Source organism: Algibacillus agarilyticus (assembly GCF_003286125.1).
Lineage (GTDB): Bacteria > Pseudomonadota > Gammaproteobacteria > Enterobacterales > Alteromonadaceae > Algibacillus > Algibacillus agarilyticus.
Genome location: NZ_QMED01000008.1, coordinates 1 through 57671, shown reverse-complemented (window position 1 = coordinate 57671; position 57671 = coordinate 1). Strand labels below are relative to the sequence as shown.

46 protein-coding genes and 2 tRNA genes (1 of these 48 running past the window's edge) are annotated in these 57671 nt (G+C 38.0%); 37 read left to right on the top strand and 11 right to left on the bottom strand.

The window, feature by feature from the left end:
• From DPX34_RS08385 to DPX34_RS08370, 4 genes are all read left to right on the top strand, one after another.
• On the top strand, window positions 1–443 hold the 3' end of the coding sequence (locus DPX34_RS08385; protein WP_111977964.1) for an alpha-amylase family glycosyl hydrolase. Its footprint begins 1270 nt before the window's first position; the window shows 443 of its 1713 coding nt (coding positions 1271–1713); the start codon falls outside the window, past its left edge; it ends in the stop codon at window positions 441–443.
• 310 nt (window positions 444–753) lie between these two features.
• A complete protein-coding gene (locus tag DPX34_RS08380) occupies window positions 754–1893 on the top strand; it encodes a methyl-accepting chemotaxis protein (protein WP_111977963.1) in 1140 nt (379 codons plus the stop codon).
• A gap of 37 nt (window positions 1894–1930) precedes the next feature.
• Window positions 1931–2767, top strand: a complete 837-nt coding sequence (locus tag DPX34_RS08375) for a nitrate- and nitrite sensing domain-containing protein (protein ID WP_111977962.1) — start codon at window positions 1931–1933, stop codon at window positions 2765–2767.
• Between the two features lie 35 nt (window positions 2768–2802).
• Window positions 2803–4068 (top strand): EAL domain-containing protein, encoded by a 1266-nt coding sequence (locus tag DPX34_RS08370; protein WP_157964664.1) that lies wholly within the window; start codon window positions 2803–2805, stop codon window positions 4066–4068.
• A gap of 128 nt (window positions 4069–4196) precedes the next feature.
• On the opposite strand, the gene DPX34_RS08365 is transcribed toward DPX34_RS08370, so the two are convergent.
• Window positions 4197–4802, bottom strand: coding sequence for an ANTAR domain-containing response regulator (locus DPX34_RS08365; RefSeq protein ID WP_111977960.1), 606 nt, complete (start codon window positions 4800–4802; stop codon window positions 4197–4199).
• Between the two features lie 414 nt (window positions 4803–5216).
• Here DPX34_RS08365 and DPX34_RS08360 point away from each other — a divergent pair, with 414 nt between their 5' ends.
• A complete protein-coding gene (locus tag DPX34_RS08360) occupies window positions 5217–6203 on the top strand; it encodes a glycosyl transferase family protein (RefSeq protein WP_111977959.1) in 987 nt (328 codons plus the stop codon).
• A 71-nt stretch (window positions 6204–6274) separates the two neighbouring features.
• Here the strand turns inward: DPX34_RS08360 and DPX34_RS08355 are convergent, their stop codons facing one another.
• A complete protein-coding gene (locus DPX34_RS08355; protein ID WP_111977958.1) occupies window positions 6275–7312 on the bottom strand; it encodes a substrate-binding domain-containing protein in 1038 nt (345 codons plus the stop codon).
• Between the two features lie 267 nt (window positions 7313–7579).
• Window positions 7580–8458, bottom strand: a complete 879-nt coding sequence (gene prmA, locus DPX34_RS08350) for a 50S ribosomal protein L11 methyltransferase (RefSeq protein WP_111977957.1) — start codon at window positions 8456–8458, stop codon at window positions 7580–7582.
• Between the two features lie 337 nt (window positions 8459–8795).
• On the opposite strand from prmA, the gene DPX34_RS08345 reads away from it, so the two are divergent.
• The 12 genes from DPX34_RS08345 to DPX34_RS08290 all read left to right on the top strand — a co-directional run bounded on the left by DPX34_RS08345 (window position 8796) and on the right by DPX34_RS08290 (window position 21897).
• Window positions 8796–8872 (top strand) — tRNA-Met (locus tag DPX34_RS08345).
• Between the two features lie 83 nt (window positions 8873–8955).
• Window positions 8956–9411 carry a ribosome maturation factor RimP gene (rimP, locus tag DPX34_RS08340; protein WP_111977956.1) on the top strand — a complete coding sequence of 152 codons (456 nt, stop codon included), beginning with the start codon at window positions 8956–8958 and terminating at the stop codon, window positions 9409–9411.
• A 24-nt stretch (window positions 9412–9435) separates the two neighbouring features.
• Entirely contained in the window at window positions 9436–10941 is a 1506-nt protein-coding gene (nusA, locus tag DPX34_RS08335) for a transcription termination factor NusA (RefSeq protein ID WP_111977955.1), read from the top strand.
• 29 nt (window positions 10942–10970) lie between these two features.
• Window positions 10971–13643, top strand: coding sequence for a translation initiation factor IF-2 (infB, locus tag DPX34_RS08330; RefSeq protein ID WP_111977954.1), 2673 nt, complete (start codon window positions 10971–10973; stop codon window positions 13641–13643).
• Between the two features lie 128 nt (window positions 13644–13771).
• A complete protein-coding gene (gene rbfA, locus DPX34_RS08325) occupies window positions 13772–14188 on the top strand; it encodes a 30S ribosome-binding factor RbfA (RefSeq protein ID WP_111977953.1) in 417 nt (138 codons plus the stop codon).
• A 1-nt stretch (window position 14189) separates the two neighbouring features.
• Window positions 14190–15086, top strand: coding sequence for a tRNA pseudouridine(55) synthase TruB (gene truB, locus DPX34_RS08320; RefSeq protein ID WP_111977952.1), 897 nt, complete (start codon window positions 14190–14192; stop codon window positions 15084–15086).
• Window positions 15087–15234: 148 nt separating this feature from the next.
• A complete protein-coding gene (gene rpsO / locus DPX34_RS08315) occupies window positions 15235–15504 on the top strand; it encodes a 30S ribosomal protein S15 (RefSeq protein ID WP_111977951.1) in 270 nt (89 codons plus the stop codon).
• A gap of 168 nt (window positions 15505–15672) precedes the next feature.
• On the top strand, window positions 15673–16575 hold the full coding sequence (gene nlpI / locus DPX34_RS08310; RefSeq protein ID WP_111977950.1) for a lipoprotein NlpI: 903 nt from the start codon (window positions 15673–15675) through the stop codon (window positions 16573–16575).
• Window positions 16576–18009 (top strand): SEL1-like repeat protein, encoded by a 1434-nt coding sequence (locus tag DPX34_RS08305; protein ID WP_111977949.1) that lies wholly within the window; start codon window positions 16576–16578, stop codon window positions 18007–18009.
• Between the two features lie 140 nt (window positions 18010–18149).
• Window positions 18150–18389, top strand: a complete 240-nt coding sequence (locus tag DPX34_RS08300) for a ComEA family DNA-binding protein (RefSeq protein ID WP_232824693.1) — start codon at window positions 18150–18152, stop codon at window positions 18387–18389.
• Window positions 18390–18538: 149 nt separating this feature from the next.
• Window positions 18539–19642 (top strand): hypothetical protein, encoded by a 1104-nt coding sequence (locus DPX34_RS08295; protein WP_111977947.1) that lies wholly within the window; start codon window positions 18539–18541, stop codon window positions 19640–19642.
• A 122-nt stretch (window positions 19643–19764) separates the two neighbouring features.
• A complete protein-coding gene (locus DPX34_RS08290) occupies window positions 19765–21897 on the top strand; it encodes a YjbH domain-containing protein (RefSeq protein WP_111977946.1) in 2133 nt (710 codons plus the stop codon).
• 81 nt (window positions 21898–21978) lie between these two features.
• On the opposite strand, the gene yhbY is transcribed toward DPX34_RS08290, so the two are convergent.
• Window positions 21979–22275, bottom strand: a complete 297-nt coding sequence (gene yhbY / locus DPX34_RS08285; RefSeq protein WP_111977945.1) for a ribosome assembly RNA-binding protein YhbY — start codon at window positions 22273–22275, stop codon at window positions 21979–21981.
• A gap of 146 nt (window positions 22276–22421) precedes the next feature.
• Between yhbY and rlmE the strand changes: the two genes are divergently transcribed.
• From rlmE to DPX34_RS08250, 7 genes are all read left to right on the top strand, one after another.
• Window positions 22422–23051, top strand: coding sequence for a 23S rRNA (uridine(2552)-2'-O)-methyltransferase RlmE (rlmE, locus tag DPX34_RS08280; RefSeq protein ID WP_111977944.1), 630 nt, complete (start codon window positions 22422–22424; stop codon window positions 23049–23051).
• Window positions 23052–23215: 164 nt separating this feature from the next.
• Window positions 23216–25126: an ATP-dependent zinc metalloprotease FtsH gene (ftsH, locus tag DPX34_RS08275; RefSeq protein WP_111977943.1), complete on the top strand. Its 1911-nt coding sequence runs from the start codon at window positions 23216–23218 to the stop codon at window positions 25124–25126.
• Window positions 25127–25177: 51 nt separating this feature from the next.
• Entirely contained in the window at window positions 25178–26017 is an 840-nt protein-coding gene (folP, locus tag DPX34_RS08270; protein ID WP_111977942.1) for a dihydropteroate synthase, read from the top strand.
• The gene (glmM, locus tag DPX34_RS08265; protein ID WP_198673656.1) at window positions 26017–27360 is read left to right on the top strand and encodes a phosphoglucosamine mutase; all 1344 of its coding nucleotides are present in this window, start codon (window positions 26017–26019) and stop codon (window positions 27358–27360) included. Before folP ends, glmM begins: the two co-directional genes overlap by 1 nt.
• 68 nt (window positions 27361–27428) lie before the next feature.
• Window positions 27429–28190, top strand: coding sequence for a triose-phosphate isomerase (tpiA, locus tag DPX34_RS08260; RefSeq protein ID WP_111977941.1), 762 nt, complete (start codon window positions 27429–27431; stop codon window positions 28188–28190).
• Window positions 28191–28217: 27 nt separating this feature from the next.
• Window positions 28218–28559: a preprotein translocase subunit SecG gene (secG, locus tag DPX34_RS08255; RefSeq protein ID WP_111977940.1), complete on the top strand. Its 342-nt coding sequence runs from the start codon at window positions 28218–28220 to the stop codon at window positions 28557–28559.
• Between the two features lie 23 nt (window positions 28560–28582).
• Window positions 28583–28668, top strand: a tRNA-Leu gene (locus DPX34_RS08250).
• A gap of 359 nt (window positions 28669–29027) precedes the next feature.
• Here the strand turns inward: DPX34_RS08250 and DPX34_RS08245 are convergent.
• The 5 genes from DPX34_RS08245 to DPX34_RS08225 all read right to left on the bottom strand — a co-directional run bounded on the left by DPX34_RS08245 (window position 29028) and on the right by DPX34_RS08225 (window position 35414).
• Window positions 29028–31427 (bottom strand): PilZ domain-containing protein, encoded by a 2400-nt coding sequence (locus DPX34_RS08245; RefSeq protein ID WP_111977939.1) that lies wholly within the window; start codon window positions 31425–31427, stop codon window positions 29028–29030.
• Between the two features lie 131 nt (window positions 31428–31558).
• Window positions 31559–32785: a phosphoglycerate dehydrogenase gene (gene serA / locus DPX34_RS08240; RefSeq protein WP_111977938.1), complete on the bottom strand. Its 1227-nt coding sequence runs from the start codon at window positions 32783–32785 to the stop codon at window positions 31559–31561.
• Between the two features lie 60 nt (window positions 32786–32845).
• Complete coding sequence (gene rpiA / locus DPX34_RS08235) at window positions 32846–33499, bottom strand: ribose-5-phosphate isomerase RpiA (RefSeq protein ID WP_111977937.1); 654 nt, start codon at window positions 33497–33499, stop codon at window positions 32846–32848.
• 224 nt (window positions 33500–33723) lie between these two features.
• Window positions 33724–34314: a 5-formyltetrahydrofolate cyclo-ligase gene (locus tag DPX34_RS08230; RefSeq protein WP_111977936.1), complete on the bottom strand. Its 591-nt coding sequence runs from the start codon at window positions 34312–34314 to the stop codon at window positions 33724–33726.
• Window positions 34315–34616: 302 nt separating this feature from the next.
• On the bottom strand, window positions 34617–35414 hold the full coding sequence (locus DPX34_RS08225; protein ID WP_111977935.1) for a thioesterase family protein: 798 nt from the start codon (window positions 35412–35414) through the stop codon (window positions 34617–34619).
• Between the two features lie 340 nt (window positions 35415–35754).
• Between DPX34_RS08225 and DPX34_RS08220 the strand changes: the two genes are divergently transcribed.
• The 9 genes from DPX34_RS08220 to DPX34_RS08180 all read left to right on the top strand — a co-directional run bounded on the left by DPX34_RS08220 (window position 35755) and on the right by DPX34_RS08180 (window position 46528).
• On the top strand, window positions 35755–37380 hold the full coding sequence (locus DPX34_RS08220; RefSeq protein ID WP_111977934.1) for a beta-helix domain-containing protein: 1626 nt from the start codon (window positions 35755–35757) through the stop codon (window positions 37378–37380).
• Between the two features lie 66 nt (window positions 37381–37446).
• Window positions 37447–40128 carry a TonB-dependent receptor plug domain-containing protein gene (locus DPX34_RS08215; protein WP_111977933.1) on the top strand — a complete coding sequence of 894 codons (2682 nt, stop codon included), beginning with the start codon at window positions 37447–37449 and terminating at the stop codon, window positions 40126–40128.
• A 396-nt stretch (window positions 40129–40524) separates the two neighbouring features.
• A complete protein-coding gene (locus tag DPX34_RS08210) occupies window positions 40525–41289 on the top strand; it encodes a DUF3450 domain-containing protein (protein ID WP_111977932.1) in 765 nt (254 codons plus the stop codon).
• 14 nt (window positions 41290–41303) lie between these two features.
• Complete coding sequence (locus DPX34_RS08205; RefSeq protein WP_111977931.1) at window positions 41304–42674, top strand: MotA/TolQ/ExbB proton channel family protein; 1371 nt, start codon at window positions 41304–41306, stop codon at window positions 42672–42674.
• 1 nt (window position 42675) lies between these two features.
• Window positions 42676–43203 carry a MotA/TolQ/ExbB proton channel family protein gene (locus DPX34_RS08200; RefSeq protein WP_111977930.1) on the top strand — a complete coding sequence of 176 codons (528 nt, stop codon included), beginning with the start codon at window positions 42676–42678 and terminating at the stop codon, window positions 43201–43203.
• 52 nt (window positions 43204–43255) lie between these two features.
• A complete protein-coding gene (locus DPX34_RS08195) occupies window positions 43256–43663 on the top strand; it encodes an ExbD/TolR family protein (RefSeq protein ID WP_111977929.1) in 408 nt (135 codons plus the stop codon).
• 13 nt (window positions 43664–43676) lie between these two features.
• The gene (locus DPX34_RS08190; protein ID WP_111978054.1) at window positions 43677–44285 is read left to right on the top strand and encodes an energy transducer TonB; all 609 of its coding nucleotides are present in this window, start codon (window positions 43677–43679) and stop codon (window positions 44283–44285) included.
• Window positions 44286–44546: 261 nt separating this feature from the next.
• The gene (locus tag DPX34_RS08185) at window positions 44547–45833 is read left to right on the top strand and encodes a tetratricopeptide repeat protein (protein WP_111977928.1); all 1287 of its coding nucleotides are present in this window, start codon (window positions 44547–44549) and stop codon (window positions 45831–45833) included.
• 290 nt (window positions 45834–46123) lie between these two features.
• Window positions 46124–46528 carry a DUF2721 domain-containing protein gene (locus DPX34_RS08180; RefSeq protein ID WP_111977927.1) on the top strand — a complete coding sequence of 135 codons (405 nt, stop codon included), beginning with the start codon at window positions 46124–46126 and terminating at the stop codon, window positions 46526–46528.
• A 543-nt stretch (window positions 46529–47071) separates the two neighbouring features.
• On the opposite strand, the gene DPX34_RS08175 is transcribed toward DPX34_RS08180, so the two are convergent.
• Both DPX34_RS08175 and DPX34_RS08170 read right to left on the bottom strand, forming a co-directional pair.
• Complete coding sequence (locus DPX34_RS08175) at window positions 47072–47419, bottom strand: hypothetical protein (protein WP_111977926.1); 348 nt, start codon at window positions 47417–47419, stop codon at window positions 47072–47074.
• Window positions 47420–47757: 338 nt separating this feature from the next.
• On the bottom strand, window positions 47758–50799 hold the full coding sequence (locus DPX34_RS08170; protein ID WP_111977925.1) for a phosphorylase b kinase regulatory subunit alpha/beta: 3042 nt from the start codon (window positions 50797–50799) through the stop codon (window positions 47758–47760).
• 423 nt (window positions 50800–51222) lie between these two features.
• Here DPX34_RS08170 and DPX34_RS08165 point away from each other — a divergent pair, with 423 nt between their 5' ends.
• The 4 genes from DPX34_RS08165 to DPX34_RS08150 all read left to right on the top strand — a co-directional run bounded on the left by DPX34_RS08165 (window position 51223) and on the right by DPX34_RS08150 (window position 57140).
• Window positions 51223–51957: a tRNA-uridine aminocarboxypropyltransferase gene (locus DPX34_RS08165; RefSeq protein ID WP_111977924.1), complete on the top strand. Its 735-nt coding sequence runs from the start codon at window positions 51223–51225 to the stop codon at window positions 51955–51957.
• A gap of 96 nt (window positions 51958–52053) precedes the next feature.
• Window positions 52054–54456, top strand: coding sequence for a PilZ domain-containing protein (locus DPX34_RS08160; protein ID WP_111977923.1), 2403 nt, complete (start codon window positions 52054–52056; stop codon window positions 54454–54456).
• A gap of 152 nt (window positions 54457–54608) precedes the next feature.
• The gene (locus tag DPX34_RS08155) at window positions 54609–56348 is read left to right on the top strand and encodes a substrate-binding domain-containing protein (protein ID WP_111977922.1); all 1740 of its coding nucleotides are present in this window, start codon (window positions 54609–54611) and stop codon (window positions 56346–56348) included.
• Window positions 56349–56438: 90 nt separating this feature from the next.
• Window positions 56439–57140 carry a hypothetical protein gene (locus DPX34_RS08150; RefSeq protein WP_111977921.1) on the top strand — a complete coding sequence of 234 codons (702 nt, stop codon included), beginning with the start codon at window positions 56439–56441 and terminating at the stop codon, window positions 57138–57140.
• The last annotated feature ends 531 nt before the right edge of the window (window positions 57141–57671 follow it).

The window sequence follows — 57671 nt, the reverse complement described above, 5'->3', positions numbered from 1 at the left end:
AAGGTATCCCTGCAATTTATATTCATAGTTTATTAGCTACGCCAAATGATTTAGATGGGGTGGAAAGTACAGGGCGGTTGCGTTCCATTAATCGTAAAAAATGGCAAATAGAGGATTTAAATGAGCATTTAAATGGTCATCATGGTTTAGTTTTTAAAGAAATTAAACGTCGTCTACAGTTGCGCAAAATGCAAAAAGCGTTTTCTCCCGTTGCCGAGCAAAAGGTATTTGACTTATCGAGTCAATTATTTGTGATCAGACGCGTTAATGCGCGTCAAACCATACATGCCATTTTTAATATTACCGGTCGAAAAGTTGAATTTGATTTACAAAAAATATTTCATGGCCGCACATTAACGTTAATTGATGTGTTAAGTGGTAAACAAATTGAAGCCGACAGTCAATTAATTATTCAACCTTATCAGTCACTATGGCTTGAATAATTTATTTGGTTTTGAAAACCATGACTTCAATTTATGACTTTATTGATAAAAACAGCTTTCGGGCTGTTTTTTGTTGTATGCGTTGGATTATATCTATTTGCACTGTTTTGGATTTTTATTGGTCATTTTTTAATTTTTTTTACAGTGTGCATCAATGTGGTGCGTTTAGGTTCTAGTGCAAAAATAAATCTATTTATCATTTAAGTTATTGTTTTTTCAGTTTTAAAATAATATTTTTTGTTTTTTGTTATATTGGTTTAATTATTGCTTTGTATATTGAACCACTTTAATAGGATGTGAGGGTTTGTCCATGTTAATGTTTATGTTACCAGCCACTTTTATGATAAAGGGCTTTGGTTTAATTAAATATGTATTGCTTTTGTTATTGTTATTTATAGCCGGAGCTGGCTGTAGTTATTATCAAAAGTTAGAATGGGCTTTAATTATTCATTGTATTTTTTTATACGGTTTTATTTCAGCGTTCATTTTTATATTAGCAGAGGTACGTGAATTTAAATTATTGGTTCGCAATGTCGATGTTAGTGATTTTGATTATCGTGACTTAAAGATGAATGCGATTTTATACAGTGCTTCTTTTTCTGAGTTATTAAAAACCTACCGCGAGCTTTCGCGCATTAATGCCTCATATTCACAACGCATGAGTGAAGTCGAATATTCTGCTGCGCAGGTGATAGAAACCGCCAATCAGGTTTCTTTTAATGTACGCCGACAATCTGATTCTACCCATTCTACGGCGGCGGCTATTGTTGAAATGACCCAATCATTAGCTGAAGTAAACAGTAAGATTGTGGATGTGCATGATACCGCTGAACAAGCCAGTAATGTGGCTAAAACGGGGCATGAACATTTATCTGCTTTGCATTCCGAAATTGAACAGGTTGAACGTGAAGCTGAAAGTACGCAGAAAGAAATGGCGGTGCTAGATCAATCAACTGAAACCGTATTACGTATGTCTGAAGCGATAAGAGAAATATCTGAACAAACCAATTTACTCGCGTTAAATGCATCGATTGAAGCGGCTAGAGCGGGCGATTTTGGTCGTGGTTTTGCGGTTGTAGCAGAAGAGGTTAGAGCATTGGCTCAACGGAGTAACGAAACGGCGAGTAATATAATTGGTAGTATTGTTTCGGTTAAAGAACAAAGTAAGCATATTGTTTTAAGCATGGACAATGTGGTGGAACGTGCACAACGATGTTTAAATCAGGCCGCGACGGTGGATGATGTATTAAAACAAATCGAATTTGAAACGTGTAACGTTCAAGAACAAATTGCGATTGTTTCTGCTAACGCAGAACAGCAGAGAATGGCAACTCATGAGATATCTGAGCATGTTGAATTGGTTGTAGAAGGCGCACTCGCGAATGCAGATATTGCAGAACAAGCAGAGCGAGTTGCGAGTCATTTAAAAAACTTAACCCAAGTTTCCTAATGCCATTTATTAGTTATTTACAAAGGAGTAATTTAGTATGAGTTGGCTTGTTTTTATTATTGTAGCGGTGTTGATATTCGCTGCTTTTGCGGGTGAAAAACGTAAAAAAAAGAACGTTATTTCTTCACAGCAAACGGGGTTAACTTACATTAAACAAGTTAAAAGATTGGTCGGTTTATTGCAGCGTCATCGTGGTTTAAGTGCGGCTTTATGCCAAGGTGATACGGCCGTGTTGCCTGATTTAAATGCATTGAAAAATGAAATTAAACAAATTACGCGCCAGTTAAATTTAACCCCCGATGTCATGAATGCGGATCGATGGAATGGCTTTAAAGATCATTGGTCACGATTAGCTAACCATAAAGAAAACATCACGACCGAAAATAGCTTTAAGCAACACACTCATATGCTTGCTAATGTGTTGTATCTATTAGAAGACATCGCCGAACGTCATCATTTAACCCAAGAGCTTTTACCTGACTTTAAGCATGTTGGTTTTATTTGGCGTGAATTACTTTCAGTAACAGAAAGTGTGGGTCAGTCTCGAGCTATTGGCACCAGTGCTGTTACGGCTAAAATTTGTTCGAGTGTTGAACGTATTCGATTAAAGTTTTTGCGTCAACATATTACTCATGTGTCTGAGAAAGTATTAAAGAGTATGAATAACTCGTCTGATGCGACTTTAAATACATTGATTGATAAAGCGCTGAACAAAACACGGTATTTAACCTCGGCTATTGTTAATGAAATATTAGATATTGATGAAATAGTGATTCAACGTGATGATTATTTTACTTTAGCAAGTGAAACAATGGATGCATTAAGTGCTATTTTTGAGCATCAAATCATTGAAATTGAAAAATCACTTAGTTAATTATTTATATTGAATTAAGCAGGGAGAGCAAGGTCTTGGCTCAGTATGCGGTGTCTGATAACACGATAAAACGAGTTAAAAGTAATTATGTTGGTGCTTTTAAAAACTTGACTATTCAAAGTCATTTTCAACCCATATATTCTTTTTCATTAGAGCGTATTGTTGGTTATGAAGGCTTATTACGGGCAAATTCGCATGCTGGAAATGTCCCCCCGTTAACTGCATTTTCTCAATGTTTAAACAAGGCCGAAACAATACAACTCGATCGATTGAGCCGTGCTTTACATTTGCTTAATTTTAAGTGTATTCAGCAGCGTAATCATTGGATATTTATTAACTTGCGCGGCGAAGAAATAATAGACGCGAATATGGACCCGACCATGCTAATTGCGGTTTTAAAAAAGCATGGTTATCGGCCTGAACAAATTGTGTTGGAAATTTTAGAAGATGTTGCTATTGAATCGGCCTTACTGACCAAATTTGTGACTAATTATCAACGAAAAGGCTTTATGATTGCGATTGACGATTTTGGCGCTGGCTATTCAAACTTTGATCGTATATGGAAATTACACCCTAATATTGTCAAGTTAGATCGCAGTATGATCTCAAATGCGGTTAAGCAATCCAAAGCGCGTCGTATTTTTACTCGCTTGGTTAGTTTACTGCGTGAAACCGAAAGTTTAGTGTTAATTGAAGGTGTTGAAACGCAAGATGAAGCATTACTGGCTTTGGATAGTGGTGCTGATATGGTGCAAGGTTTTTATTTTTCTAAACCACATGTGCTTGATGAGAATAAGTTAGATGCAGGTGCTTTACTATTCGCTCCACTTGAACAGCAATTATTGCAACAAAAAAATGTAGAGAAACAAATAAAAGCGTGTTCGGTTCAACAATTTGATCTGCTCTTAGGTCAATGTGCTAATCAGTTGCAATTAGGTCAATCATTTCAATCGGCTTGCCGGCAGTTAACCTATGATGAGCGTTGTGGTTGTGTATTTTTATTAAACGAAGAGGGTTATCAGGTTGATGTTATGCTGCCACCGAGTTTGACGGCGGGGCGCCATCGTTTTTTGCCTTTTACCCAAAGCCATGGTGCGAATTGGAAACGGCGAGCGTATTTCTCGCATGCGATTTCAGCGTTGGGTAAGGTTTTTATATCAGAGCCTTATTTGGCTTTACCCGATGTGAAAATGAAGGTGACCTGTTCTTTGGCCTTCTATGCCAAAGGACAAACGTATGTACTTTGTTGTGATATTGATGATAACGAATTTGAAGTTAATAAAATGAAGTTAGCGGTCTAAACATAAACGGCTGGCTTTAGTGTGTTGGGGGGGGAAGAAATCCCGTTAAAATACTTAAATTAAATGACACACCTAAGTTATTTAAGCATGCCAACTTATATTATATGGCTTGTCATTCTGGCTGTATTTTAGCTAAATGCCTCCATGTACGAGACAAGATCTTTTGCAATTACATCCATTTTTTGCCCTTTGTCCATGGCCATCTTGCGTAACATTTTATGGGCATCATTTTCAGATAGCCCTTTTTGTTGCATGATTAAGCCTTTGGCGCGATCTAGCCATTTCCTGTTTTCAAGTTTGTCTTTAACTTGATTTAGCTCACTTCGAAGCGCCTGAAATTCATTAAAACGTGCGATGCTGATTTGCAATGCTGCTTCTACATGATAAGGCAGGCGATCAGATGCGATGTAGGCATTAATTTTTGCATTAATAACTGCTTGTATCATGTCATTGGTTGGGTATTCAACAAATAGTAATAATGGTTTTGGGGCGATTTGTTGAATTATATTAAGTGTTGCAATATGACTTGGTTTAATTCGATCAACATCTAAAACGATAACCGATGGGTTTATATTTTCTAGGTGTTGTAAAACAAATGAGTCAATAACCATTGGCTCAACATGATATGAAGCGGTATTTAGCGCGTTTTGAATGCTACGCTCAAAATGAGTTTCTTCAACAAATAATAATGCTGTTTGTGTTGCGGTTACATTGCTTGGTTTTATTGGGTTCATAGTTTACAAGTTTCTATAATTAACTAACGTATTAAAACGACATTGTTTAAATACTGATATTAGATAAAGCAAGTTTTGTACCGAAACTTAAAATTAATTTAAGGTCTTATTAATAAAGGTATTTTCATGTGCTAGGGCACATAAGATAGAAGGTTGTTAAGTGTTTTTTGCACCATTATGGATAGGGTGCACAAGCGTAGCGCTGGTCTGTATTCGATCGCCATATTAGGCTGCAATATTTTACTCATTTAGTTGAACAATATAAGCCGCTGTTTAATAAATAATGAGTCCTTGAAGCAATTTGGATGAATTAACGGTTTTACGTAGTTTATAGGTTACCAATTTAAACAGGGATGATATTCTACGCTTTATTAGATATTTAAAAAATGACCTTGATATTTAGGGAGTTAACGAATGGCAGAGCTGTTTAAAAATTATATTAAAGCGGTGGGAAAAGGGCATAAATCAGGCCGGTATTTAACTCAATCTGAAGCGCAAGATGCAATGTTACAAATGTTGCAACAAAAAGCAACGCCAGAACAGGTCGGTGCGTTATTAATGTTATTACGTGTTCGTGAAGAGTCAGTAGAAGAATTAGCCGGCTTTTTAACCGCAGCACGACAGTGTGTTGATTCTGATATTGCTGCCCTTGATTGTATTGATTTAGATATTGGTTGCTATGCGGGTAAACGTCGTCATTTACCTTGGTTTATTTTGGCTGTTAAGGCTTTATCGCAGCAGGGATATCGCGTTTTATTGCATGGTACCGCAGAGCCTGAATCGCAGCGTTTGTATTTAAAAACCGTATTTGAAGCATTAAATTGGCCGATAGCACAAAACGCGCAAGATATTGAGCAGCACATAAAAGCCACAGGCTTTGCTTATGTTGATTTAAAAACGATCCATCCTTCGCTTGATGCTTTAATTCAAATGCGTTCTTTATTTGGTTTAAGATCATGCGCTAATACCCTTGCCCGAATGCTTAACCCGACTCAAGCGCCGTTTAGTTATCATGGTGTTTATCATCGCGATTTTGATCAACGTCACGCTGAAGTTGCCGCTTTGTTAGTTGATAAAAATGTGTCTTGTATACGCGGTGAGGGTGGCGAAGTTGAGATCAACCCTGAACGTAGTGTTAATGTGCATATTGCACGTGATGGTGAGCAAACAGTTGCAGAAATACCGACTCAGTTGTCACAATGGCAAATAAAACCACGTGAACTCTCGCCTGAGGATTTACTGGTTTTTTGGCAAAAAACAGATCAAGACTCGACGGATTGTTATGCCTATGCGGCTGTAACGGCGACAATGGCGTCGATGTTAATCTTAATTGAAGGGCTTAATGTTGAAGACGCTTTAGTGAAAGCTAAAGCGATATGGCATAACAGAACCATTAATTAGCACGTTGTTTTTGCGCTTTAATATGACGTTTTGGCAAGCAAAGGCCTAACGGCTTTTGCTTGTTATGCTTGTTACATACCTAAGTCACCTGGAGATATATTAGTATTGAGGCAGGTGTTTACGTTTTGTTGTGTACAAACGGTTAGTTCTGTATAAATAATTTTTTCATATGCTTGTTTATTGATTATTTTATACAGGGTATTGATAGCTTGCTTGCCCATTTCATGTGGTTTTTGGCCGATATTTATTTTAGATAACCCTTCTTGGAGTAACGCTAATTGACCTGGCGTTGTGTCCGCCACAATAAAGGTTAAGTTAGGGTATTTATTTAACAGTTCTTTCATTACACGACGGTAATTTTTGTCGTATTGGGCCCAGCCGCCAACAGCTACCATCGCGATGTCATCATCTGAATCGAGCATTTCTGATAGTTGTTTTAATGCGCGTTCAGTATCAGACCAGCTATATATAGGGCACTTATTATGCTCGGACCATCCATTTATATCTTTTAACTTGGTATATTTTCTATGGTTATGTTTGTCTTTTCGGTTGGTGAGTGAAGATCGTATGCCATGAATTCGACGATCTAAATTAACTGCATTTTTACGGCCAGTTTGGATACAAAGTAAACCACCTTTGGGCTTGGCTTGTTTCAAAATATCGCCCATTTTTAAGCCTAATTCAAAATTATTCGTGCCGATATATGCCTTGCGCACACCATCAAAATCGCGACTGGTTTCTTTATCAATATCAGAATCAAAAGTAATAAAAGGTATATTGTTTTTTATTAATAATGGCAGTGTCCGTCGGGCAACATAACTGTCTAAAATTACTGAAAAAGCAACCCCATCAATACCCTGTGTGATTAAATTCTCTAAAATTAAATGTTGAGATATCGCATTTGCGGTTGCCGGACCTTTAAATAAACATTCTACATTTGGTAAGGCGTTAGCCGCCTTTTGGCAGCCTTTTTCAACTTCAAGAAAAAAAGGGTTGTTGACATCTTTTGGAATTACGGCAAAACGTAACGTTTGGCTGGTTGCTTGGCAGGTAATAATGAAATTCAATGGAATAAATAGGTAAATGAACCAATGTGAAATTTTGGTCATGTAGTAGAGCCTTACGGTGCGTTAATGAGTTAAACATAACGTGAATTAAAGCATTGAACGAGACATTGTACGAGAGGGTCTCTCATTAATTCCGTTTGTTTATTCAAGCTAAGTTTAGATAAAGCTAACATAACACGATGCAGGTATGTGAGTAAGGTTAAAGCGATTGAAAAGGTATCAGTTTGGGTTATTTAAAATATTAATCCGCGTGATGTGGCTTACATCACGCAGGTTAAAGGTTGATCTTGAAGTATCAAATACGTGTATTTATAGGTGCTTAGTGCCTGATACTCGACACCAATCTTCTTCTTGGGCTATTGGGTCTATATCAAACCATTCGCTATAAAGTGTCGCTATTTCTTCGGCTTGGCTTTCGAGAATTCCAGATAACGCTAATTTTCCGCCCGGTTTAACATAAGCTGCAATAATTTTAGCGAGTTCGCGTAAAGGACCGGCAAGTATATTAGCAACAACAATATCGGCTTCTAAAGTAGGTTGTTCGTGGGGTAAAAATAACTCTATTTGGTCTTCTACATTATTGCGTGCTGCATTATCTTTAGAGGCTAGAATGGCTTGCGGGTCAATATCTATACCGACGACTCTCTTAGCTCCCAGTTTTAACGCTGCAATAGCTAAAATGCCTGAACCACAACCAAAATCAACAACGAGTTGATCAGGGGTAATATTTCTATCAAGCCATTTTAAACATAAGCCGGTTGTTGGATGTGTACCGGTGCCAAAAGCTAAACCAGGATCAAGCATTACGTTAACGGCATTTTCATCTGGAATGTCACGCCAGCTTGGGCAGATCCACAGTCGCTCACCAAATTGCATGGGATGAAAGCTGTCCATCCATTCTCGTACCCAGTCTTTATCTTCAAGTTGTTCTATTTTATAAAAACCTTTGTTTCCGGCGTTTGATGCTTTGAGTCGAAGTAATACTTTGTCGATGTCTATTTCTGCATCGTATAATCCAACAACGGTGGTGGCTTCCCACAATAAAAACTCACCTGGCATCGGTTCATAAATAGGTGTGTCGGCTGCATCTAAAAAAGTAACGGCGGCTGCACCTGTACCGGTCATATGATCGGATATCGCATCAGCGGCTTCTTTATCGGTAGTATAACGAACTTGGATCCAAGGCATGGTAAATCCTGTAGAGAGTATTTTTAAGCGATTTTAACATTAATAATAGGATTAACATAACCAGAACCTACGCAGTTTTAAAGTATGAACGACTTTATTTGATATATTTAATTGGCGTGTGTTGATTTAGGTATTTTCAGTGTGTTTAGTATTTACACCGCTTGTCAGTTGTTAAATTCGCATTGTTGTAAAATATTGTGATACTTTTTCTACATTAGATAGTGATTAGTGTTATATTAATTGCAAGGCAGATCCGCATTTATAGAATTAAAATTAACATTTATGTCAGGGTTCATTGAACTTTATGTAATTGATCTCTATAATATGCCGCCATTGACGCGGGGTGGAGCAGCCTGGTAGCTCGTCGGGCTCATAACCCGAAGGTCGTCGGTTCAAATCCGGCCCCCGCAACCACATTGCCGGTTTTATAAGTAGAAAGCCCCGGTCTGTTGATTGGGGCTTTTTGTTTTTGGCGTTTAATAAAAGGGGAATATCTAATGGCTAAATTAGAATCTTCGCTTGAAGATATGATTGCACCTGCCATCGCAGCCGTTGGTTTTTCATTGTGGGGTATTGAATTTATCCGAGCGGGTAAGCATTCTACTTTGCGTGTATATATTGATGGCCCTGAAGGCGTTGGTGTTGATGCTTGTGCGGAAGTTAGCCGCCAATTAGGTGCTATTTTAGATGTTGAAGACCCTATTAGCACTAATTATTTATTAGAAGTATCCTCTCCAGGCATGGATAGAGTTCTATTTAAATTAGAACAATATCAAGCTTATGTAGGACACAAAATGTCATTGAAAACACGCTTACCTGTAGATGGTCGTCGTAAATTTACTGGCATATTAGAAGGTATTGAAAGCGACCAAGTCATTATAACAGTCGATAATGATGAGTTTTCAATTCCATATAAAAACGTTGATAAAGCTCAAATCATACCGCAATTTTAATGGATAAAGGTAAGCAGGCTTAATATGAATAAAGAAATTTTATTAGTTGCAGAAGCGGTTTCTAATGAGAAAGCGGTGCCGCGTGAAAAAATCTTCGAAGCGCTTGAATATGCTATTGCGACAGCAACAAAGAAAAAGTATGAAGGCGATATTGACGTTCGTGTGAGTATTGACCGTAAAACGGGTAACTTTAGAACTTTCCGTCGTTGGTTAGTGGTAGAAGATAGTGATAATGGTTTAGAAAACCCGTTTGTAGAAACGGGGTTAGAAGTCGCTTTGTATGAAGACCCTGAGATTAAATTAGGTGAATACATTGAAGATGAAATTGAATCAATTTTATTTGACCGCATTACAACACAAACTGCAAAGCAAGTTATCGTACAAAAAGTACGTGAAGCTGAGCGTGAGCAAATTGTTGAAGAATACAAAGACCGTTTAAATGATTTATTAACCGGTGTTGTGAAAAAAGTAAATCGTGAAAGTGTTATTCTTGATTTAGGGGGTAACGCAGAAGCTGTTATTCACCGTGATGAATTATTACCTCGCGAGACATTTCGTCCGGGTGATAGAGTTCGTGGTTTACTATATGATATTAAATCAGAAGCGCGTGGTGCTCAATTATTTATGAGCCGAACGCGTCCTGAAATGTTGATTGAATTATTCCGCATTGAAGTGCCAGAAATTGGTGAAGAAATGTTGGAAATTAAATCAGCGGCTCGTGATCCTGGCTCAAGAGCTAAGATCGCAGTTAAAACGAACGATAAGCGTCTTGATCCTGTAGGCGCTTGCGTAGGTATGCGAGGTTCTCGTGTACAAGCGGTTTCTGGTGAATTAGACGGTGAACGTATTGATATTGTGTTGTTTGATGACAACCCTGCTCAATATGTAATTAATGCAATGTCACCAGCAGAAGTAGCTTCAATTATTGTTGATGAAGACTCAAATACCATGGATATCGCTGTTGAAGCTGATAATTTAGCGCAAGCGATTGGTAGATCAGGTCAAAATATTCGATTAGCTAGCCAATTAACCGGCTGGGAATTGAACGTGATGACTGTAGAAGATATGAATAATAAACATCAAGAAGAATCAAGCAAAGTGATGAACGTATTAATCGCTGGCTTAGAAATTGATGAAGATTTTGCAGCAGTATTGGTAGAAGAAGGTTTCTCTTCGTTAGAAGAAATTGCCTATGTGCCTGTGGCTGAACTTCTTGAAATTGAAGGCTTCGACGAAGACTTAGTAGAAGAGTTAAGAGATCGTGCTAAAGCAGCATTAACAACTCAAGCTTTAGCAAATGAAGAATCATTAGAGAAAACAGAGCCAGCGGATGATTTATTGAATCTGGAAGGTCTAGAGCGCCACACTGCTTTTATCTTAGCGAGTAAAGGTGTATGTACGCTAGAAGACTTGGCTGAGCAAGGTGTTGATGACTTAGTAGAAATTGAAGAACTGGGTTTGGCTGCAGAAGCTGCTGGTGAATTAATTATGCAAGCACGTAACATTTGCTGGTTTGGTGACGAAGAGTAAGATTAAACAGACACTCGGAGGAAAACTGAATGTCAGACGTTTCAATAGAAAAATTAGCCGCAGACATAGGCACTGATGTAACGAAATTAGTCAGTCAATTCTCGGAAGCCGGTATTACAAAGGCTGCCGATAGCTCGGTTTCAGAAACCGAAAAGAAAGCACTATTAGATCACTTAGCGAAGCAACACGGCAGTGTTTCTTCTGCGCCGAGTAAGATGACATTAAAGCGTAAAACTAAAAGTACGCTTAGTGTGTCGGGCTCACAAGGTAATAAATCAGTGCAAGTAGAAGTTCGTAAAAAGCGTACTTATGTTAAGCGTAGTGCTCTTGAAGAAGAGCAAGAACAAGAGCGTTTAGCAAAAGAAGCTGAAGAATTAGCGCGTCAAGAAGCTGAAAAAGCACGTGAAGCAGCAGAAAATGCTAAACGTCAAGCTGAAGAAGCAGCAGCGAAAGCCGCTGAAGAAAAAGCGAAAAAAGAAGCAGAAGCACAAGCAAGAAAAGAAGCGGTTGCAGCAAAAGAACAAGCAGCAAAAGCGGCAATGGCTAACATGACGGATGCTGAAAAAGCAGCCGCGATGAAAGCAGCTGATGAAGCAGCTGAAATTAAACGCGCTCAAGAAGAAGAAGCTCTTCGTAAAACGGAAGAAGAAGCAGCAAAACAAAAGGAAGAGGCACGTCGTTTAGCTGAAGAAAATGCGGGTCGTTGGGCTGAAGAAGAAAAATTACGTAAGGCTAAAGAAGCTGAAGATGTTCATTTGCATTCAAATAAGTATGCGCAAGCAGCGGAAGATGAAGCAGATGAAAAAGAAGAGCGTAGTTCACGTCGTAAAAAACGGACTAAAAAGCGTAAATCTGATGAAGATAAAACGCCAGCTTCTGGACGTCGCGGTCGTAAAATGAACGCACCAAAGAGCATGCAACATAGTTTCCAAAAACCGGTTGCTGTTGCTGTTCATGAAGTTAAAGTTGGCGAAGCAATAAGTGTTGCTGAATTAGCTTCAAAAATGGCAGTCAAAGGCGCAGCTGTTGTTAAAGTACTGATGAAAATGGGTACGATGGCCACTATTAACCAGATCCTTGATCAAGATACTGCGGTACTTGTTATTGAAGAGTTAGGTCATACAGCTGTTCTGGTTAATGAAAATGCGTTAGAAGATTCTGTTTTAATTGAGCATGATGTAGATGCTGTTGTCGCGAACCGCGCACCCGTTGTGACTATCATGGGTCATGTAGATCACGGTAAAACGTCATTACTTGATTATATTCGACAAGCAAAAGTTGCAGATGGTGAAGCGGGTGGTATCACACAACATATCGGTGCTTACCATGTTGAAACTGAGCAAGGTATGGTTTCATTCCTTGATACTCCGGGACACGCCGCGTTTACATCAATGCGCTCTCGTGGTGCTGAAGCAACTGATATCGTTGTTCTTGTTGTTGCGGCCGACGATGGGGTAATGCCTCAGACCGTTGAAGCTGTACAGCATGCTAAAGCGGCAGGTGTGCCACTTGTTGTTGCGGTAAACAAGATAGATAAAGAAGGCGCAGATCCTGATCGCGTTAAAAATGAATTAAGTGCTCACGATGTAATCCCTGAAGATTGGGGTGGTGATGTTCAGTTTATTCATGTATCTGCAAAAAGTGGTGAAGGTATTGATAGCTTACTAGAAGCTATTTTACTCCAGTCTGAAATTTTAGATTTAACCGCTGTTCACACTGGCATGGCTTCAGGTGTTGTTATTGAATCTCGTTTAGATAAAGGTCGTGGCCCAATTGCAAGTGTACTTGTACAGGCTGGTACACTTAATCAAGGCGATATCGTTTTATGTGGTGTAGAGTATGGCCGTGTAAGAGCAATGCGTGATGAGAATGGTCGCGAAATTAAAGAAGCGGGCCCATCTATCCCTGTTGAAATTTTAGGTCTTTCTGGTGTACCTGCGGCTGGTGATGAAGCGACTGTTGTTAAAGATGAGCGTAAAGCACGTGAAGTGGCTTCACATCGTTCAGCTAAACAACGTGATGTTAAATTAGCGCGTCAACAAAAAGCGAAGCTTGAAAACATGTTTGCCAATATGGCAGAAGGTGAAGTTCAAGAGTTATCGGTTGTTCTTAAAGCGGATGTACAAGGTTCACTTGAAGCTATTATTGATTCATTGCTTAAGCTTTCAACGGATGAAGTTAAAGTGAAGATTGTAGGTAGTGGTGTTGGTGGCATAACCGAAACTGACGCAAGTTTGGCTACTGCATCAAATGCAATTGTTCTTGGCTTTAACGTGCGTGCGGATGCCTCGGCAAGACGAATTTTTGATAATGAGTCAGTTGAATTACGTTATTACAGCGTAATTTATGATTTGATTGATGAAGTTAAGAAAGCAATGACGGGTATGCTTGCACCTGAGTTTAAGCAAGAAATCATGGGCTTAGCAGAAGTTCGTGATGTATTTAAATCTCCAAAAATTGGCGCGATTGCTGGTTGTATGGTGATTGAAGGTACGCTTAAACGCAGTAACCCTATTCGTGTATTACGCGACAATATTGTTATTTATGAAGGTGAGCTAGAATCTTTACGCCGCTTCAAAGATGATGTTAATGAAGTTCGTAATGGTATGGAATGTGGTATAGGTGTTAAAAACTACAATGATGTTCGTGTAGGCGATATGATTGAAGTATTTGAAATTGTTGAAGTTAAGCGCGAGCTTTAATGCTTTAAAACTTAATTTATACAGTTAGTTTAAAAAAGGGCTTTTTAGCCCTTTTTTGCTTAACATTAAACAACGATTTGATGTTAAATATTTAGCTGGTACAAGCCAGATAATTGAATGGTAAATCGATGAAAAGAAACTTTTCTAGACCTGATCGTGTTGCTCAACAAATTTTAAAAGAGATTGCTTTAATCTTACAACGAGAAATAAAAGACCCTCGTGTTGGTATGGTTACGGTTTCTGAAGTTGAAGTTTCACGTGATTTGGGTCATGCAAAAATATTTGTAAGCTCATTTGAACAAGAAGCGGATAAGCAAAAGATATTAATTGATGCTTTAAGAGAAATTGCACCTTATGCGCGGACTATTCTTGCTAAATCAATGCGCATGCGCAGTGTTCCAGAGTTACATTTTAATTTAGATACGAGTTTAATTGATGGAATAAGAATGTCTAAATTAGTTGATGAGGCAATGGCTAAAGATAAAGAATTAGCAAGCGGAAGAGAACCAGATGCCGATTCTAACCCTGACTTAAAAGAAGATTAGTGTGGCTAAATCTGATTTTCGTGAATTAAACGGCGTTATTTTATTAGACAAAGCACAAGGCGAATCATCAAACTTTGTTATGCAACAGGTGCGTCGATTATTTAAAGCTAAAAAAGCAGGGCATACAGGGGCGCTTGATCCATTAGCAACCGGCATGTTACCTATTTGTTTTGGAGAAGCGACAAAGTTTAGCCAATACTTGCTTGATGCTGACAAAGGCTATGAAGTAACGGCTTTATTAGGCGAACGGACTGATACAAGTGATGCCGATGGTGAAGTGGTTGAAGTACGTCCGGTTGAGGTAACTGAAGCGTTAATTTTAGCTGAAGTTAAAAAATTTGTTGGTGAGCAACAACAAACCCCATCAATTTATTCGGCTTTAAAGTATCAAGGCAAGCCACTTTATTATTATGCAAGGCAAGGCATTGATGTGCCTCGGCCGACTCGAACGATTCATTTTTATGAAATTGAAGTGTTAAAGGTTGAGTTACCTTACGTTCAAATGCGTGTAATTTGTAGTAAAGGCACTTACATTCGAACGTTAGTTGATGATTTAGGTGAAGTGCTAGGCTGTGGCGCGCATGTTACTCAACTAAGGCGAATAAAAGTTGGCGACTTTCCAGTAGAACAAATGATGACTTTTGAGCAAATGCAAAGTTATACATTAGACGAACTCGAGTCTCAATTATTGCCCATGGATATTGCCGTAAATGATTTACCGAAGCTTATGCTTAGTGATGACCAGGCAAAGCGTTTAAAATTAGGTCAGCGTTTTTATCCAGATACGGCACAAGATATGGGATTATATCGTGCCTATGTGAGTGATGCTTTTATTGGCTTGATAGAAATAAAAGAGACAGGGGTTATTCAACCCAAAAGGCTGTTATCAACCAGTTAAATGGCATAACTGAAATATTTATATCTAGATTGGGGTTCGTTTAAATATTTAACTTGCGGTTCTGCTCAATTAATTTAAAATAAGCGACTCTCGGTTTGCTGAATTAGTGATCGGCTAACCTTAATTTTTAGATATCTTGGAGTCTATTATGTCACTAAGCGCACAAGAAAAAGCGGCTATCGTAGCTGATTACGCTGTTAAAGAAGGTGATACTGGTTCACCAGAAGTACAAGTTGCTTTGTTAACTCATAACATTAACAAGTTACAAGGTCACTTCTCTGATCATAAGAAAGATCACCATTCACGTCGTGGTTTAATCCGCATGGTTAATCAACGTCGTGGTTTACTTGATTACTTAAAGCGTAAAAATGCTGACCGTTATCAAGATCTTATTAAGCGTTTAGGTTTACGTCGCTAATCAAACGTTTATGTTGATAGTGTATTCACTGTCTTTCAAAAGCCGATGCTTGTCATCGGTTTTTTTGTGCCTGCCGTTTTTTACTCAGTATATATATAATGCAACGCATGCTTTAATACGGTATTTATAATAGAATAAATGCATTAAAACTTAGGAAAGGTTGTCGTAATGCGTGTTAGTTGGTTTTTGCTCTTTTTATTAATGAGTGTATTTTTACTATCGGGTTGTTCTTTAACATCAGCAACCAGAAGTGATGGACTAACGGCTAAGCCTTTAGTTGCAAAACCATTACAACCCAGTGCTCAACAACAACTCGCAATCAAACGACTCAGCGATATCTTGACTCATGTGGATTTGACAGAAGAGCAGCAATCGGAAATCTATTTTCAGCGCGCGATTCGATATGATGCAATGGGGTTGTTGCACCTTGCCCATTTTGATTTTAATCAAGCTTTAAAGTTAAAAAGTGATATAGCTGAGGCGTATAATTATTTAGGTATTTATTATACTTTGGAGCAAGAGTATGCGAGTGCTTATGATGCCTTTGATTCTGTACAAGAAATTAATTCAGAACATACCTTTTCTTATTTAAATCGTGGGATCGCTTTATATTATGGCAAGCGTTTTGAGCTTGCGGTTACAGATTTCTCACATTTTTTTAGTGCTAAACCCACCGATCCATATGCGGCTATTTGGTTGTTTTTAGCTCAAACTGAAATTGACCCAAAAGCCGCTAAACAAACGTTACTAAAAAACCGGACACAGGTTGAGCAATCTCAGTGGGCGGTTAATATTATTGATTTATATACAGGTCGCATACCGGTTAGTCAGTTTTACCGCTCGCTACTACAGGGTGTTAGCTCTGAAACGGAGCTCGCGCAGCAACTTTGTGAAGCTTACTTTTATTTAGCTAAATACTTTTTAATGCAAAACGATAAAGCACAAGCGGATGTATATTTTAAGCTGGCTTTGGCAAATAATGTATATGAATATGTTGAACACCGTTATGCACAGTTAGAATTGAATAAACTCGTTGCAGTGAATGTTAATCAGGCCGTTGATGCGGAATAAGTGAAATCACTTTTGTTGTTTAGGGCATTAACGTTAGCTTTAATTTCTTTTTTTACCCTGACTATTTTATTGGCGTGTAAAATAGATAAACGTGACAAATATTCTGATTTAGTCTCTCGTTTGGTTGAATCAGCTTTAAATTCAAATAATAAACTGGTTACTACCCTAGATCACAACATCGTTTTTTTTGAGTTAATGGCTGAAGATCTTTTACTTATCCAAGAGCCTTATTCGCCTACTGAGTTCGTTAAATCATTTAGACATCAACGCCCAGTAGATGTACTCATTAAAACGCAATGGCACACATCGTTACTGCTCAATACTTTTTTAGCCCGCGCGGGTAATCGATATGCTCAATATCGTTATGCTGAGCATTTTTCTGCAGGTTCTCAACAGCAGCGTTATTGGCTTGAGCGTGCTAGCGCTAATGGTTATGCACCTGCTATTATCATGTTAAGTAAGCTATATGTTGCGCAACAACGTAAACAAAAAGCGCATCATTTATTAAGTGAAAATATCAATTTATCGTCTAATATCGAGCTGGCCTATATTAAATTGAGTATAAGTTTAAACTTACAACCTAATGCTTGGCTGCCTAATTTAGAGTCTCTATTGCAATCAGAGCCTGATAATAATGTTGCTCAACAAATAATGAGTGATTATAAAGCGTTTTACCGTGCTTCAGATATTAACTTTAAAAAAGAGATTATTAAGAGTCAATCAAAATGCCGCTATCCTATTCATTTAGTTGCTGCTGATAGGCAAGAATTAAAAGAATTATCTGTTTTATTATTTGACGTCATACATCAAAATGAGTTGAATCATTGGGGGGTTTGTTTAGCGGGTAAACATTGGTTAATAGGGCATGATGCCCTTGATGATATAATACAAAATACACCTACTACATTAATTCGCTTTAAACCCCAATTAACGCGAGCAAATTATTATAAAGGCATCATCTCTTTACCCTTTAATACAACGACACATGTTTTAAAACATGAATTAGGTCATGTGGTCGGCTTTGAAGATGAATATCAATTACCTGATAAATATAAAACCATAGTCTGCCGGTTAGAAGGTCATCGACAAGTGAATCAATTAGGTAAAAATGTTGTTGTGGTGGATCCTGAGTTACGCTTTGTTAGTCAATCTAAAGCCGTGAAATGGATAGAGATAAATATACCTTGGTCTTCTTATATTAATAATAAACAGAATTGGATTAAATCAGAAGGTTCAAAATATAAATTAGATTGGGTAAGTGAAAGCTTGGTAAAGGTCGATAAAAAGCTTGGAAAAAGTGGAGGCATCGGTTTGTTTTTTGCTAGTACGTGCCAAGGTGAAAAAAATATTGCACTAAAACCCACTTATCGTGAGAGTTTTATGTTTAAACATACTTACGATATTCCAGAAGTGTATAATAATTTAATCAATTAAACTCGCAATTGTTATATTTTGAACTTTAATTAAGGGGATTTAATTAAAAGGATGAAATTATGAAACTTAAAATGCCCCTTCTCATTTGTACACTTGCTTTATCATTACCGGTTATATCGACGTCTTCATTAGCAGAAAACATGGCTTTAAAACCCGTAAAAACCTCTATAAATCAAAAGGAAAAAATAAATTTTAACATTGCAACATTAGAGCAATTAAAGATCCCTAGACTTATCGGCGAAAAACGTGCTTTAGCTATTTTAGCGTGGCGTGAAAAAAATGGTAATATAGCGTCTTTTGATGAGCTCTTAAAAGCAAAAGATCTAAATATAGGTGTAAAGATAATAAGCGCTTTACAAGAAAAATTCATATTAAATTAGTAACTTAACTTGGATATGCAAGCTTATTACAAAGTTTAACAAAATATAATATAAATGAGCTTGCAAATTACCCTCAAGTGCTTTTTAATTGAGGCTGACTTAAAACCTAATTCCTAATCAAAATAAGTTTTTACAAGGAAGCTCATAAAATGAAATTTACATTCCACAAAACAGCCGCAGCAGCTGCTATTGCTGCATCATTAGCATTAACAGCTTGTGTTGATTCTACTTCTTTCCCAACTACACCACCAGTTGTAGTTCCTGATGCAGGTACTGTAGTACTTACAGGTACAGCGACGAAAGGTGATTTAATTGGTGCAGATATTTATGCATGTTTAGCATCTGCGACTGCTTGTTTAAACGCTGACGCCACAAGTATCGTTGGTTTGGCTATCGCTAGTGATGTTTCAACTGCAGAAGGTTACTCTATTGATTTACCTGCAACTGCATTTGGTAAAGCGGTTGTTATTCGTGTATTCGCTAACGCAACTACAACTCAAGAATGTGATTATACAGACTGTGTTAGTGATGAAGACCTAACTGGTTTAACTTTATCAACGGTAACATTCGTAGATACACCTGCTGATGGTGAAACTGCAACTGTTGATGCTTCTATGAGTGTTTTATCTACTTTAGCGACTGATACATTACTTGATTCTGCTGCTGACGGTGCCTTTGATACTATCGATGCTGCAGGTTTAGCTGCTGTAACTAAAATTGCTTCAAAATCTGTTGCTACGTTATTAGGTTTAGATGTTAAAGTTTCAGAGACCGAAGATGTTGATTTATTTAAAATTAAATTACCATCAGCGACAGGTACTAAATTAGCAGCTGCAGGTGCTCAAGGCTCTGTAAGTGCTGAAATTGTTCAAAAATTAGCACTTGTTAATGCTTCTTTTGGTACGCTAGTTGAAAAATCTGGTACAACAACTACTAAAACGTTAGCTGATGCTATTAAAACGGTAAGTACACAAGTTAAAGCAGCTGTTAATGCAACTGCTGCTGAAATTACAAGCGGTAGTATTGATTTATCAGAAGTAACTAAGGCTGTTGCAAAAATCAAAACTGAAACGGTTAAAAAAGTAGCTGAAGTTAGTTCTAGTGTAACGATTACTCCTCCTGCTGTTGTTGAAGCTGATAAAGTGGCTGATACGGTAAAAGAAGCACTAATTGAGCAAGGCGTTATTGATGATACTGTTGTTATCGTTGTTACTGGTACAACTGGTTCAACTAACACAGGTGCTGCTAACTAATTATTAGTTATTGGTATTTAGTGTTTAAAAGCCCGCTTTAAGCGGGCTTTTTTATTTATTTTGTAAGGGAAGCTCCTTTATACCCTTGTTTTAATTTTAAATGAAATGAAAATGATTATACTATGAAATTAAGTATGAGAATAATACTCCCAATTCTATTGGCGGGTAGCCCCTTTTTTACCGCCGCTGTTGATTCCCAAGTTAACTTTCAAGGTATAACAGGTTCAATTAATACCCCTTCTGCCTATACTTTACAATCTGGCACATTTGATTTTTTATATTCTAAACAAGTAGAACGGCAAGATGGTTATCATCATTATCATAGCTTTAATTTTGCTGTGGGTGTGTCTGAATATTTAGAGGTAAGTGGTCGAAATGCTTCTTATTCTGAAGATTTAGGTGGCGGATCTGATTTATCTGCTAATATTAAATTTAAATTACCTTATATTCCCAAAGAATGGTTTAGTATCTCGGCTGGCATTCAAGATTTGGGGGGTGAAGTTAGCTTTTTTAACAGTAAGTATATTGTAGCGTCCAAGTCTATTTTTAATGATCAGTTGAGCTTATCTGTAGGGGTAGGTAAAAGTGATTCTTCTATTGGTAGATTGGATGGTGCTTTTGGGGCTATTACATATCAACCATTCGAATGGCTTCAGTTGGAAGGTGAATATGATGGAGTCGATTCTAATTTGGGAGTTAAGTTATTAAGCCCCCTTGATTGGTTCGATCATTCTTTTCAGTTACATAGCTCTCTTATTCTATCATCATCGAATGAACAATTAAGTAATGATAATTATTTTGGTATTGGATTTACATTACCCATAAGCACATCGATCAACAGTGCATTGATATCGACTACCGCTATTAACAAAAAATACCAAAATAAAGAACTAATAACTAAAAATAAAGTGGTTAAAGATGAAATTTTTAGTGATAAATCAGAAACAGAGCTTTTTAATGAATTAAATAAGTTACAAACGGATTTAAAAAATTTTGGTTTTGAAGATATTTCAATTGGTTATACTTTCGACAAAAATGTCGTTATTAGATTAAGTAGCTTATCTACATTCGGGCGTAATCGGCTTGATTCTGTTGGATATATCCTAGGGGCTTCGAGTGATTATTTACAGGAAAAAAATATAAAGTATTATATCGAGTTAACGGAGAATAATATTTTAGCTGAAGCTTATTCAGGTAGCTTAGACATTTTCAGGTCATTTTTAACTGGCAGTGCAACATCTGGAATTAGAGTATCTAGTCAACCCTTCAAACAGAGGGAGCTCATTACTTGGGTGAATAATCAAAATATAAACTCATCAAGGTTTAAACCAAGACTTACTATATCACCTGATCTTAATACTGCTATGGGGACAGACGCAGGTATGTTTGATGCGTCTGTTGCTATAGCTACTCAGCTGCAAATTGACATATGGCCTGGTGCAACGTTACATGGCAAATATATTTCACAATTTTATGAGACTAAAGACTATAAAGACGGATATGAATTTTCGAATTCAAGACAAGCTAATGGATTGGCTGAAATTGGTTTAAGTCAAAGCTTAAAATTACCTTATAACATTTATAATATGAGTACTATCGGTAAATACCGACATGATTTTGAATTTATAAGAAATCAATCATATTGGACTTCAATTAGTGGAAAGCATAGGGTGGAGCTAACTTTAGCTAAGTACTTTAGTGATGAACTGGGCCCCGCTACTATAACGTGCAATCGATTTTTTCAAGTATGCCTAGATCTAATTGAGTCTTCTCGTGTGAAATTTGAAGAGCCAAGTATTCAAGTGCTAGGTTATAAATACTACCTTCCTAATTATGATTTATTAGTTAGGCTCGATGCAGGTAAATATTGGCAAGCAGATACGGGGTTTACCGCCGAATTCGAGCGTCAATTTGGCGATACCACAATTCGATTGCGCTATAAAAATACTGACAGTAAAGATGGTGTAAATAATCAATTTATCGGCTTATCTTTTTCTGTGCCGTTGACTCCTCGCCGAGAGTTTAATACTCGATATGCGACAATTAGAGGACCCAATAAATTCACGTACGGACTAAGTACTTTAATTGGTGATAGGTTGAACTTTTTAAGACCGGGTACTGGAGATACCGCTTTTATTGCTAATCAAAATTTAGGTAACTTATATTTTAATAATCACCGTTCAGGGCAAGCTTATTTAGATCGCAATCAAGAACGATTACGCGAAGTCTATTTAACTTATAAGAATGCTGAGTAAACACGTAATATTTTAATAGAAGATCAATAAAGGGGAATCACTTCCCCTTTTTTATTATTGTGACAGCTAAAAGAGCATGGATTAAGCTTTAGGGAGTTTGATCTTTTTATCGTCTGATTGTTTGTAAAGCACTAAAGTATGACCGATTGTTTGTACTTTAATAGCTTGAGTTTCTCTGATTATTGCATCCATAATAAGTTGTTTTTCATCACGGTTATCTGTAGGTACCTTCACTTTTATAAGTTCGTGATGGCCTAATGCAAATTCTATTTCTGCTACAACCCCTTCGGTTAAACCATTATTACCTAGTTGCACTAATGGCTTAAGGTTATGTGCTTGCGCTTTTAAAAATTGAGTTTGTTTATTAGTTAACTTCATTAATTACACTATTTTGAGAATGAAAGGTTGAATTATGATATTTTAACGCTATCTAAGGTCTATTACTAATGCCAATTTCATTTATTAATTTTACAATGAGTAAAATAACGTTAATTAAATGATAAGTTAGCTGATTTGAAGAGCTCATGACACAGAAAAAACATTCAGGTAGCAGCAAGCGCTGGTTACAAGAACATTTTGAAGATCATTATGTACAAAAAGCGCAGAAACAAGGTTTACGTTCGCGCGCGGTTTTTAAAATTGAAGAGATCCAAAATAAAGATAAACTCCTTAAATCAGGCATGACTGTTGTTGATTTAGGCGCTGCTCCTGGTGGTTGGTCGCAATATGCTGTTGATGTTGTTGGTGATGAAGGTAATGTTATTGCATGTGATATATTAGAGATGGATCCGATTGCTGGCGTTGATATATTACAAGGTGATTTTCGTGATGAAAGTGTGCTAAATACTTTATTGCAACGTATAAATGGTCGAAATGTAGATGTTGTTTTATCTGACATGGCACCCAATATGAGCGGTAATGCTGGGGCTGATCAACCTCGGTCAATGTATTTAGTCGAATTGGCTCTTGATATGTGTCACCAAGTGTTAAAGAAAAACGGTAGCTTTGCTGTGAAAGTTTTTCAGGGCGAAGGGTATGAACAATTCGTTAAAGATGTCAGAGCATCTTTCAATGTGGTTAGAACGCGTAAACCCGATTCATCTCGAGCTCGTTCAAGAGAAGTATATTTAGTCGCAACTGGTTATAAACATTAATAAAAATAAAGGTTATACTTGACCAACTCTTACGACTAAATACTTTTAGTCTGTTTAATAAAAAGTATTTATTGTAATAAGCCTGATTTATTTACAAGTATAAATAATAATTTAGCGTGCGCTAACTGGATTAGCGTATTGAATTAACATATGAGGTTATTATCTTGAATGATATGACGAAAAATTTGATTTTGTGGGTTGTGATCGCAGTTATATTAATGACTGTGTTTAAAAGTTTCTCTCCGGGTGCTGGCAATGCTCGCTTATTAGATTACACCACTTTTGTAAAAGCAGTAAATCAAGGCACGATTCGTGATGCACAAATAAACCCTCATAATGGTTTAATTAAGGGCACGCAACGTAATGGTGAGTCGTTTGAGACGGTTATGCCTTTACGTGATGAAAAAATATTAGATGAGATGATAGAAAAAAATGTCAAGGTTGAAGGGGTACGCCCAGAAGAACCAAGCATTTTTACGTCTATTTTTATTTCTTGGTTCCCTATGTTGTTACTGATTGGCGTATGGATATTCTTTATGCGCCAAATGCAAGGTGGCGGCGGTAAAGGCGCGATGTCATTTGGTAAAAGTAAAGCTCGCTTGATGAGTGAAGATCAAATTAAAACGACTTTTACTGATGTTGCAGGCTGTGATGAAGCAAAAGAAGAGGTTTCCGAGCTGGTTGATTATTTACGCGATCCCACAAAATTCCAAAAGTTAGGTGGTAAAATACCTACCGGTATTTTAATGGTTGGGCCGCCAGGTACGGGTAAAACGTTATTAGCTAAAGCGATTGCGGGTGAAGCTAAAGTTCCTTTTTTCACTATATCGGGTTCTGACTTTGTTGAAATGTTTGTTGGTGTAGGTGCATCACGCGTAAGAGATATGTTTGAACAAGCAAAAAAATCAGCGCCTTGCATTATTTTTATTGATGAAATAGATGCGGTTGGCCGTCAACGAGGCGCAGGTTTAGGGGGGGGACATGATGAGCGTGAGCAAACGTTAAATCAAATGTTAGTCGAAATGGATGGTTTTGAAGGTAATGAAGGTATCATTGTTATTGCGGCAACTAACCGCCCAGATGTATTAGACCCTGCTTTATTAAGACCTGGACGTTTTGATAGACAAGTTACTGTTGGCTTACCAGACATTCGTGGTCGTGAACAAATACTTAAAGTACATATGCGCAAAGTACCTTTAGGTGATGATGTAGAAGCCTCTGTTATTGCTCGTGGCACCCCTGGGTTTTCTGGTGCTGACTTAGCTAACTTAGTTAACGAGGCTGCATTATTTGCTGCTCGCCATAGCAAACGCCATGTTTGCATGGAAGAATTTGAAAAAGCGAAAGATAAAATTCTAATGGGTACCGAACGTAAATCTATGGTGATGAGCGAAAGTGAGCGTGAGATGACGGCTTACCATGAAGCTGGGCATGCTATTGTTGGGCGTTTAGTTCCGGATCATGATCCAGTATACAAAGTGTCTATTATACCGCGTGGTAGAGCATTAGGTGTAACAATGTATTTACCTGAGCAAGATAGAGTTAGCCATAGCAAAGAGCATTTAGAATGTATGCTTTCTAGCTTATTTGGCGGCCGTATTGCTGAAGAAGTGATCTACGGTAAAGATAAAGTGACAACGGGTGCTTCAAATGATATCGAAAGAGCGACGGCTATCGCTCGTAAAATGGTAACGCAATGGGGCTTGTCTGAGAAATTGGGGCCTTTATTGTATGCTGATGAAGAAGGCGAAGTTTTCCTTGGTCGATCTTCTGCTCAAGCAAAAAGCATGTCAGATGATACTGCTAAAGTCATTGATGAAGAGGTTCGTCGGGTCGTAGATGATAATTACAATCGCGCTGAAAGCTTGCTACGTGAAAATATGGATATTTTACACGCAATGAAAGACGCGTTAATGAAATATGAAACGATTGACGCCAAACAAATCGACGATTTAATGGCACGTAGAGAAGTTGGTGAGCCACAAGATTGGGCTAATCAAAATAATGCCGGTCAAAATAAAGCTCAAGAAAAGTCAGAGCCGACTGATAAGCCTGAAACAACCGACGAAGCTTAATCATTTTATTCAATAACTTATATAAATGCCTCGTAATGAGGCATTTTTCTTATGCCGACACCTTTTTTAACTTTTCTTGAATCCACGCCTTTCCCGCTCATTATGGGAATTTTAAACACGACACCTGATTCTTTCAGTGACGGTGGACGTTTTACATCCATTGAAAAATCCCTACAGCATGCATTAAAAATGCAAGCAGATGGTGCTGATGTTATTGATATTGGTGGTGAGTCTACTCGCCCTGGTGCTTCCCCGGTAAGCTTACAAGAAGAATTAGCGCGTGTTATACCGGTAATTAAAGCGGTAAAAGCTGAAACAGACGTTTATATTTCAGTTGATACATCTAAGCCAGATGTCATGTTAGCGGCTGCCAATGCAGGTGCAGACCTGGTTAATGATGTACGGGCATTAACTGAACCTAATGCGTTGGAAACCGTCGCCCAATTAAAATTACCGGTTTGCATAATGCATATGCAAGGCCAACCAAAAACAATGCAAGCTCAGCCTCATTATACCAACGTTAGTCATTCGGTTATTGAATTTTTAAGCAATCGAATTGATGCATGTGTTGATGCTGGGATCCAACGAAATCATATTATCGTCGATCCTGGTTTTGGCTTTGGTAAATCCTTTGAGCATAACTTTCAGCTTTTAGCTGAATTTGCAGATTTGAAAAAATTACAGTTACCGATTTTAGCCGGTTTGTCACGTAAAAGCATGATTGCGACCGCAACCGGACAAGATGTTAATCATCGGGTTTACGGTAGTATTGCTGGAGCACTGATATGTGCCCAGCATGGTGCAAATATACTTAGAGTTCATGATGTACAAGCGACTAAAGACGCTTTAGCTGTTTGGCAGTACACACACAAATTTATAAGAGAATACTGATGGAAAAACGTTATTTTGGTACAGATGGTATTCGAGGTACCGTTGGAAAAGGAAAAATTACACCTGCTTTTGTGATGAAGCTAGGCTGGGCTGTAGGGCGAGTGTTAACTCGGCAAGGAAACAAAAACGTTTTAATTGGCAAAGATACACGCATCTCAGGCTATATGTTTGAATCCGCACTTGAAGCCGGTTTATCGGCTGCAGGAGTCGATGTGCGTCTTCTTGGTCCAATGCCAACACCTGCTATTGCTTATTTAACTCGAGCTTTTAGAGCTGATGCTGGCATAGTGATTAGCGCCTCTCACAACCCATATTACGATAATGGGATAAAGTTTTTTTCCGCTCAGGGAATGAAATTAGATGATGACATTGAATTAGCCATTGAAGCTGAACTTGACCTTGAAATGACGGTTGAAGAATCAAATAAGTTGGGCCGAGCTTTACGAATTGATGATGCAGCCGGGCGTTATATCGAGTTTTGTAAGAGCCGTTTTCCGAGTGACATGTCACTTAAGGGCTTAAAAATTGTTGTTGATTGCGCACATGGCGCTACCTATCACATTGCACCTAAAGTATTAGAAGAACTGGGCGCTGACATTATTACCATTGGTGTTTCGCCAAATGGTTTAAATATAAACGAAGACTGCGGTGCTACCTCACTAAAAGCTTTACAAGCTAAGGTTATTAGTGAAAGTGCTGATTTAGGGTTTGCATTAGATGGTGATGGTGATCGCATTATGATGGTTGATGATCGTGGTCAGGTTGTTGATGGTGATCAAATTATGTTTGTCATGGCGCGTGATGCATTAAAGTCAGGCACGCTTGATGGCGGTGCGGTTGGCACATTGATGAGTAACCTTGGACTTGAAGTTGCTTTAAAAAATTTAGGCATTCCATTTTCTCGCAGTAAAGTGGGAGATCGATATGTCTTAGCGATGTTACAAGAGAAAGGCTGGTCAATTGGGGCTGAAAATTCAGGGCATGTGTTAGATTTAAAACAATCAACTACCGGTGACGGTATTGTAGCCGGTTTACAGGTGCTAAAAGCGATTATAAATACAGGCCTTTCTTTGCGTGAATTGTGTGGTGGAATGACGTTATACCCACAAGTGTTAATTAACTTACGCTATAAAGAAGGTCAAGACTCCCCTTTAGAAGCTGCTGAAGTATTAAAAATCACGCAAGAAGTGGAAGTTGAATTAGGAGAAACAGGTCGGGTGCTATTACGTAAATCAGGTACAGAACCTTTGGTTCGAGTGATGGTTGAAGGTAAAGATCAAGACTTAGTACAACAAAGTGCTGAAAAAATAGCCGAAGTTGTAAAAGAATGCATAAATAAATAAGCTAATACTTGTAACTATTGCCAATGCTAGTTAAAATCACGCCCGCTCAGCTTTAGGAGCTAACAAATATGGCTAATAGAAAGCCTGTCGTCGCTGCAAATTGGAAAATGAACGGTGATAGACAGCTTGTAAAACAATTTATCGAAATTGTTCATGCAGCTGAAGTGACAAATAATGTTGATGTGGTGCTTAGTCCACCAGCTACATTATTAGATTATGCCAATACAACCAGACTTGGGCAGAAAGCTGATATCATTCTATCTGCTCAAAGTATAAGTGAGTTGTCATCAGGGGCATATACCGGCGAATTATCCGCTAATATGTTTAAAGATGTTGGTTGCACTTGGGTTTATTGTGGTCATTCTGAACGCCGACATATATTTGGCGAAAGTTCAGAAGTTGTCGCTAAAAAATTTATACAAGCACAAAAAAATGGGTTAACACCTGTTTTGTGTGTCGGTGAAACGGAAGAAGAACGTAAAAAAGGTAAAGCCTTTTCTCGTTTAACGTCGCAGATTGAAGCGGTTATAAATTTAGCGGGTAAAGATTGCTTCCAAAATGCAATTTTTGCTTATGAGCCTGTATGGGCTATTGGTACAGGTAAAGCAGCAACACCTGAAATAGCGCAAGAAGCACATAAGTTTATTCGTGGTATGATTGCCGCGATGCGTCAAGAAAGCGCAGAAAGCATAAGAATATTATATGGTGGTAGTGTAACCCCAGATAATGCAGTTGAGTTATTTAGCCAACCTGATATTGATGGTGGTTTAATTGGTGGTGCTGCATTACGACCATTAGATTTTGTTAAAATTTGCCAAGCGGCCACTTAAGGTTGCGCAAAACTGGAAACAAATTAAATGTACGAGATTTTATTAGTAAGTTTTTTAATTGTCGCGATTGCACTTGTTGGCCTGATCTTAATTCAGCACGGTAAAGGTGCCGATATGGGGTCATCATTTGGAGCCGGTTCATCACAGACGATGTTTGGTTCATCGGGTTCAGGCAACTTTTTAACGCGTTCAACTGCAATTTTAGCCACTTTGTTTTTTGTACTAAGTGTTATTTTAGGCAACTTATCAAGCAAGCAAATTAAGCAAACAGATGAGTGGCAAGACTTATCATCTGATGTTGTCGCTGAAGAAGTTATTGTGGATGATGTACCCGCAATAGAAAATAAAAATTCAGACGTACCCCAGTAATATAGTGTAACTGTAAGATACATGCGGATGTGGTGGAATTGGTAGACACGCCATCTTGAGGGGGTGGTGAGCATAGCTCGTGCGGGTTCAAGTCCCGCCATCCGCACCAACTTTTTAAATTAACCAATCTTTTTGATTGGTTTTTTTGTATTTACTCCTTTATTTTTTGTTTATTTCAGCAAGCATAGATAGACGAAATGAACCAGCTAAGCATACTTATACCAATCCGAAATAATAAGAGCCCACTCAGCGAGCGTTTAAATGCGCTTGAATGAAAGAATAATGGTGCTCTTTGAGTTCGAACAACATAGAGTAAGCGCATTTAAAACTCGCCTAAAAGGAATGCCCCAGAGGCTTTTGACCTGCGTTATCGGTATTTGAAAGGGAACAACCATTCCTACACACCGACGCCTTGTTCAAAAAACGCTGGATGCATTCTGAGAGATCACTTATTTATATGAATTGATATTACTTATTTTTATATTCAAACTCCATTTCGCCTAATTGTAGCCAAAAATCACTTGTATCGATAACTTCAATAATCCCCGCCAATTTTTTAGAAAATAGTTGGATCTCTTCGGCCTTATGTGGCGTAAATCTATTTATATAATTTAATTGCTCGGCAATGTGCTCAATATTGTCTTCCTTAATAGGGGAAATACATAAATAGAGAGAGTGGAGTTCAGCTTGCGATAAAGTTTTTCTGACAAACTGCTGTACATTTCTAACGTTAGCGCCTGTTCTTGATTGCTTAGGTATGTCGACTTGATTTGGTTGCAAACTAAAAATGAGCTCATCATTTATCATTTCTGCATTTTTACTAAAAATATCAATCGATCTAATTAAAGGCGGAACGCGTTTATCTTCGTTAATTAATTGATAAACAGATATTCTGTTTTCGGTAATGGGGGATTGTAAACGCGATAACGTTGTGAGCTCTTGTGTTGTAAAGTCAGCTACTAATAAGCGATTAAATGTGAGGGTTTTCTTTTGATCACGTAACACGCCAAATGCGATTGCGGGATAAAAAGTAATAAACAATGTGCGCAATGCCGTTTGTAATAAAATAAATTGATCATAATGGTCATTCTTTTTTAGTTTAGTCATATTTGATTTAATCAAGCTACGCATAAACTTAACGACTAATTCACTATTTTTGTGTTCAAATAAGCTTAAATGTAAATCATGGCTTACTGGGTTTATACCCACTATTTGATAAGTTGCTTGATTTAGTGCATTCAATTCTCCAAATTTTTCAAACAAAGTCGCTGTTATTTGGATTAAATCACCTTGCTCAAGTTTATGCTCCATCTTGGTTAAATGTAACTTCAAACCATGAGCCGACATATCGACAATATTGGCTTCGACGGGTGCTATATGCCCTTTCTTTTCAACAATAACCGGCGTTTTATAGAAATAACGTAATTCTTTGCGGGCGCAATCAGGCTCAACATTGATTAACGATAAATTGGTTGCTTTTAGCCTAGGGCAAATAAAATTGCTGAGTTGTTGGTTAGCCTGAGCCGAAAGTTTAGATTGGGTTGGCGGGATAACCAGTTTTTCATGTTCTGTTAAGCGATGAAGCATAATGCAGTGGTTCAAATTTTTAATCGGAGCTAATGCATTGTTTGCTTCTTTTTCGGAGGTAAACCAATTATGCTTTAAATTTGAAAAAATACTTTGCGTTAAGGCAAATGCTTTAAGTTCAAAAATAGCGAGCTCGCCGTATAACTTGGCGAAGGTTAAAAAATTGACAATTTGATTATTTAAACTTAATTCAGTTAATGTTGATGCGATAAATAAAATTTTATCTTGTTTTTTAAACCGAATAACGAGCAGGTGCTCATTTTTCTTAAGTTTGATCTTCGGCCAAACGGTATATAAAACAGAATGTAAGCGTTGAGCTTCACTTTCATCGTGAAAAAAATTTAATTGCGTGTTTGTATGCTGATTAACTAAACAATGCCTTACATTGCCGATTTGACCACCATTAACGGCGATAAACACCGGAAACCATTTCGTTTGCTTAAGTAAGTGATCTTCAACTAACCTTGATTCGGCTAAATCAATTGCATTAGTTATATCAACTTTAAAGCGAGTTCGATGTTCAGTGATATATCGGTCTAAAAATAGGCTCCATTCGAAAGATTCACTGCAAAGTGCAACACCTACTTTTTGTGTACCATCGCTTTCTGGTTTATGGCCGCAATAGACGACTTGGTATTTATAAATCGGTGATTGGTCAAAAGTAAATTCACGTGTCATCGCTCTAAAATCTAAATTGAGTATGTCGCCTTTTTTGACTAAACCAAAAGGTTCGACTTTGAGCAAGCAGCCACTGCGTGAAATATTAGAAGTAAATACTTCAATTTCTTCACCTTCATCTGGTTTGATAAAAATCGGTTTAGCTAAATAAATACGCTCTTCTAAGCGCCTTGACGTTAACCCTAAAGGGGTTATTGGTACTTCAAACGCTTTTATAGCCTGCTCATATTTATACTGTTTTTCAAATTGTTTGTAACATTCACTTGAGTTAATTGATTCATATACACCTTGTGTATATTGCTGACCAAATCGATCGACTTCGAGTAAAAAAATACGCCTTGCCACTTGATCTAAGTAAAAGCGTTTTCCTTGCCAAGAAAACTCTTCTACGTCGTAATCACTTGTATTACTCATATCAATGGTGCGTTCATAAGGTTTAAACAAGCGAGCGAGTTCACCTTTGATATTAAATTGTGTAGGTTTATTTAAATGACCGCAAGTCTTAATGAAAGCTTGTGTAAATGACTCCCTATTATAATAAGGGATCAATAAATCGACATATTTTCGGTATTTGGGATCGAGATTTACGGATTGACTTTGCATGCCTGATCATAAACGTGAAAGGAATGTACAAAGTATAGGGCAAGATATTAAGTATTGAAAATTAGCTACAAAAAAGGCGTTGATTCAACGCCTTTCATTAGTACAGAAGTAGTTCAGAAAAAGCTTAAAGCTTAGTGAAGAACACGCGCTCTAATTGTGCCTGTAATCGCTTTTAACTCTTCTAAAGCCGCTTCAGCATCGTCTGAATCAACTTCAATAACCACATAACCAATTTCTGAGTTGGTTTGTAAGTATTGAGCTGAAATATTAATGTTTTGCTCAGCGAACGCTAAGTTGATTTTTGTTAAAACACCGGGCTGGTTTTTATGCACGTGTAGTAAACGGCTACGGCCTTCATGCTGTGGTAACGAAACTTCAGGGAAGTTAACCGCAGATAAAGTAGAGCCATTATCACTATATTTAGCTATTTTACCCGCGACTTCAATACCGATATTTTCTTGTGCTTCTTGAGTACTGCCACCAATATGCGGTGTTAAAATGACATTATCTAAACCACGTAAAGGTGATTGAAATTCTTCATCATTACCTTTTGGCTCAACAGGGAATACATCAATGGCAGCGCCTGATAACGCCCCCGCTTTTATTGCATCCGCTAACGCATCAATATCAACAACCGTGCCACGTGAAGCATTGATTAAAATGCTGCCCGGTTTCATGGCTGAAATTTGTGTTAAACCAAACATATTTTTAGTTTGTGGGGTTTCAGGTACATGAAGCGAAACAACGTCTGCATTCGCTAATAATTCAGCTTCAGAAACTTGTTTAGCATTACCGAGTGGTAATTTATCTTCTAGATCATAAAAGATAACTTGCATGCCGATCGTTTCAGCTAAAATACCAAGCTGAGTACCGATGTGGCCATAGCCAATAATACCGAGTGTTTTGCCACGTGCTTCATATGAACCGTTAGCTGACTTGTCCCATCCACCTCGATGCGCCTTTGCATTTTTGGCCGGAATTTGACGAAGTAATAATAAGCTTTGGCCTAATACTAATTCAGCAACACTACGTGTGTTTGAGAAAGGGGCATTAAATACCGGAATCCCCATTGCGCCAGCAGCGGCTAAATCAACTTGGTTAGTACCGATACAAAAACACCCAATACCAACTAATTTTTCAGCTGCATTTAATACTTTTGCATTTAAGTTAGTGCGTGAACGCAAACCAACAAAATGCACATCTTTGATTTTTTCGATCAATTCATCTTCAGGTAGCGACGTTTTAACGTATTCAATGTTGGTGTAACCATTGTTAGTTAAAGTATCGACTGCGGTTTGATGAACGCCTTCTAATAGAAGGATTTTAATTTTGTCTTTAGCTAATGAATAAATGCTCATGTCTCTGACCAGTTAGGTATACAACGAATTGGCATAATTGTAATGTTTTTTATGCCTGTTTTATAGCGTTTTTACACCATTATTATCGGCAACCAAAATAATATCGGCACCCCGATGGGCAAATAGTCCGTTCGTGACTACGCCAACAATTTGATTTAATTGTTTTTCAAGGTGCATTGGGGCATCAATTTTCATGTTATAAACGTCTAAAATGATATTACCATTATCGGTGATCACACCTTGACGATATACAGGGTCACCACCGAGTTTAACGATTTCTCGGGCCACGTAGCTACGTGCCATTGGGATCACTTCCACCGGTAAAGGAAACTCACCTAAGGTTTTAACCATTTTACTATCGTCGATGATGCATATAAATTTTTTAGCGACAGCTGATACTATTTTTTCGCGGGTGAGAGCTGCACCGCCGCCTTTTATCATGGCTTTGTCTTCATCAATTTCATCAGCCCCATCAACATAAATATCCAAGGCATCAACACTATTTAAATCAAAAACTTCAATGCCTAAATCTTCAAGTAATTTGGTTGAAGCATCAGAGCTAGATACTGCGCCTTGTAAATCAGCGGCAATAGGAGCGAGTGCGTTGATAAAATGGTTAACAGTAGAACCGGTACCCACACCAATAATGTCACCTGCTTTTACATATTTTATGGCGGCTTCTGCGGCTAGTTTCTTTTTTGCGTTTTGGTCCATTTTTATTCCAAATCGAGTGTGTGTTTTAATATAGGTTATGATTTAACGGTTTGTTTATAGTCTTCTCGATCCGGTTTTATGGTTCATTAACCCGGATCGAGAAGACTATATCACTTATAAATATTGTGATCTGGCCGTAAAGCATGACCAAAAGCGATGTTTAGTCATATGATAACCTGAGTGGTTTAAATATCTAGTTGAAATCTAGTTTATGCTTAGTTATTTTACTGAAAACAGAAAATGTATTCTGGTGTGATTATAGCAGGCAAAGGCACATCCCATGCTTCTGTTGGTAAATGGTCAACTTGCTGACATTGATGAGCTAAGCCAACTAATATGGGTTTTAAGCTATTTGCTTGTTGAGTAAAAGCAAATGTTCTATCGTAATATCCGCCGCCCATACCCAAACGTTGTCCTGCCGTATCAAATGCCACTAAAGGCGTAAATACACAATCTAATTCAGTCGTTGGGCAAATAGCGGTTGCCGTGAGCTTCGGCTCTGCGATCCCATATTTATTTTTAATTAATAGCGTTGACTTATCATAATGTAAAAAGAGCAAATGACCTGAGCAAAAAGGGTGGATCACCGGTAAGTAAATTTCAATATTAGTTTGATGACAATAATCAATAATAGTTTGCGTGCTTAATTCACCATCATTGGCCAAATATAACCCGATTTTTTTGATTGTTGGATATTGCTGAATAAATTTTTTAAATTGAATTAGCACTTGTACTTGAGCTTCATTTTGTTCAGCCAGGGTTAATTGCTGTCTCGCGTGCCTAATCTGGCTTCTGATTTGTTGACGTACGTTCAATTAACCCTCTCATTTAGTAATATTTAGCATGGTTATGTTTTTTGTTTTAAAAATTGTAACACAGCTTGAATTCATTAATGTATAGTCAAAGCGATCGGGTTTTAGGGGAAGCCGTCAAGCTTCGAGACGCCATGAGCATATGCTCTACTATGTGATTGGGGCGAGTAAGCGCTGACAATGAACCATAAAACCTGAGCGAGAAGACTATATGCCTCAGAAAAATGTAATTAACTATAACGCGTACTGGTTACTTAATAAGAGAGCAAACGCCATTGAAGTGACTTGGATATAAACAAATAATATCAACCAAAAACTGTGACACACTGCTTTGATGTTGCAATAAGTAGCCCCTGTTGATCCCAAATGTGTGCACTGGTGTAGGCATAGCCATCTTCGGCATGATCGGTCTCTACTTGGTAGGCAAGCCAATCTTGCGGTTGCAGTTGGTTTAATTGTGCTTCGTTATGTGCAAAAGACAAATTCCAATTCATGGTACTGGCAGGAGCCGGTCCGGTTAATAATTGCAACACAGCCGGTGGCCAGCTATCAATTAGCGTGATCACATGTGCTAAGGTCAATTTTTCAGGTTGCTTTTTTAAACGCATCCAACCGTGATAATGAGATGTTTTAGCTTTTAAAAAAGGGACTCGGCCTTCTTGGATCGCCATATCAATATGTTTAAAATATTTTGGTGTAACCCCTGGGATTTGTGGTAAAAAATCACCTTTTTTAGCAAGAGTCATTTGATGTGAATTTGTCGGTTGTATATTTATTTTTGATTCACGTTTAGAGCCAAAACTGGCTTGTGCGGTCACACATATCTTTTCATCTTGAATTATCTTTGCTTCGAGCATCGTTGTGCTTTTACCACTACGCAGGCGTGTCGCTATAATCTTAAAGGGGGTTTTAGCCAGTAAAGGACCAATAAAATTAATGTTTAAGCTTTTAATCGTATGCGTGTTATTCGTGAGTTGTTGCATCTTTTGATACATCAATGCAGCTGATAACCCACCAAATATCGTTCGACCTTGACACCAATCATTGGGTAAAACCAGTTCATCCTTATTTTGATTCAATCGTAATATTTCATCTATATGCATAACAAACTCCAAACTGGTACGATGTGTTACCTTGTTGAATGTTACTTGAGTCTATATTAATTGTAAACGAGTTGTAATAAACAAACGCTGTTCACTTTATCTGCTTGGTTAAAAATAGACATGCCACCACATTATTTTGCCTTTAAGTATGTAGGCTTCAAGCCTATTTTAAGTAAGTGACTGTTGTTAAGTTATTAACTTTATTGCAGTTTTATGACATAAATTGTCATTTTTGTGACCACAAACTGTAACCTTTTTGTCATTTTTCTCCTGTAGTTTTCTGCGCAACTTATTCGTACACATTAAAACTCAAGACAGACTATTTAGTCGGAGATAAAAAATGAAACTTAATCACATTTTTAAAATTTCAGCATTAGCCGCTTCTTTAGCATTAGCAGGTTGTGGTGGCGATATTAATATAACTCCAACGGTTAATGACACTAGCACAACTGATAACAGTGTTGGTGATAACTCTAACAATGTTACAAACAACAATGGTTCAAATGAAGAAGCTCAAGTTGTTTGTGCAAGCTACACTTCGAATGCTGGAACGGTTGAAGGTATAGTTGCTGGTAACGACTGTTTATATAATGATTCATTTGCAAGTGCGAACATTTCTATAACTTCGAATATCACGTTCGAAGAGTTACCAAGTGGTGGTGTTCACGTATTTGAAGAAGCATTACAAATCGGTACTGATGGTGATACTAGTGCTGGTTTTGTTGTTCCAGCCAATGGACCAACAATGACGGTTAAACCAGGTGCTAATTTAGCGTTTAAATCGGGTGAAGCAATTATCCGAATTGCACGTGGTGCGAAAATTCAAGCTGTTGGTACATTAGATAAGCCAATTACTTTCACATCTGCTTATGCATACGATCGTTTTGATGATTTAGGTAACGGTGCTCGCTACGCTGATTGGGGTGGAATCATCATCAATGGTAATGGTATTACTGACCAATGTACAGATGCTGAACGTACAGGTGGAACTTGTAACCGTGAGTCTGAAGGGATTGCTTCATACTATGGTGGTAATAACAACGCTGATTCAAGCGGCTCAATTAAATACGCAAAAATTTGGTACGCAGGTTCTGGCCCTCGTGCAAATGGTGGTGGTGACGACTTAAACTCTTTAACGCTTAATGCAGTGGGTTCTGGTTCAACATTTGAATACATCCATATTCATCAAGGCTTTGATGATGGTGTTGAAATCTTCGGTGGTGCTGCTGATTTAGCTTATGTTGCTGTAACAGATACTCAAGATGACTCATTTGATTTAGATGCTGCATGGCAAGGTAACGCTCATCACTTGTTTGTAATGCATGGTTCTGTAACTTTATCTGATGGAACAACTGCTCACATGGGTAATGGTGGATTTGAAGCTGATGGTCTGAAAGCTAAGCCTGTCGATCATGATTCAGATGCTTCAACTCCTGAAGTTGATACTCGTGGTGGTCATGTTCCAACTATTAGTAATGTAACTGTAATTACAACTGATGAAAAATCTGTTCGTGATGGCGATGATTCTCGTGCAATGAAATTTGATGATTATTTTAATGCAAATTTCCAGAATGTATTACTAGTTAAAGCTAATGCTACCGCTACTCAGTGTATCTCTTTCTCGTCTGATGGTGAAAAACAAGCTGATAAAATTAAGTTTGTAGGTTCAACTATGGCTTGTGCCGCTGATTTTAATGGTGACGCTGACTTTTCTGCAGACGCCCCTACTGCATTGCAAGCTACAGCTAAAACAGCTTGGTTTGATGCAGGTGGTAATGTTCGTTTAGGTAGTGCTTCAGATGTGTTAGCTGCAAATGGTTTTGCTACTAATACTTCATCTACAAATTTAGCTGCAGCATCTACTGATGCAACTAGTAATTATGTAGGGGCGGTTTCTGATACTGACACCAATTCTAACTGGTACAAATGGGTTGAAGCTGCAGTAACTGCTGCAAAAGCTGACTAATTCAATTGTATTTTATATGAATAGGCGCTTGTGCGCCTATTTTTTTGTTAGAGCAAAGGTATCAAGATGAAAAATAAATATAGATTCAGCAAAATTGCCTGTGCCGTGACATTGGGTGCAGTTAGTTCATTGCCGTGTGCTTTTTCAGCTGAAGAAAACGATGAGCTGATGGAAGAGGTTGTAGCAACAGCTAGCCGTTTACAAGGCTCTGCGGCTGCGGTTATTGAAGAAAGAAAGAACCAAGCTTTTGTTGCTGATATTTTAGGAGCAGAGCAATTAGCTCGTACTGGTGATAGTGACGCTGCTTCAGCATTGCGCCGAGTGACTGGCCTAACTTTAGTTGATGGTAAATATATTTATGTACGTGGGTTAGGTGAGCGTTATTCAAGTGCTAGATTAAATGGCGCGAGTATTCCAAGTCCTGATTTAACTCGTAATGTTATCCCTTTGGATATATTTCCTTCAAGCATTATTGAAAGTCTAGCTGTACAAAAAGCATACTCTCCGTCAATGCCGGCTGCTTTTGGTGGCGGTAATATCGATATTCGTACTAAAACCGTGCCATCAGAATTTACCGCTGGTATCGAATTGGGTGCTGCGTATGACACATCGGCAGATAAGGGCTTTTCTTATAATAATAATGATTCAGGGTTAAGCACTAGATTGAAGCAAGCAATTGCTGAGTATCGTGGTGATTTTGCCTTATCAAACATCATTTCAGAAGCTGGCCTTAAATCTAATGATGGATCAACAGCCGCAGAGCAAGCTACCGTCATTAATAAAGAGTTAATTAAATCATTACCTCGAGACATGGGGTTAAAACAAGAATCGCTTTCCCCTGCTTATAATTTAAGAGCACACATAGGTAATAGTTTTGATGTCTTAGAGGGTAGCGTAGGGGTGTTAGCATCTGTTGCGTATGATAATTCAAATGATGCGAGTCGTAAAACAAATTCAGTTTTAAAGCCTGCTTTACCTGAAAATTGCTCTACAACATTAAATACTGTTGAAGAAATAAGCAAATCTTGTTTTGAAGTGACGAATGATATTGAATCATCTGTTGAAAATGAACGTTTGAATGCAGTTTTCAATGTCGGTTATGAGCAAAGTGGACATCAAATTTCATGGTCTAATATTTATTTACAAGATAATGAAGAAGAAATTGACGTATCCACTTTACAAGCCCCTGCTGCTAGTTCTGTTTACACTATAGCTGGAACTAATAGTGCAAATAGAACGCATGAGTTTAAGTCAGAAGAACGGACTTTATCTATTTCCCAATTAATGGGTAAACATACTTTTGTTGATTTTTGGGGAATAGGTTTTGATTGGCAATATACTCGCTCAAAAGCCGAAACAGAGATCCCTGTTGATGTCGAGTTTAAATTTCGTGATTTATATGATGTTAACGGAAATTATAGCAGCTCCTTAATTACAGGTGATCAAAACCGAGCTACTTTCAGTTATACAGATATGGAAGATAATGTAAATTCTTACTCTGGAAATGTGAATTTACCTATTTACTTTTCTGATTTAGAGATTGAATTTAAAGCGGGTTATGACTATGTTGATCGAGCTAGAGTTTATAATACTTCAGGTTTTGGGGTTAATGTTGACGGTATAGGAATTGAGATCGAGAATGACGGTGATATGCTAAATGATTCTGCATATTTGTCTGATTCGTTCATTAATGACGAAAACATCACCGTTCAGTTTAATGAGCCTACTTCACCTAGAGCAGATGACTACATTGCTGGCCAAAAAATAGCAGCTGGATATGGCGCATTTGATGTTATTTTTGATAGTACGTGGCGTTTAAGTGGCGGCGTTAGGTTTGAAGACTTCAAACAGGTAACTATACCAACTTCTAGCTTGATTTTTGAATCAGCTGATCTTGATATTTATTATAGTCCTGAAAGAATTCAAAAATCGACAATTGAAGATGATGACGCATACTCTGCACTTTCATTTACCTATATTGGTGGTGACAATTATCAAGTTCGATTAGGTTATGGTGAGACCGTTGTTCGACCAGATCTAAGAGAGGTTGTGCCTGTTCAATATATTGATCCTTTAACTGATTTCAAAACGATTGGTCGTGAAGGTTTAGCAAGCAGTCCAATTAAAAACTATGATCTTCGTTATGAATATTATGGTGATGTTGGAGATAGTTTCTCTGTTGCTGCATTTTATAAAGACATTCAAGCTCCTATTGAAACCGTCCTACGTATTGGCGATGAAGAATATTCAGCTAGTTTTATAAATGGAGAGTCAGCTGAAGTTGCAGGTGTAGAGTTTGAATGGATGTATGACTTAACCAGCCTTTCAGATGGGTTCTTCACCTCAGGTAATATAACGCTATCTGATTCAGAAGCATCTATTGCCCCTGAATTTGCTGGTAATTTAACCAATTCTACTAAGCGAATGACTGGTCACTCTGAATACGTTGTTAATTTGCAGTTGAATTATGATTCATCTGACGGTGAACACAGTAGCTCTATTGTTTACAACGTTTTTGGTGAGCGAATTCTGGCTGCTGGTGTATTAAGTAGAGAAGATGCGATGGAACAACCTTTCCATTCATTAGACTTTGTATACACTTATTATCCAGACTTTAATTCAAAAATTAAGTTTAAAGTTAAAAACTTATTAGATGAATCTCAAGATGTAACTCAATCGGATATCACTGTTATATCTAAAGAAGTGGGGGTTGGTTTTAGTTTAGGTTATAGCTACGACTTCGATTAACCTTTATTACCTAGCTTTAGAAGCCAAAGGCACTGAATTTAGTATTGGCTTCTCGTGGGACTTATAAAAGTAAACTGAACCCTCGTTATTTAACATTGTAACGATTAAAAAGCTTTGAAGGTTAATTTAACTTCAAAGCTTTTTTCATTTAAATCAATCATTTAACCTTTCAATCTTCTTGTCATTAAACTTCAATCTAATGACTGTAAAGTAAACTCACCATGTTCAATAAATGCTCTTTATGACTTTTTTGTTTCAGTTTTATTTCTTTTAAAAGTCAGTTTTGTTTCTGTTTTATTAAGTTATTTTGGCTTTGTTACGCTGTCATAAAAGCGTCACAAGATTGAAATATCCTGCGCCTCGAATTGATTTATCGCATTAACCGAGGAAGCTGCAATGAAGTTTGCACAATCATTTAAATATTCAATACTTGCGGCCGCTGTTTACACTTGTTCAGCCGCCCAAGCACAAAACGTATTAGAGCCTGTCATGAAAGCAGGTAGTGAAATTAATCAATCGGCTGAAAAATCACAAGCGCGCATTGATAAAATCAGTGACGACACACAAAGTCGCTTACAAAAATTCCAAACCGTGAATAAAGAAATTGACGGTTTAAACGTATACAACTCACAGCTTCAACAGCAAATCGACAATCAGCTTGCTGAAATGCGCGATATCAACTTATCTATCGATCAAGTCAGTGTTGTAGAGCGTCAAGTAATGCCACTTATGATGCGCATGATTGACGGTTTAGAAAGCTTTGTTGATTTAGATTTACCTTTCTTACCTGAAGAGCGTGCTAAGCGTATCGCTGACCTGAAAAAAATGATGGTCGCTGCTGACATTTCAAGCTCTGAAAAATTTCGTCGTGTACTCGAAGCTTATCAAGTTGAAGTGGATTACGGTCGCACAATTGAAGCTTACACTGGTTTGTTAGCGATTGACGGTCAAGAACGTGATGTTGATTTTTTACGTATTGGTCGTTTATCACTTATTTATCAAACACGTGATGGGCAATTAAGTGGTACTTGGGATCAAGACACACAAGCCTTTGTTGCGTTACCGGCTGAACACCGCATTCAAATTACTAAAGGTATCCGAATTGCTCGCAAGCAGTTAGCACCTGATCTACTTAACTTACCACTTGCGTCAGCGAAGTAATGGAGTCTTTAATCATGAATTTTTTATCATTCAAAAATATTGCTAAGTCAGTTGTTATTGCTTCATCGTTAATGACCGCACAAATGGCTTCGGCTGAACCGGTTAATCTTGATGAGTTATTAAAAACGCTTGAACAAGGTAAATTGTTTCAATCAGAAGAAAATCAACGTCGCGAAGCTGAATTCAAAGGTCAACGTGATCAACAAGTTCGTTTATTAAACGAAGCACGCCAAGAGCGCGATGCAAGCATTAAATTAAGTGAAAAGCTTGAAACGCAATTTGAAGAAAACGAATTCAAATTAGCGGATTTATCAGGTGCGTTAACTAAACGCATGGGCTCTCTTAAAGAGCTTTTTGGTGTGTTACAGCAAGTTGCTGGCGATGCCAAAAATAAATTCAGCACGTCACTTATTTCAGCTCAATATCCAAACCGTGATGTATTCATGGATGAAGTTGCGCAAAAAATGGGTAAAAGCTCAAAACTGGCATCAATCGAAGAGATCGAGCAAGTTTGGTTTGCTTTACAACGTGAGATGACCGAATCAGGCAAAATCACAACGTTTAAAGCGCCTGTTGTTTTACAAGCAGGTAACAAAGTTGAAAAAGAAATTATTCGTGTAGGTTCTTTCAACTTAGTTGCAGATGGCATGTATTTAGAGTTTATCTCTGAAACTGGTTCAATTGCTGAATTATCACGCCAACCTGCGAGCCGTTATTTAGAAGGTGCAGCGGCAATGCAAAACGGCCAAGGTTCACTCGTTGATTTTGCTTTAGACCCAACAGGTGGCTCAATATTAGGTTTGTTAGTTCAAGCACCTGATACACAAGAGCGTGTAGAGCAGGGTGGAACAGTTGGTTACATTATTTTAGGTGTTGGTTTAGTTGGTTTACTTATCGCACTAGAGCGCTTCATTAGCTTGTTCCTTATTGGTAGCAAAGTTTCAAGACAATTAAAACGTCCAGAAGCTTCAAGTGACAACCCGTTAGGGCGTGTAATGAAAGTTAAAGATGAAAACCCAACTGCAGATACTGAAACGTTAGAGCTTAAATTAAGCGAAGCTATTTTACGTGAAGTGCCTAAGTTAACGCGCAACTTAACGTTTATCAAAATCATCTCAGTTGTATCACCACTATTAGGTCTACTCGGTACGGTTACGGGTATGATCAATACGTTCCAGGCCATTACCTTATTTGGTACCGGTGACCCTAAATTAATGGCGGGTGGTATTTCTCAAGCATTGGTTACAACGGTTCTTGGCTTAGTTGTCGCTATACCAACGGTATTGCTTTACACGATGTTAAATACGCGTAGCAAAAACTTGATTTATGTCTTGCAAGAGCAGAGCGCAGGCATCATTGCAGAGCGTTCAGAAAAAGGAGCATAACATGCTAACTTTTTTCGAAATGTTTGAAGCCATTCGTGGCTTCATGGAAACAGGCGGTCAGGTATTAACGTTGATCGCAGGCTTAATCTTTATCATGTGGATCGTTATTTTAGAGCGCATTGTTTACGCATTAAATGGCTATCGTTCGTATGAAAAAAATATTTTGTCTACTTGGTTAAATCGAAATGAACGTGCATCTTGGGATGCACAACAAATTCGTCAAGCACAAATATCAAGAGCATCAATTGCATTAAATCAACACCTTGCTTTTTTAGGTGCCTTGGTTGCTTTATGTCCACTACTTGGATTAATGGGCACTGTAACCGGCATGATTGAAGTTTTTGATGTGATGGCTATTTCAGGCTCAGGTAGTGCGCGTTCAATGGCATCGGGTGTGTCTAAAGCCACTATACCCACAATGGCCGGTATGGTTGGTGCATTGTCAGGCATTTTTGCATTAACTTGGTTACAGCGTAATGCAAAGCGCCAAGTTGAATTGCTTGAAGACCACTTGTTAGTTGAAAGATAAGAGATAAACCCAAGCCAAGCAATATGCTTGGCTACAAAAAGAGAATACAAACATGCGTAAGTTAATGACTAATGTAATGCAAGATGATGAAGAACAAGCGATTGATATGACGCCAATGCTTGATGTTGTTTTCATCATGCTTATTTTCTTCATTGTTACCGCTTCATTTGTAAAAGAAGCGGGTATTGATGTTAATCGCCCTGATGCTCCAACGGCGGTTAAAAAAGATCGTGCAAATATATTAATTGCTATCAACGAAACCGGTGAAGTTTGGATTGATAAACGTCGTGTTGATGTTCGTGCTGTACAAGCGAATATTGAACGTTTAAAAGCTGAAAACCCACAAGGTTCAGTGGTTATTCAAGCGGATAAAAAAGCCAACGTTGACACGTTAGTTAAAGTGATGGATGCATCAAGAGCGGCTGGTGCTTACGATGTTTCAATAGCAGCGGATCAATAAAGCCATGAATGTGATTGTGCGATACCTACTCGCGATTGTATTTGCTTCAGTGGTGACCTTTGTCATCATTTGGGGAATGCAATCATTAATAGCTAGTGGTGAAGGTGCACTTTCTGATGCACCAAAGGGCAGTGTACTGGATTTCGTGCGTGTGAAAAAAGAAACACAAGCTGAAAAGAAAGAACGCAAACCTAAAAAGCCACCTAAACCACAAGAGCCGCCACCACCGATGGAACAGCCAGAAATGGCGACGCCTAACCCGAATGCTAATGCGGTAAGTGCTGATTTTAGTGCCAATGTAGCCGCTGATGTTGGAATCAAAGGTGGTTTGTCACTTGATTCTGGTGATGGTGAATACTTACCTATCGTGAAAGTTGCCCCTGTCTACCCAAGACGCGCTGCCCAACGAGGTATAGAAGGCTATGTGATTGTTGAATTTACAGTCAATAAATCGGGTGCGGTTAAAGATCCATTTGTCGTTGAAGCTCAACCAGAAGGTGTTTTTAATCAAGCCGCGTTAAATGCCGCCTTAAAATTTAAGTACAAGCCACGTGTTGTGAGTGGTGAGCCTGTAGAAGTTGCAGGGGTGCAAAATCGCATTTCATTTGAAATGTCGAAATAACCTAAACGTTTTAAATACGCTTTGTGCAAAGCTCAAAGCGTATTTAGTTTAGCGCTTTATTAAAGCGCTTTTTATTTTTTAACAATCGAGACAGTAGCAGACGCTTAATTAACCTGCTCACAAACCTGCGATTTAATGCTCGTTTAAATTGGACGGTAGGGCTAAATCGCTAAGTGATTTCAAGAAGTAGGACGCTTCATCTTGAAATCATTTTCAACGGTTTTCTGTTTCACACTATATTGATAAATATTGGAGATGAATATGCGTAAATTATTAATTAATTTAATCACCATTAGCTCGTTAAGCTTAAGCATGGTTGCGAATGTAGCATATGCTGCTGAAAGTCAAACAGAAGAAAAAGCCACTAAGCGAGTGCCTGCTTTACGTGCCAAAGTGTATAGTCAGTTAGCACGAGCTCAAGCGCTTGCCGATGAAGGTAAAGCAACCGAAGCCATTGAAGCGCTTGATAATGTACAAAAGAAAAAAGCGTCAATGAATAGCTACGAAGTGGCGATGATGCACAACTTCTACGCTTTTATTCATTACAATCAAGAAAATTACGCGGAAGCGATTTCAAGTTTTAAACAGGTTGTTGCTGAAGAAGCGATCCCTGAATCATTACGTTTAAGCACGCTTTATAGTTTGGCTCAATTAGCCATGATGGCCGAAGATTACGACTTATCGATTAATTATTTAGAGCAATGGATGGCGGCAGCGGGTGATAAAGTGAATGCACGTTCATACGTTTTGTTAGCTCAAGCTCATTACGCTAAAAAAGATTATCAGTCGGCGTTAAAACCACTCCAAACGGCGATCGATTTAACCGAAGCCGATCAGAAAATTCCAGAAGAGAATTGGTTAGTACTACAACGTGCAATTTATTACGAACTAAAACAGCCAGCAAAAGTCGCTCAAGTTTTAGAGCGTATGGTGCAATTATTTGATAAACCAGAATATTGGTTACAGCTTTCAAATATGTACGGTGAATTAGAGTTAGAAGTTAAACAAATGGCGACGATGGAAACCGCTTATCAGCGTGGTTTTGTCACTAAACGCTCTGATTTATTAACGTTATCTCAGTTATACGTATTTAACCGCGTACCGTATAAAGGTGCACAGCTTTTACAAAAAGCCATGGCTGACGGTGTTGTTGAAGAAACAACACAAAATTTAAAATTTGTTGCACAAAGCTTAGTGATGGCGCGTGAAGAGAAAGCCGCCATACCGGTTTTAGCCAAAGCGGCAACGTTAGCTGAAGATGGTAATTTAGACGCTGAATTAGCGCAAACATTAATGAACATTCAAGATTTTGAAGGCGCGATTAAAGCCGCTGAAAAAGCACTTAATAAAGGTCAGCTTGATCGTCCTGGTATTACGCACTTAGTGCTTGGCATGTCTTATTATAATCTTAAAAAGTTTAACGAAGCGATTGTTGCCTTTGAGTCGGCAGCAAACTTTAAAGAAAGTCAAAAAATGGCAAACCAGTGGACTGGTTATGTGCGTCGTGAAGCCGATACTGAAATGCAATTAGCCCAAGCGGGTTTATAAAAAAACTGGCTTTATTCATCACGCCTTTGGCGCTTAGTTTTGCTTTAGAGTGATTGCTATAAAACAACAAAACCCGCACTAGCGGGTTTTGTTGTTTAACAATGCCTATGTTTTTAACTTAGCTGTTCTTCAATTATTTATTCTTAACGTATTGGCCGCGCATATTAAATACCAGATTGCGCAATTGTCGATGAATAGCAAACATAACGCAAAGCTATGGCGAGTAAGCTTGTAGGATCACGAGTAAGTTGCCAATATTGTCTTATTGATGACAGACAAATGGAATGGATATGCTTGATGTAGGGATGACAACACCGGTTTTATTATTTCCGGCAATATCTTTATTATTGCTGGCTTATACGAATCGTTTTATCGTGATAGCTAATTTAACGCGTTCACTTTATAAGCAATATAAAGAAACCGCGGATGACACCATGCGTGAGCAAATTGAGCATTTGCGTTTACGTATTAAATTGATCAGGCACAAGCAATTATGGGGCGTTGCTTCGTTTATTCTGTGTACCTTTTCGATGTGCTTTAGCTTATTGTCTTGGGTTTTAATAATGAATGCATTTTTTGCGTTAAGTTTGCTATGTTTAATTGTTTCTTTGTGTACTTGTTTTTATGAAGTTTATATAAGCGGTTATGCATTAAATAAACAGTTAGAAAGCTTAGGCAAAATACACGATGTGTAATACCAATCCATAATAATAAGAGCCCACTCAGCGAGCGTTTAAATGCGCTTACATGAAAGAATAGTGGTGCTCTTTTGAGTTCGAGCAACACAGAGTAAGCGCATTTAAAACTCGCCTGAAAGGAATGCCCCAGCGGCTTTTGACCTGCGTTATCGGTATTTGAAAGGGAACAACCATTCCTGTACACCGACGCCTTGTTCAAAAACCGCTGGATGCATTCTGAGAGATCACTTATTTATATGAATTGGTATAAGTTTACAGTGAGTGGCTGTTGATATACCTAAGCTGCATGAATAAGCGCTTGGATAGGCAAAGTGAAAAAAGTAATCATTGGTTGTTCGTGTTCGTGTTCGTGTTCGTGTTTTTGTTCGATCTCTTTTGATCGTCTGGGTGTGGATTTTGAGTGCTACCTTTGAGCAGCCTCTTGAGAGTTATCCTTTACAACGACCTGTTGAGCTCTTTATGACTGGGTTATTTTTATATAAATCGCTTTATTGCTGCCAATCACTTTATAAAAAAAATCAGCAAAGTGGTAAGGGCGCGTTATATTAATTGGTCAATTATATTGCCGACAACATTACCGACTTTATCGGGTAATTTATCGGTCGCCATTTGATTTTTGCCATAAAGTTGTAAACCAACTAAATCATTCGTAACCGAGTCGCCACCGCCTATCGAATTAAGAATACTACCGGTTAAGCTGATCTGTTGGCTTGCTGTTTGCGCCAATAATCCTTGTGTACTTAAGCTCGTTGTTTCTGTATTTCGATTTAAAGCCGCATTGAGTAAGTCGCTATTGGCCTTGCTGGCGCTGTTGTTGTTATTCGTTTGCTGAGCGGTCGAATTTATAATGGCACTGTTAATGCTATTTTGCACACTGCTGATCGCCATACAAATAACCTCGTAAAATGAAAAATAAACTTAGGTGAGCCAAAAAGCTTAGGCTTTTATAAACTCTTAATATAATAGCGCAAAAAAACAGCATGTTCTAATGCTGTTTTCATCTTAAGTGAGTCAGTTTTCTCTTATTAAAACATATGCCAACGTTAACGGTTTATGGTTTGTTAACGTTGGTTTGTTGGCTTCATTATTATAGCTAAAGCGATCAGGTTTTAGGGGAAGCCGTCAAGCTTCGAGACCCCATGAGCATATGCTCTATTATGTGATTGGGGCGAGTAAGCGCTGACAATGAACCATAAAACCTGAGCGAGAAGACTATATAAAGACGACTATGTTAATTGAGCCAATACACGCAATGTATGCGCTTGTAATATTTCAGGCGATTGTTGTAATAAGCAATCTAGATTACGCTCTTGGTTAGAGCATTTGCCTTCGTCTGTTACATAATCATCAGCGGCTTGCTCTAAAATATGACCGAGTACAATTGGTGAGTTGAACACCTTTTCAGGGTTATCACTACAATATTGTATGTAAGTAAATAATACTTCGACAATGGCTGCTTTAAAGTAAATCGGATGAAAGTGCTGAATTAAACTATCGAGTAAATGGGCAAAGCTTTCTTCACGTGAGGTCATAGAGCTACGCACTAATTCGCAATCAATAAACTCGTCAGCATCAGGGCGGTCAGAAAAAACAATTTTCTTAGCTTTAGCCAGACTTTGATAAATATCATTTAAAAATTCATCATCAAAGCGTGTGATTAAGCCACGAGCTGAACGCCATTCTAACCAGTTCATGTTCATTGCACTATTAATGCTCACTGAATTTGCATCATCTTTAGAGAAGCTATTTTCAACATCTAAACTGTAAGCTTGATGTTGGTTTTCAAGCGTCATTTTAACGCGTTCAAGTAACTCAAATGGTGATAAGGCAGCTAAAGCAATATAAGTATCTTCGGTACATTCATTGTGGCTTGCACAGACGGCTAATAAGCTGTGTAAGTCAATTGAACGTAAACCACTAAAGAGTATGGTTTGTGTACGAATAGTAAAACCTAATATGACCAGCAATTCTTGTAATAATGTGCGCTCAAGTAAGTCGGTTGATACCGTATCGATTTTTTCGATGAGTTCAAGCGGTTCAAGTCGTGCGTCATCATCAGCCAAGGTAATTGGCTCGACATTGCCCATGCTGATTGAAATATTACGTGCGCATAGTAATGATAAGTCTTCTGAAATTTCTTTATGTGTATAATTTAATACCGAGAAACATAAACGAGCAGTTAGCCAATGTTGTTGGTATTCAGCGTGTTGATATATGCCATCAATAAACTGTTCAAAATCAATATTAGTCCCTATCGTATCACTCAACTTGTATTGAGTTAACCAGGTCACTAATTGCTGATAACCTATTGAATCATGATCAAACGCCGGTAGGGCTTCTTGCACATCAGCATTCAATGTTTGCACATCAAATGCATATTGATTGCGACATTCAATCTCTGGTGTTGCCGTGATTGATTGTACTTGTCTATTATTAACCCATAAATGATTAACACGCGATGCTCTAAAAGCCAGTGATGCCGACGCATAACCCACGTTAACATGTGTACTACGAAGCTGAAGATTACGCAATGTATCAAAAAATACATCGTTATTTTCACTGTTAAACATAGCTTGTTTAACCATGTAAGTGAAAACGGCAACTTCTTCATTTATCCAATGTTTATTAATGTGGTTTAATTCTGATTGTAAGTGCTCACTAGCTAACTGGGCATCAAATAATTGATAGTCGATTTCATCGTGTTGCAAGCTTGATAAACATAAATAATCTTGTTTATTAATATTGTAAGTTTGCGCGGTTGCAAGGCCTTGGAAACGACGTTTCGGTCTACCGGTTAAACCTAATGCGTCATTTGTGCCCACTTTTTGATAAGCTTCGACAAGGCTGCTTGCCGACATAACTTGTAAAGGCTTAATATCATCAATTGATTCTGCTAATACCCCTCTTTGTGCGAGTTGTTTTTTGACATAATCATTTTCGGCTAAAACAACGAGTGCAATCTGCGTATCGTTGGCTGATGTAGAGCGGTTACGTAATTGTAATGGATCTAAGTCGTCTTTTTCGATTAACCCCGTGTCGAGCATTAAACCTGTGTAATACATGCTTTGTGCCCAAACTAATGGTAGGTTTTCATTTGGAATGCGCTTTTGTGAGCCCGGATTTTTACGTTCAGCTTCGATTAACTCTTCTGGCACAATATAAAGCTCAGGTAATAAACCTTTGCCGTCTATCTCTACCATCACAGATTCTAGTTTTTCGCGATAGAAACTCGCTTGATCTTTGTCATCATCAAACAAGGCTTGAATATATAAATAGGTATAAAATAACGGCCATTCACATTCGATATTTTCAAAGCTTGCTAATTCAGAATGATTGTAATGAATGCGGGTATGATCTTCATTAGCGGCTTGGTGTCCGTCCCATAAAAAACGTTTACAACCATATTCACCCCCAAGCTCAGTTAAAATTTTAGAACGTGTTTTATCAACTAATTTTTGATCGCCTACAGCAAAAGCCGGAAATCCAATAATACTTAAAATGGCACTATCGACTTCTTTTGATACGGATTCACGCGGTAATAAACGGGCAAGTGTGTTGCGCGCGCGTGATATCGCATCTGGAATGGTGTGAACAACAGCACGGGCGGTAGCATTTGGGCCAAACAAATTAAACCCATCAAGTGCTTGTAATGCGGCTTTCGCCATGCCCACAGAGCTGGCATTAATTTCTGTTTTACCATTATTAATTTTATTACCACGTTCCCAAATACCGTAGTCAGGAATACGGTATGCAAAAGCAATGTAATAAATTAAGTTTTGGATGAAATCAACTTCATCTAATGTTTTTATTATACGTAAACCCGAGGCGCTCATTTGGGCGACCATTAATAAAAAGATCGAGGTTGCATCAATTTGCAAATGGCCCCATTTATCATCATCTACCACCGGTAAACCGGTATTGGTATCGTATTTTGCGTGCAAACAGTCGAGTGAATCAGATGTATGTTTAAACGTTTCAACTTTAGCCGATTGGCGCATCATCGATTGTAATAAACCGCGCATGAGTTTAACGGTTGATTGTTCTAATTGGTCACGCTTATCTGTTTCGCCATTACGTTTGAAAGCCATACTAAGGCTCCAGACGCTTAAAATCGAATACACATTATCGCGTACCCAAGCATCGGTGTAATCACCGTGCGTGGTAATAGCGGTGCTCGCGGGCAATAAACCGGTGATAGGGTTTTGGCGGTTTAAAATTATTTGCTTAATATCTTTGTATAACGTGTTTAGTAATTCTGTATTTTTCATAAGGCTTCACTGTTAAATGAGCTAGCAGATTTTGTTTTTGTTTTTGTATTGCGAGCGTTGAAAGATTGATAGCGGTTAAGGTTAGTATATACCCAAGCTTGCTGAAAATGCGAGCCCCACGTTTATAAGGCTTTACAGCCTATTTATATTGTTTATTTAAGGTTGATTAAAGGTTACTAATGTCTATTATTTGTGTATAAAAAAACATCCTTGCGATGAATCTCTAATCCTTAGAAATGATATCAACCCTATTTGCATTGAATAATAACGGTAAGTGGGGTTGTATTGCACGATGCAAACGTATGGATACGCTTTTTTTCGTTATTTATTGGCTTTTTATGCTCAAAAAACAATTTAAGCACGGTTTTATTGCCAAAATGTTATATTGCGTTTTTTAGTTTGATTTAAAATAGCCAACTTATCATGATCAGTCACCCATATGGTTTTGCCGCCTTAAAAAAACAACGTTTAACCGAAGCAACTCGGCCATTTAATGCACGTGGTAAATTATTAAAACGCTGTGAACAGTGTCAACTTGCTCTTTATATTTGTGCGTGTGATTTACGCGTAGAATTAAATAGTCAGCTTGATTTTGTTTTATTATTGCATCGCAATGAAATTTTAAAACCAACCAATACTGGCCGTATCATTGCTGATATTTTACCTGAAAATACGTTTTGTTTTTGTTGGTCACGCACTGAACCCGCCGCTGAATTATTAAATCTATTGGCCGATCCCAATCGTCAATGCGTTATTTTATATCCTGAGCAGTCAACCGAATCGCGAGTTGTGCATACTGACTTTTCATTTGAAAGCAATCAAAAAACGACCGTGATCGTATTAGATGGTACTTGGAAGCAAGCCAGACGCATGATGACTTTAAGTCCGTGGTTAGCCAATATTCCCGTATTGAGTTTAGAATTAGATTTAAACGGCCAATATGGGTTAAGAAAGCCACTTATTGATGGGCAGTTAGCAACCGCCGAAGCCGCTGCTTGTGTGTTAGCACAACATGATGAGATGCAAGTTGCGCAAGCGGTCAGTGATACGTTTGCTGTGTTTACTCAACATTATTTAGCGTCTAGGCAAACCCAACAACCTAAAATAACAGAAGCTCATCATAGGTTAAGCGCATTAAAAAAACTGAAAGGGGTTTAAACTCTTCAATGAAAATCGTCTTAATACTGTCAAAAAAGCTAATTTAGCATTAATCTTAATTATTACGATTAATCTATTTTGACCTAATTATTATCAATGAGCTTACCTGATACCGTAAAAGAAATGATTGATGAACTAGTGCCGTGCATGAGTGCGCCTGATTTCAATCAAATATTTAAACAAAATACCGCTGACTTGTCTGATTCAGAGCGTTTTTTGTTAAAAATGGAGCTCAGTCGTTTAACGTCAGAATGTAAACGCCCTATTGATTTACGTGAAAAAAACATGGGTGAATGTGAGTTATTTGAATATCAAGGCGTGAGTCATTTTTTACCGGTTGAAGGTCAACGTTATTTTGAACATGAAGTTGAAATGCAGCACGGTGTTTATAATTTTGCAGCTTACGAAAAAATATTACGCCATTTTAAAGTACGACCGCAGACTAACTTCGATAGTAAAACCCAAAAAACTGAAGTAGAAGAAACATTTGCTTTGCCTATTATTTTTGGCAAACGGATTACTCGCTCAGAAGAACGTATGCACTACGTGACCGATTTAACCATCGCCACCAATTTAAAACCCGTTAAAGCTAAAACGAAAGATGTGTCACCAACGGGCTTAAAAATAAAACTAAAGCTCAATACTATTTTGCCTAATGATACGGTGGTGGTTGTTCATTTTACCGACCTAGATAAAAAATATAAACGAGATTTTTCATTTAAGGTCGCGTATCAAGTTCGCTGGCAAAAAGAAGAGGATGGTGAAATTCAAGCGGGTTTACAATTATTTGAACCTGAAACAGTTGGTGATTTTGTCGAGTTTATTCAAAAGTTTGTTCGTGGTTATCGGCGTAAATACCGGCTAGATGCATGTAATACCCTTGACGCGGCTCGCAATAAATTATTCGAGCAATTTTATTTTTATGGCGCTAAATCGCTACCGTTACTCTTGTCAGTTGAAGGAACACAAGTTGAATTAAAATATGCAGGTGTGCAAAAATCTAATAAGGGTATATGTGAATATTGGCAAGATGAGCAGCGAATATCGCAATTAGCAGGGGTGATCACCGCAGAGCGTATTCGTACTGCTTTAGAAAGCATTGGTCATGTGAAAACGCTTTATGTGTTTTGTTTCACTCATATGCAAAATCAACGAGAACATCATTTTTCTGCAACCTTAGATGAGCTTGCCGCCACTAAATTAACCGATCTCTATTTTAATTTTGGTTCAAACAAACCCAGCTGGCGAGTATATAAAATACAACTTGAAGAGCTTGATTTAGAAAGAGCATGGAGTCCTGTTGCTATACCTGATGAGGCCGGACGAGAAATTATTAAACGGAATAAACCACTCAGTGCGACACTCACTAAGCATTTATCTAATTTGAATTATTATGCTTTGTTAATTGATGTAACCAATCACCAAGCAAGGTTAAATTATTATCGTCAGCGAACCGACATGAAGCGTATTAATGAAATTAATCAGTTTCATGTGCTAAGACAAAAAACGGAAACGCTACAATTTGTCGAATTTAAATTTTTAGGTATGCGAAGCGAACCTCGCTATATATATCGAGCGGTAGTAGAGGCCGATACCGGGAAGCAATTTTTTAGTGGTTGTACTAAAAATATTTCGGCTAACGGGCTACAGGTAGAATTTGAAGAGCAATTTAATGCCGAGCTGGGCAATACCGTTTATTTAGATTTCCCTGAATTACAATTAACCACGAGTGAGCATAGTTTAAAACGGGTACCTTATCAGTTTATTGGTACGAATACTGAACGAAATATCTGTAATTTTAAAGCCAAGTCGGGCAAGCACCAAGGGCGTAAATATTTTTCTGAATTGAGCCGCCGCAAAGCACTTATTAATCAAGGGGGCGACAAACGCATTATTGGATTAGAAAGCGCGTTGCATAATTTATTTGCTTATAGCACCTCGCAATCGTGTGCTTTTATGAGCAAACCCGCAGAAGAACACTTTGAATGTGTGTTGGCCAACGCCCCTGTTGCCACGCGTTTAAACGCGTTAGTTGAAAAATTTAGACGGCAAGAAACCAAGCAACTTGAAGCTGCACTTATTCAACAGTTTTCGCAATATACATTAACCGAAGATCAGCATGACTTCGCTGAGTTATTAGTCTCTTACAATGAAGGTAAAGTACGCGTTGTTGCTTGGTTAACTAACTTGGGAAATGACAAAGCGCGTAAAACCATGATCAATGAATGTTTAAAAAGTGGGGTTTGTTGGGTTTTGCGTGTAGATGTTGATAAGAGTTACCCACCGGATTATCGGCATGTATCATTAGAAATGAGTTATCTTTCCATGTATCAACCGGCGGCTAAACAAAAGTTAGAAAAGATGATTAGTCAGGTATGCTCAACACTAACGTTAACGGATATCACCACAGAAGCTTTTATCCGTTTCAATTATTCGCGCGATAAAATAAGTGAGATCATCGATCAGCAAAATGCATTAGTCTTTGATGTATTTGATTAATTTTCATTATATTTTTTAACCTGTTAGGTAATTGTTTAAAAAATGTAACTATATGTTTTTAAAAATAAAAAAATGAACGTTGTCATTAAAATGCCATAAATGAAATTTACACTCCCACGATAATTTTTCTATGCTGTTAAAAGAAGAATAAAATGAATTCTCGTGGAACGACCCAAAAACCAAATATAAAATTACAATATGAAAAGTTGGCTTTACTGGCAAAAGAGGCTTTTTCTATTGATATTTCCGCAGACAAAATGTTGCTTGATGAGCAATATCAAAGCCTTGTTCTAAATGAGTTAGGTGCGCTTGAGCATGACGAGATCAGTGCATTAATTGTTTCGATCAAGCAAGTGATAAGCAATAACGCACAACCCGCTAATACAAATAGTCAATCAAACGCCAAACCGACACTTTTTTCGCTTCCGCTTTACCTACTTTTAGCGGTAATAATGGTGGTGGGATTGATTGGTGGTTGGTTATTTTTACAACCCGCTGCAACACCATCTAGCTCGCCTAGCGAATCGGTGGTTCAGTCATCGGCTGTTAATACACCAATAATAAATGACCAAACAACTATACAAAATATAGCCTCCGCGCAACCAGCACCATCAACCGTTTTAACTTTACCGGTTAGTGCACCTAAGCTCGCTTTTAAAATTCATGGCTCAAACACGATTGGTGAAAAATTAGCACCAGCATTAATTGAAGGTTTTTTAAAAACCCAAGGTGTTGAAACCTTTTATTGGCAAACAACGGATGAGTCCGTTGAAAAAACCTTACAGTACATAAAAAATAACCAAGCTTATGCAGTTGAATTACATGCGCATGGTTCGAGTACGGCTTTTTCTGATTTATTAAGCGGTCGAGCCGATATCGGTATGGCATCTCGCCGGGTTAAGCGTGATGAGGTGCAGCGTTTATTGCCTTCACTGGGTGATTTAAGCAAGGTGGGTAATGAACATATTATTGGGTTAGATGGTTTAGCTATTATCGTTAATCAAAATAATACCCTTAAAAGCTTATCAACAGAAAACTTAGCCAAAGTGTTTGCTGGTGAAATCGCCAACTGGTCAGAATTAGGCGGCCCTGATTTACCGATTAAGGTTTTCGCACGTGATAAAAAATCTGGTACTTGGGACACATTCAAAAATTTAGTGCTTAAGAAATTTAAAAAGAACTTAGTTAAAGATGCGCAGCGCTTAGAATCAAGTTCAGACCTTTCTACGCTTGTTTCACAAGATGAATCGGCCATTGGCTTTATTGGCTTAAGTTACATTCGACATAATAAAGCGTTGTCAATTTCAGAAGGTGAAGGCACGACGTCTATTTTCCCCACTCGTTTCACCATTGGTACTGAAGATTATGCATTATCACGCCGTTTATATTTATATACCCCAACTCAAGCGAGTGACTTGATAAAAGATTTTGCCAGTTATGCTATCTCACGTGAAGGGCAAAGTTTAGTTGAAGATACGGGGTTGATATCACAAAATATTCGTATTGAAACCGTATATCCGTTAGATGGTGCACCGCGAAAATATAATGAATATACGCGTGAAGCTAAGCGTTTATCACTTAATTTTCATTTTAATTACGCTGATAAAGTCCTTGATAATAAAGGTAAACGTGATTTACAGCGCTTAATAGAATTTATGGAAGAAAACCCAGGGAGACGCTTAGTTTTAATGGGCTTTTCTGACAGTATTGGCAACAGTCAAAAGAATAAATTGTTGTCTCTTAAACGAGCTATGGCAGTAGAAAAGGAATTAATATCAAGAGGCGTGCATGTCATGTCGGTAGAAGGATTTGGAGAGTTATTGCCCATTGCAAATAACGAAACTGAAGTAGGGCGAGAACGCAATCGACGCGTTGAAGTTTGGTTAATGTAACTAATTAGCCATCACGGTTTATTGTGCGGTAAATCGTGTTTCGTCTTAATTTCAATAACATGAGGATGTAGCTTTAGCTGCATATATCTAATGTTTACATTATTTTCAAATCAAGCTAATTTAATGTCTGTTTTCCCGACCTATAGTGCAGTTGAGGCAATTCAGGTTAAAAAAAATATTAACTATGTACTGAATAACATCGGTATTCCTTCTGCTGACCTATTAGCGCAAATGCAACAAGAAGGGTTTAGTATTGATGAGTTTGATACTAAACAAAGTGCCGATTCAACGATTATGGCCACACAATCGGTATTGTTAGCCAATATTAAAGCGGTTTTTTTATCACCCGAAAAGCTTTTAGGTATGCTTAAGAGTTTTTCACTGGCTGAAAAAATCAGTATCAAAACCATCTTAACAGATTCTATTGCGCATTTACGTTTACCCTCTGAAGCGTTGCTTAATCAAATGGCGCAAGAAGGTTTAACCTTAAATGCAGATGATCCCGAGCCTGCAACAAAAACGGCTGCCAGCAAAAAAGTTTTAGCGGCTAAAAATAAACTTAATCAAGCGCTGTCGTCGACTATTGAGCATCCTCCCGTTGATGAACAAAAATTAAAAGTGACACAAGCTAGAAATAAGCTGGCGACTTTTTTAAAAAACGATACCGCTAATCAAAGTGATGATTTATTAATAGCGCGCAAGAAGCAACGTCTACATAGTGCTCTGCAAGCGTTAGATAATCCATTAGGTGATGCTATTGAAAGGCCTTCTTTAAAAGTCGTGGGCGACTAAGGCGTTCGGCTTAACACTTACAATATACCCAAGTGACTTGGGTATACGCCAGTTAAGCAGGTTGGGTGAATTATATCAATTCATATAAATAAGTGATCTCTCAGAGTGCGTCTGGCGGTTTTTGAACAAGGCGTCGGTGTACAGGAATGGTTGTTCCCTTTCAAATACCGATAACGCAGGTCAAAAGCCGCTGGGGCATTCCTTTCAGGCGAGTTTTAAATGCGCTTACTCTGTGTTGCTCGAACTAAAAAGAGCACCACTATTCTTTCATTTAAGCGCATTTCATATGTAGGTACTTAAGCTCACTTATTAATCAATCCCGTTATTTTCAACCAAGGATATAACACCGAATTGATATAGCCCATCTTTCAAATCTCGCTTGGGGTGGGCGCGTGGACATAGCTTTGATATTAGTTCTACGCATTACTGCACTGCGATCGCTACTGCGTGATGTTGACTCAGTTTATCAACTAACAGTGATAGCCATGTTGGTGCAGACCTCGCCACTTTTTGTGTCGATATCCATAAAGA

Excerpts from the sequence above, each read along its gene's own strand:
- DPX34_RS08380 (WP_111977963.1), top strand. The coding sequence starts at position 754 with ATGTTAATGTTTATGTTACCAGCCACTTTTATGATAAAGGGCTTTGGT.
- DPX34_RS08375 (WP_111977962.1), top strand. The coding sequence starts at position 1,931 with ATGAGTTGGCTTGTTTTTATTATTGTAGCGGTGTTGATATTCGCTGCT.
- DPX34_RS08365 (WP_111977960.1), bottom strand. The coding sequence starts at position 4,802 with ATGAACCCAATAAAACCAAGCAATGTAACCGCAACACAAACAGCATTA.
- DPX34_RS08360 (WP_111977959.1), top strand. The coding sequence starts at position 5,217 with ATGGCAGAGCTGTTTAAAAATTATATTAAAGCGGTGGGAAAAGGGCAT.
- DPX34_RS08355 (WP_111977958.1), bottom strand. The coding sequence starts at position 7,312 with ATGACCAAAATTTCACATTGGTTCATTTACCTATTTATTCCATTGAAT.
- prmA (WP_111977957.1), bottom strand. The coding sequence starts at position 8,458 with ATGCCTTGGATCCAAGTTCGTTATACTACCGATAAAGAAGCCGCTGAT.
- rimP (WP_111977956.1), top strand. The coding sequence starts at position 8,956 with ATGGCTAAATTAGAATCTTCGCTTGAAGATATGATTGCACCTGCCATC.
- nusA (WP_111977955.1), top strand. The coding sequence starts at position 9,436 with ATGAATAAAGAAATTTTATTAGTTGCAGAAGCGGTTTCTAATGAGAAA.
- infB (WP_111977954.1), top strand. The coding sequence starts at position 10,971 with ATGTCAGACGTTTCAATAGAAAAATTAGCCGCAGACATAGGCACTGAT.
- rbfA (WP_111977953.1), top strand. The coding sequence starts at position 13,772 with ATGAAAAGAAACTTTTCTAGACCTGATCGTGTTGCTCAACAAATTTTA.
- rpsO (WP_111977951.1), top strand. The coding sequence starts at position 15,235 with ATGTCACTAAGCGCACAAGAAAAAGCGGCTATCGTAGCTGATTACGCT.
- nlpI (WP_111977950.1), top strand. The coding sequence starts at position 15,673 with ATGCGTGTTAGTTGGTTTTTGCTCTTTTTATTAATGAGTGTATTTTTA.
- DPX34_RS08300 (WP_232824693.1), top strand. The coding sequence starts at position 18,150 with ATGGCTTTAAAACCCGTAAAAACCTCTATAAATCAAAAGGAAAAAATA.
- DPX34_RS08295 (WP_111977947.1), top strand. The coding sequence starts at position 18,539 with ATGAAATTTACATTCCACAAAACAGCCGCAGCAGCTGCTATTGCTGCA.
- DPX34_RS08290 (WP_111977946.1), top strand. The coding sequence starts at position 19,765 with ATGAAATTAAGTATGAGAATAATACTCCCAATTCTATTGGCGGGTAGC.
- yhbY (WP_111977945.1), bottom strand. The coding sequence starts at position 22,275 with ATGAAGTTAACTAATAAACAAACTCAATTTTTAAAAGCGCAAGCACAT.
- rlmE (WP_111977944.1), top strand. The coding sequence starts at position 22,422 with ATGACACAGAAAAAACATTCAGGTAGCAGCAAGCGCTGGTTACAAGAA.
- folP (WP_111977942.1), top strand. The coding sequence starts at position 25,178 with ATGCCGACACCTTTTTTAACTTTTCTTGAATCCACGCCTTTCCCGCTC.
- glmM (WP_198673656.1), top strand. The coding sequence starts at position 26,017 with ATGGAAAAACGTTATTTTGGTACAGATGGTATTCGAGGTACCGTTGGA.
- tpiA (WP_111977941.1), top strand. The coding sequence starts at position 27,429 with ATGGCTAATAGAAAGCCTGTCGTCGCTGCAAATTGGAAAATGAACGGT.
- secG (WP_111977940.1), top strand. The coding sequence starts at position 28,218 with ATGTACGAGATTTTATTAGTAAGTTTTTTAATTGTCGCGATTGCACTT.
- DPX34_RS08245 (WP_111977939.1), bottom strand. The coding sequence starts at position 31,427 with ATGCAAAGTCAATCCGTAAATCTCGATCCCAAATACCGAAAATATGTC.
- serA (WP_111977938.1), bottom strand. The coding sequence starts at position 32,785 with ATGAGCATTTATTCATTAGCTAAAGACAAAATTAAAATCCTTCTATTA.
- rpiA (WP_111977937.1), bottom strand. The coding sequence starts at position 33,499 with ATGGACCAAAACGCAAAAAAGAAACTAGCCGCAGAAGCCGCCATAAAA.
- DPX34_RS08225 (WP_111977935.1), bottom strand. The coding sequence starts at position 35,414 with ATGCATATAGATGAAATATTACGATTGAATCAAAATAAGGATGAACTG.
- DPX34_RS08220 (WP_111977934.1), top strand. The coding sequence starts at position 35,755 with ATGAAACTTAATCACATTTTTAAAATTTCAGCATTAGCCGCTTCTTTA.
- DPX34_RS08215 (WP_111977933.1), top strand. The coding sequence starts at position 37,447 with ATGAAAAATAAATATAGATTCAGCAAAATTGCCTGTGCCGTGACATTG.
- DPX34_RS08210 (WP_111977932.1), top strand. The coding sequence starts at position 40,525 with ATGAAGTTTGCACAATCATTTAAATATTCAATACTTGCGGCCGCTGTT.
- DPX34_RS08205 (WP_111977931.1), top strand. The coding sequence starts at position 41,304 with ATGAATTTTTTATCATTCAAAAATATTGCTAAGTCAGTTGTTATTGCT.
- DPX34_RS08200 (WP_111977930.1), top strand. The coding sequence starts at position 42,676 with ATGCTAACTTTTTTCGAAATGTTTGAAGCCATTCGTGGCTTCATGGAA.
- DPX34_RS08195 (WP_111977929.1), top strand. The coding sequence starts at position 43,256 with ATGCGTAAGTTAATGACTAATGTAATGCAAGATGATGAAGAACAAGCG.
- DPX34_RS08185 (WP_111977928.1), top strand. The coding sequence starts at position 44,547 with ATGCGTAAATTATTAATTAATTTAATCACCATTAGCTCGTTAAGCTTA.
- DPX34_RS08180 (WP_111977927.1), top strand. The coding sequence starts at position 46,124 with ATGCTTGATGTAGGGATGACAACACCGGTTTTATTATTTCCGGCAATA.
- DPX34_RS08175 (WP_111977926.1), bottom strand. The coding sequence starts at position 47,419 with ATGGCGATCAGCAGTGTGCAAAATAGCATTAACAGTGCCATTATAAAT.
- DPX34_RS08170 (WP_111977925.1), bottom strand. The coding sequence starts at position 50,799 with ATGAAAAATACAGAATTACTAAACACGTTATACAAAGATATTAAGCAA.
- DPX34_RS08165 (WP_111977924.1), top strand. The coding sequence starts at position 51,223 with ATGATCAGTCACCCATATGGTTTTGCCGCCTTAAAAAAACAACGTTTA.
- DPX34_RS08160 (WP_111977923.1), top strand. The coding sequence starts at position 52,054 with ATGAGCTTACCTGATACCGTAAAAGAAATGATTGATGAACTAGTGCCG.
- DPX34_RS08155 (WP_111977922.1), top strand. The coding sequence starts at position 54,609 with ATGAATTCTCGTGGAACGACCCAAAAACCAAATATAAAATTACAATAT.
- DPX34_RS08150 (WP_111977921.1), top strand. The coding sequence starts at position 56,439 with ATGTTTACATTATTTTCAAATCAAGCTAATTTAATGTCTGTTTTCCCG.